The organism is Mesorhizobium sp. M0938, from assembly GCF_040319125.1.
Lineage (GTDB): Bacteria > Pseudomonadota > Alphaproteobacteria > Rhizobiales > Rhizobiaceae > Mesorhizobium > Mesorhizobium robiniae.
The window spans coordinates 56,284-112,516 of record NZ_JAMYNS010000012.1 but is presented as its reverse complement, the minus strand read 5'-3'; the positions used below and the strand labels follow the sequence as shown (position 1 = coordinate 112,516).

53 protein-coding genes and 1 pseudogene (2 of these 54 running past the window's edge) are annotated in these 56,233 nt (G+C 63.2%); 25 read left to right on the top strand and 29 right to left on the bottom strand.

The window, feature by feature from the left end; all coding sequences use genetic code 11:
- The 13 genes from NKH73_RS21575 to NKH73_RS21515 all read right to left on the bottom strand — a co-directional run.
- A protein-coding gene (locus NKH73_RS21575) for a pseudouridine-5'-phosphate glycosidase (RefSeq protein WP_352936162.1) crosses the window boundary here: on the bottom strand, positions 1-626 show its 5' portion. It extends 301 nt beyond the left edge of the window; the window shows 626 of its 927 coding nt (coding positions 1-626); it begins with the start codon at positions 624-626; the stop codon falls past the left edge of the window.
- A gap of 30 nt (positions 627-656) precedes the next feature.
- Positions 657-1,766, bottom strand: a complete 1,110-nt coding sequence (locus NKH73_RS21570) for a carbohydrate kinase (RefSeq protein ID WP_352936028.1) — start codon at positions 1,764-1,766, stop codon at positions 657-659.
- Positions 1,767-1,891: 125 nt separating this feature from the next.
- Entirely contained in the window at positions 1,892-3,436 is a 1,545-nt protein-coding gene (locus tag NKH73_RS21565) for an SRPBCC family protein (protein WP_352936026.1), read from the bottom strand.
- A gap of 10 nt (positions 3,437-3,446) precedes the next feature.
- Positions 3,447-3,884, bottom strand: a complete 438-nt coding sequence (locus NKH73_RS21560) for an SRPBCC family protein (protein ID WP_352936024.1) — start codon at positions 3,882-3,884, stop codon at positions 3,447-3,449.
- 78 nt (positions 3,885-3,962) lie between these two features.
- Positions 3,963-6,149: a flotillin domain-containing protein gene (locus tag NKH73_RS21555; RefSeq protein WP_352936022.1), complete on the bottom strand. Its 2,187-nt coding sequence runs from the start codon at positions 6,147-6,149 to the stop codon at positions 3,963-3,965.
- 79 nt (positions 6,150-6,228) lie between these two features.
- A complete protein-coding gene (locus NKH73_RS21550; protein WP_352936019.1) occupies positions 6,229-8,475 on the bottom strand; it encodes an ABC transporter permease in 2,247 nt (748 codons plus the stop codon).
- Positions 8,468-9,238: an ABC transporter ATP-binding protein gene (locus NKH73_RS21545; protein WP_352936160.1), complete on the bottom strand. Its 771-nt coding sequence runs from the start codon at positions 9,236-9,238 to the stop codon at positions 8,468-8,470. Before NKH73_RS21545 ends, NKH73_RS21550 begins: the two co-directional genes overlap by 8 nt.
- A gap of 42 nt (positions 9,239-9,280) precedes the next feature.
- Positions 9,281-10,528, bottom strand: coding sequence for an ABC transporter substrate-binding protein (locus NKH73_RS21540; RefSeq protein WP_352936016.1), 1,248 nt, complete (start codon positions 10,526-10,528; stop codon positions 9,281-9,283).
- A gap of 52 nt (positions 10,529-10,580) precedes the next feature.
- Complete coding sequence (locus tag NKH73_RS21535) at positions 10,581-11,609, bottom strand: branched-chain amino acid ABC transporter permease (RefSeq protein WP_352936013.1); 1,029 nt, start codon at positions 11,607-11,609, stop codon at positions 10,581-10,583.
- On the bottom strand, positions 11,606-12,622 hold the full coding sequence (locus NKH73_RS21530; RefSeq protein WP_352936158.1) for a branched-chain amino acid ABC transporter permease: 1,017 nt from the start codon (positions 12,620-12,622) through the stop codon (positions 11,606-11,608). The genes NKH73_RS21535 and NKH73_RS21530 overlap by 4 nt, the downstream gene beginning before the upstream one ends.
- Before the next feature lie 47 nt (positions 12,623-12,669).
- A complete protein-coding gene (locus NKH73_RS21525) occupies positions 12,670-14,010 on the bottom strand; it encodes a metal-dependent hydrolase family protein (protein WP_352936009.1) in 1,341 nt (446 codons plus the stop codon).
- Positions 14,011-14,063: 53 nt separating this feature from the next.
- A complete protein-coding gene (locus NKH73_RS21520; RefSeq protein ID WP_352936006.1) occupies positions 14,064-14,843 on the bottom strand; it encodes an alpha/beta fold hydrolase in 780 nt (259 codons plus the stop codon).
- Positions 14,840-15,718 (bottom strand): fumarylacetoacetate hydrolase family protein, encoded by an 879-nt coding sequence (locus tag NKH73_RS21515; protein WP_352936003.1) that lies wholly within the window; start codon positions 15,716-15,718, stop codon positions 14,840-14,842. Before NKH73_RS21515 ends, NKH73_RS21520 begins: the two co-directional genes overlap by 4 nt.
- Positions 15,719-15,924: 206 nt before the next feature.
- Between NKH73_RS21515 and NKH73_RS21510 the strand changes: the two genes are divergently transcribed.
- From NKH73_RS21510 to NKH73_RS21495, 4 genes and pseudogenes are all read left to right on the top strand, one after another.
- Positions 15,925-16,596 carry a FadR/GntR family transcriptional regulator gene (locus NKH73_RS21510; protein ID WP_352936000.1) on the top strand — a complete coding sequence of 224 codons (672 nt, stop codon included), beginning with the start codon at positions 15,925-15,927 and terminating at the stop codon, positions 16,594-16,596.
- Between the two features lie 199 nt (positions 16,597-16,795).
- Positions 16,796-17,719, top strand: a complete 924-nt coding sequence (murQ, locus tag NKH73_RS21505) for an N-acetylmuramic acid 6-phosphate etherase (RefSeq protein ID WP_352936156.1) — start codon at positions 16,796-16,798, stop codon at positions 17,717-17,719.
- A 12-nt stretch (positions 17,720-17,731) separates the two neighbouring features.
- Positions 17,732-17,864: pseudogene (locus NKH73_RS21500) on the top strand (esterase); the annotation flags it as partial.
- 6 nt (positions 17,865-17,870) lie between these two features.
- Positions 17,871-19,001, top strand: coding sequence for an anhydro-N-acetylmuramic acid kinase (locus NKH73_RS21495; RefSeq protein WP_352935997.1), 1,131 nt, complete (start codon positions 17,871-17,873; stop codon positions 18,999-19,001).
- Here NKH73_RS21495 and NKH73_RS21490 read toward each other — a convergent pair.
- Both NKH73_RS21490 and NKH73_RS21485 read right to left on the bottom strand, forming a co-directional pair.
- Positions 18,998-19,441 (bottom strand): GNAT family N-acetyltransferase, encoded by a 444-nt coding sequence (locus NKH73_RS21490; protein WP_352935994.1) that lies wholly within the window; start codon positions 19,439-19,441, stop codon positions 18,998-19,000. The two genes, NKH73_RS21495 and NKH73_RS21490, sit on opposite strands and share 4 nt — an antisense overlap.
- A 149-nt stretch (positions 19,442-19,590) precedes the next feature.
- Positions 19,591-20,763, bottom strand: coding sequence for an MFS transporter (locus tag NKH73_RS21485; RefSeq protein ID WP_352935991.1), 1,173 nt, complete (start codon positions 20,761-20,763; stop codon positions 19,591-19,593).
- A 48-nt stretch (positions 20,764-20,811) separates the two neighbouring features.
- Between NKH73_RS21485 and NKH73_RS21480 the strand changes: the two genes are divergently transcribed.
- The 3 genes from NKH73_RS21480 (at position 20,812) to NKH73_RS21470 (ending at position 22,970) form a co-directional block, all read left to right on the top strand.
- Entirely contained in the window at positions 20,812-21,351 is a 540-nt protein-coding gene (locus tag NKH73_RS21480; protein ID WP_352935988.1) for an Lrp/AsnC family transcriptional regulator, read from the top strand.
- Between the two features lie 139 nt (positions 21,352-21,490).
- The gene (locus NKH73_RS21475; protein ID WP_352935985.1) at positions 21,491-22,030 is read left to right on the top strand and encodes a dihydrofolate reductase family protein; all 540 of its coding nucleotides are present in this window, start codon (positions 21,491-21,493) and stop codon (positions 22,028-22,030) included.
- Between the two features lie 22 nt (positions 22,031-22,052).
- Positions 22,053-22,970 carry a sigma-70 family RNA polymerase sigma factor gene (locus tag NKH73_RS21470; protein ID WP_352935981.1) on the top strand — a complete coding sequence of 306 codons (918 nt, stop codon included), beginning with the start codon at positions 22,053-22,055 and terminating at the stop codon, positions 22,968-22,970.
- 84 nt (positions 22,971-23,054) lie between these two features.
- Here the strand turns inward: NKH73_RS21470 and NKH73_RS21465 are convergent, their stop codons facing one another.
- From NKH73_RS21465 to NKH73_RS21440, 6 genes are read right to left on the bottom strand one after another with little or no spacing between them, the layout of a single operon-like run.
- Positions 23,055-24,314, bottom strand: a complete 1,260-nt coding sequence (locus NKH73_RS21465) for an ABC transporter substrate-binding protein (RefSeq protein WP_352590317.1) — start codon at positions 24,312-24,314, stop codon at positions 23,055-23,057.
- Between the two features lie 47 nt (positions 24,315-24,361).
- Positions 24,362-24,790, bottom strand: coding sequence for a DUF4440 domain-containing protein (locus NKH73_RS21460; protein ID WP_352935978.1), 429 nt, complete (start codon positions 24,788-24,790; stop codon positions 24,362-24,364).
- An 8-nt stretch (positions 24,791-24,798) separates the two neighbouring features.
- Positions 24,799-25,854, bottom strand: coding sequence for an aldo/keto reductase (locus NKH73_RS21455; RefSeq protein WP_352935975.1), 1,056 nt, complete (start codon positions 25,852-25,854; stop codon positions 24,799-24,801).
- The gene (locus tag NKH73_RS21450; protein WP_352935972.1) at positions 25,851-26,210 is read right to left on the bottom strand and encodes a TIGR04076 family protein; all 360 of its coding nucleotides are present in this window, start codon (positions 26,208-26,210) and stop codon (positions 25,851-25,853) included. The genes NKH73_RS21455 and NKH73_RS21450 overlap by 4 nt, the downstream gene beginning before the upstream one ends.
- Entirely contained in the window at positions 26,211-26,699 is a 489-nt protein-coding gene (locus NKH73_RS21445) for a DUF3830 family protein (RefSeq protein WP_352935969.1), read from the bottom strand.
- Positions 26,696-27,424 (bottom strand): GntR family transcriptional regulator, encoded by a 729-nt coding sequence (locus tag NKH73_RS21440; protein ID WP_352935966.1) that lies wholly within the window; start codon positions 27,422-27,424, stop codon positions 26,696-26,698. The genes NKH73_RS21445 and NKH73_RS21440 overlap by 4 nt, the downstream gene beginning before the upstream one ends.
- A 135-nt stretch (positions 27,425-27,559) precedes the next feature.
- Here NKH73_RS21440 and NKH73_RS21435 point away from each other — a divergent pair, with 135 nt between their 5' ends.
- Genes NKH73_RS21435 through NKH73_RS21415 form a run of 5 tightly spaced genes read left to right on the top strand, consistent with a single transcriptional unit; the run spans position 27,560 to position 32,301 of the window.
- Complete coding sequence (locus tag NKH73_RS21435) at positions 27,560-28,357, top strand: ABC transporter ATP-binding protein (RefSeq protein ID WP_352935963.1); 798 nt, start codon at positions 27,560-27,562, stop codon at positions 28,355-28,357.
- Entirely contained in the window at positions 28,354-29,121 is a 768-nt protein-coding gene (locus NKH73_RS21430; RefSeq protein ID WP_352935960.1) for an ABC transporter ATP-binding protein, read from the top strand. Before NKH73_RS21435 ends, NKH73_RS21430 begins: the two co-directional genes overlap by 4 nt.
- Complete coding sequence (locus tag NKH73_RS21425; protein ID WP_352935957.1) at positions 29,118-30,026, top strand: branched-chain amino acid ABC transporter permease; 909 nt, start codon at positions 29,118-29,120, stop codon at positions 30,024-30,026. The genes NKH73_RS21430 and NKH73_RS21425 overlap by 4 nt, the downstream gene beginning before the upstream one ends.
- Positions 30,023-31,006 carry a branched-chain amino acid ABC transporter permease gene (locus NKH73_RS21420; protein ID WP_352936154.1) on the top strand — a complete coding sequence of 328 codons (984 nt, stop codon included), beginning with the start codon at positions 30,023-30,025 and terminating at the stop codon, positions 31,004-31,006. Before NKH73_RS21425 ends, NKH73_RS21420 begins: the two co-directional genes overlap by 4 nt.
- Complete coding sequence (locus tag NKH73_RS21415; protein WP_352935954.1) at positions 31,003-32,301, top strand: NAD(P)/FAD-dependent oxidoreductase; 1,299 nt, start codon at positions 31,003-31,005, stop codon at positions 32,299-32,301. The genes NKH73_RS21420 and NKH73_RS21415 overlap by 4 nt, the downstream gene beginning before the upstream one ends.
- Before the next feature lie 10 nt (positions 32,302-32,311).
- Here NKH73_RS21415 and NKH73_RS21410 read toward each other — a convergent pair whose 3' ends face one another.
- Entirely contained in the window at positions 32,312-33,148 is an 837-nt protein-coding gene (locus NKH73_RS21410; protein ID WP_352935952.1) for a GNAT family N-acetyltransferase, read from the bottom strand.
- 311 nt (positions 33,149-33,459) lie between these two features.
- On the opposite strand from NKH73_RS21410, the gene NKH73_RS21405 reads away from it, so the two are divergent.
- Both NKH73_RS21405 and NKH73_RS21400 read left to right on the top strand, forming a co-directional pair.
- Positions 33,460-35,715 (top strand): phosphoadenylyl-sulfate reductase, encoded by a 2,256-nt coding sequence (locus NKH73_RS21405; RefSeq protein ID WP_352935949.1) that lies wholly within the window; start codon positions 33,460-33,462, stop codon positions 35,713-35,715.
- Positions 35,716-36,171: 456 nt separating this feature from the next.
- The gene (locus NKH73_RS21400; protein WP_352935946.1) at positions 36,172-39,420 is read left to right on the top strand and encodes an AfsR/SARP family transcriptional regulator; all 3,249 of its coding nucleotides are present in this window, start codon (positions 36,172-36,174) and stop codon (positions 39,418-39,420) included.
- A 58-nt stretch (positions 39,421-39,478) separates the two neighbouring features.
- On the opposite strand, the gene NKH73_RS21395 is transcribed toward NKH73_RS21400, so the two are convergent.
- The 5 genes from NKH73_RS21395 to NKH73_RS21375 form a co-directional block, all read right to left on the bottom strand.
- Entirely contained in the window at positions 39,479-40,114 is a 636-nt protein-coding gene (locus tag NKH73_RS21395) for a LysE/ArgO family amino acid transporter (protein WP_352935943.1), read from the bottom strand.
- 354 nt (positions 40,115-40,468) lie between these two features.
- Complete coding sequence (locus NKH73_RS21390; protein WP_352935941.1) at positions 40,469-41,488, bottom strand: isopenicillin N synthase family dioxygenase; 1,020 nt, start codon at positions 41,486-41,488, stop codon at positions 40,469-40,471.
- Positions 41,489-41,657: 169 nt separating this feature from the next.
- Positions 41,658-42,041, bottom strand: coding sequence for a GFA family protein (locus NKH73_RS21385; RefSeq protein WP_352935939.1), 384 nt, complete (start codon positions 42,039-42,041; stop codon positions 41,658-41,660).
- 111 nt (positions 42,042-42,152) lie between these two features.
- Positions 42,153-42,959, bottom strand: coding sequence for an SDR family NAD(P)-dependent oxidoreductase (locus tag NKH73_RS21380; protein ID WP_352935936.1), 807 nt, complete (start codon positions 42,957-42,959; stop codon positions 42,153-42,155).
- Positions 42,956-43,810, bottom strand: coding sequence for an NAD-dependent epimerase/dehydratase family protein (locus tag NKH73_RS21375; RefSeq protein WP_352935933.1), 855 nt, complete (start codon positions 43,808-43,810; stop codon positions 42,956-42,958). The genes NKH73_RS21380 and NKH73_RS21375 overlap by 4 nt, the downstream gene beginning before the upstream one ends.
- Positions 43,811-44,043: 233 nt before the next feature.
- Here NKH73_RS21375 and NKH73_RS21370 point away from each other — a divergent pair, with 233 nt between their 5' ends.
- The 3 genes from NKH73_RS21370 to NKH73_RS21360 are packed head-to-tail and all read left to right on the top strand — an operon-like array spanning position 44,044 to position 46,521.
- Positions 44,044-44,688, top strand: a complete 645-nt coding sequence (locus NKH73_RS21370) for a cysteine hydrolase family protein (protein ID WP_352935930.1) — start codon at positions 44,044-44,046, stop codon at positions 44,686-44,688.
- A 49-nt stretch (positions 44,689-44,737) separates the two neighbouring features.
- Positions 44,738-45,289 (top strand): MarR family winged helix-turn-helix transcriptional regulator, encoded by a 552-nt coding sequence (locus NKH73_RS21365; protein WP_352935927.1) that lies wholly within the window; start codon positions 44,738-44,740, stop codon positions 45,287-45,289.
- Positions 45,290-45,333: 44 nt separating this feature from the next.
- Positions 45,334-46,521 (top strand): amidohydrolase family protein, encoded by a 1,188-nt coding sequence (locus NKH73_RS21360; RefSeq protein ID WP_352935923.1) that lies wholly within the window; start codon positions 45,334-45,336, stop codon positions 46,519-46,521.
- 6 nt (positions 46,522-46,527) lie between these two features.
- Here NKH73_RS21360 and NKH73_RS21355 read toward each other — a convergent pair whose 3' ends face one another.
- Both NKH73_RS21355 and NKH73_RS21350 read right to left on the bottom strand, forming a co-directional pair.
- Complete coding sequence (locus tag NKH73_RS21355) at positions 46,528-47,112, bottom strand: amino acid synthesis family protein (protein WP_352935921.1); 585 nt, start codon at positions 47,110-47,112, stop codon at positions 46,528-46,530.
- Positions 47,109-47,693, bottom strand: coding sequence for an amino acid synthesis family protein (locus NKH73_RS21350; protein WP_352935919.1), 585 nt, complete (start codon positions 47,691-47,693; stop codon positions 47,109-47,111). Before NKH73_RS21350 ends, NKH73_RS21355 begins: the two co-directional genes overlap by 4 nt.
- Before the next feature lie 250 nt (positions 47,694-47,943).
- Between NKH73_RS21350 and NKH73_RS21345 the strand changes: the two genes are divergently transcribed.
- The 8 genes from NKH73_RS21345 to NKH73_RS21310 form a co-directional block, all read left to right on the top strand.
- Positions 47,944-48,948 carry a BMP family lipoprotein gene (locus NKH73_RS21345; protein WP_352935916.1) on the top strand — a complete coding sequence of 335 codons (1,005 nt, stop codon included), beginning with the start codon at positions 47,944-47,946 and terminating at the stop codon, positions 48,946-48,948.
- A 188-nt stretch (positions 48,949-49,136) separates the two neighbouring features.
- Positions 49,137-50,663, top strand: coding sequence for an ABC transporter ATP-binding protein (locus NKH73_RS21340; RefSeq protein WP_352936152.1), 1,527 nt, complete (start codon positions 49,137-49,139; stop codon positions 50,661-50,663).
- Positions 50,664-50,676: 13 nt separating this feature from the next.
- Complete coding sequence (locus NKH73_RS21335; RefSeq protein ID WP_352935912.1) at positions 50,677-51,720, top strand: ABC transporter permease; 1,044 nt, start codon at positions 50,677-50,679, stop codon at positions 51,718-51,720.
- The gene (locus NKH73_RS21330; RefSeq protein WP_352935909.1) at positions 51,708-52,694 is read left to right on the top strand and encodes an ABC transporter permease; all 987 of its coding nucleotides are present in this window, start codon (positions 51,708-51,710) and stop codon (positions 52,692-52,694) included. The genes NKH73_RS21335 and NKH73_RS21330 overlap by 13 nt, the downstream gene beginning before the upstream one ends.
- A gap of 11 nt (positions 52,695-52,705) precedes the next feature.
- Positions 52,706-53,719 carry a nucleoside hydrolase gene (locus NKH73_RS21325; protein WP_352935906.1) on the top strand — a complete coding sequence of 338 codons (1,014 nt, stop codon included), beginning with the start codon at positions 52,706-52,708 and terminating at the stop codon, positions 53,717-53,719.
- An 11-nt stretch (positions 53,720-53,730) separates the two neighbouring features.
- Complete coding sequence (locus tag NKH73_RS21320) at positions 53,731-54,663, top strand: nucleoside hydrolase (RefSeq protein ID WP_352935904.1); 933 nt, start codon at positions 53,731-53,733, stop codon at positions 54,661-54,663.
- Positions 54,664-54,835: 172 nt separating this feature from the next.
- Positions 54,836-55,426 carry a helix-turn-helix domain-containing protein gene (locus NKH73_RS21315; RefSeq protein ID WP_352935902.1) on the top strand — a complete coding sequence of 197 codons (591 nt, stop codon included), beginning with the start codon at positions 54,836-54,838 and terminating at the stop codon, positions 55,424-55,426.
- On the top strand, positions 55,356-56,233 hold the 5' portion of the coding sequence (locus NKH73_RS21310; protein WP_352935899.1) for an SRPBCC family protein. Its footprint extends 13 nt past the window's final position; the window shows 878 of its 891 coding nt (coding positions 1-878); it begins with the start codon at positions 55,356-55,358; its stop codon lies beyond the right edge, outside the window. Before NKH73_RS21315 ends, NKH73_RS21310 begins: the two co-directional genes overlap by 71 nt.

Sequence of the window (56,233 nt, the reverse complement as noted above, 5' to 3'; positions counted from 1 at the left end):
ATGTCCTCCGGCGTGTCGAGGCGGTGATCGGCTTTCAGTCCGCTGGAGCGCGTATAGAAGGCAGGAAAATCGTCGCTCTGATAGGCAATCACCGGCACGCGCTGGGTCTCCAGATATTCCAGCGTCTTTGCAATATCGAGGATCGATTTCACGCCGGCGCAGACGACGGTCGTGCCGGTCTGGCCGAGTTCGGTAAGGTCGGCCGAGATATCGAAGGTGGCCTCGGCGCCACGATGCACGCCGCCGACGCCGCCGGTTGCGAAAATGCCGATGCCGGCGAGCGCAGCAATCCGCATCGTCGCCGAGACGGTGGTTCCGGCCGAGCCGCCGCGCACCATGATGGCGGCGAGGTCGCGCCCTGACGCCTTGACCACGTCCTTAGCCGCGGCAAGCCGTTCCAGCTCACGGTCATCAAGCCCGACTTTGATCTTGCCGGCGACCACCGCGATCGTGGCGGGCACGGCGCCGTTCTCGCGCACCACGGTTTCGACGCCGCGCGCGGTCTCCAGATTGGCAGGATAGGGCATGCCATGGGTGATGATCGTCGATTCCAGCGCCACCATCGCGCGGCCGTCTCGAAGCGCTGCCGCGACTTCGTCGTTCAGGTGGAGGAGGGAAGATTTCATCATCGTGTCACTTTCAGGGTCGTCCCACTTTCAAGCGGGAATGCGGTACATGCCGGCGGTGAGGAAGCGCGGCGACAGATCGGGATGGACGCTGGATTCGCTCTCGGTGGTCAGCGTGGCGAGCAGCGCCCCGGCGCGCGCTGCGTCGAGCACGGGATCTCCCGAAAGCACCTTGTACATGGTGCCGGCAATCATCGCGTCGCCGGCGCCGGTGATGTCGACCGCGCGGGCCGGGACGGAACGCATCGTCGCCAAGCCGCTTTCGGTCGCCACCGCAAATCCATGCGCGCCCATGGTCACGATGACCTCGGCAGCACCTGCCGCGCGCAGCGCCGCCGCGGCTTCCTTCGGCTTCAGCCGCTTGTCGGCGTCGGCGATGCCAAGCATCGCGTTGGCCTCGTCGTGGTTGGTGAACAACAGGTCGATGCCGGTCAGGTCCTTCGGCAAGCGTGCGGATTTCGGCGACGAGACCGTGTCGACGGCGAGCTTGAAGCGCGCGCCCTGTTTGCGTGACATCAGCGCTTCGATCGTCGCGGCCGGCAGGTTGCAGTCGATGAACACCCAGGTCGCCGAAGCGAGATGCGGCCAGAAGCGGTCGAGATAGGATGGCGAAAACAGATCGAAGATCTCCATGTCGGCAATGCCGAGCACGAGATCGTTGTTGGGATCGAGGATGGCCGCATATTCGGCCGTCGGTCGTTCCGTGGTGGTGATGACCTGGCTGACGTCGGCGCCGAGGTCGCGCAAATGCCGCACCAGCGAGCGGCCGGTTTCATCGTCACCGACAATCGAGACGAAGCTGACGTCGACGCCGAGGCGGACAAGGTTCTCGGCGACGTTGCGGGCGACACCGCCGAAGCTGCGATAGCCGTCGACCGGGTTCGACGTCTCGAAGATCAGATCCTTCTTGGCGTGGTATTTGCGGTCCAGAACCGCGCCGCCGATGCAGATCATACGCTTGGAGGCCGGCAACACATAGCCACGGCCGAGAATGTAACCCTTGTTGACGAGCTGCATGATGTGGGCCGCGACGGTCGAGCGGGCGATGCCTAGCGCGGTTGCTATGTCCTGCTGGCCGGCGAACGGGTTCGCCGCGATGAGATCCAGAACCGCTTGTTCCTGTGCTCCAAGGTCGTCCATCACTTCACCGGCCTGTTCGACTGAAGGCCTTCTGATATGAAGGACAACAGATGACTTTGTCAACATTTGTTTGCGCGGGAGGCACAGTGATGCCGGTCTAGCGGGTGTACTGAGCAGAGCGGTGGCTACGGCACCAGCATCAATGCGCCCGTGGTCTGCCTGGATTCGAGGTCGCGGTGGGCCTCGCCGGCATTGGTCAGGCTGTAGCGTCTGGGGGGCTCGATCCTGACGACGCCTTGCCGTAGCGCTGCGAAGAAACGATCGACGTGCGGCGAAAGCTTTGCCGGAGTGTCGGTATAATGGGCGTAATTGGGACGCGATATGGTGATCGACTTCGATGCAAATCGGCCGATATCCCAGTTGCCGACCGGTCCGGAGGTTTGCCCGAAACTGACGAGATGGCCGCGAATGCCGAGTGCCGCTAGTGAACCGCCGAACGTGTCGTTGCCGACCGCGTCATAGGCGACATCGGCACCAGCGCCGCCGGTCAGGCGCATAACGGCTTCAGCGAAATTATCGCGCGAATAAACGATGACGTGATGCGCGCGAAGACGTTCGACGATCCGCGCCTTGTCGTCGCTCGATACCGTGGCAATGACCGTTGCCCCTAAATGGCGGGCCCACTGCACCAGAAGCTGGCCGATACCGCCGGCGGCGGCGTGAATGAGAACGACGGAGCCTGGCTGCACGGCATGGACGTCGTGCAGCAGGAAACTCGCGCTGACGCCTTTGAGCAGGCTCGCGGCCGCGGTCTCGTCGGAAACGTCGTCCGAGAGCCGGACCAGCAGATCGGGCGCCATGTTGCGCCGCTCGGCATAGGCGCCGACCGGCGGGCAGGCATAGGCGACGCGGTCGCCGGCTGAAAAGCCCAAAACCTCCGAACCAAGCGCTTCAATGACGCCTGCAGCCTCCATGCCGGGCACATCAGGCGGCTGCAGGAGGTCGAAATAGCCGGTGCGGCAATAGACGTCGATGAAATTGACGCCGATCGCCGTATGACGAATTTGCACCTCGTTCGGCGCGGGCGGCGGCAATGCGATGTCTTTCAGCTGCAGCACCTCCGGCCCGCCATATTTTTCGACGAGGATCGCCCTGGTTCTCTCGATCTGGCCCGAAGTCGTGGCTCCGGAAGATGTGGGCCCGGAAGATATTGCAGGCGCGGTCCGCGGCAGGGCTGCCGATGGTGTCGGAGCGACCACCGGCGCTCTCGCATGGAAAGGTGCGGTTTTCGGCTTTCGACGCAAAAGGCTGCGAATAGCCTCAAAACCGGCTTGGTAGATGCCCTCGGTGACGAGCTTGACCAGCTCGTCGCGACGATGCGCGGGTGGATGGAACTCGGACCGCCACTCCCAGAAAGTGGCGTTGCCGTCGGTCACCGGCTTCAGCCGGATCGATGCGACATAGCCCATCAGCGGCAGCGGTGCTTCGAGCAGGCAATAGCTCAGCCGAAAGTCCTTATCGGACAGCGCCAGAAGCTGCTCGCGCAATTCGCCGCCGTCGGCCAGCCGGAAATGACGCACCGACCCCACCGCATCGACCGGCTCGCCGCCATCGATCTCGCTGAACGCGATGGCCGGATGCCAGCGCTCATGACCGTTGAAGTCGCGCAGGATCGACCAGACGTCCTCGATCGGCGCATTGATGATTGTGCTCTGGCGGACTTGAACCATAGCGCAGGCGTCAGCGCCCGAAGCGCTGCTTCAGTGCGCTGAGCGCAGCCTGGAATACGCCGGTGCCGATCTGGTGCGTCAGCGTTGCCTCGCGTTCGGGGGCGCAGTCGAACTCAGCCTGCCACTCGGCCAAGGTCAAATTGCCATCGGTGATCGGCGTCAGCGACAGCGTTGAGATGTAATTTTCCACCGCCATCGGGCTTTCCAGGATCGCGTAGCTGCAGGACAGGTCATAGTCGGACAGCGCCAGCAATCTTTCGCGAATCCGCCCGCCATCCCTGAGCACGAAATTTCTGATACAACCGATCTGGTCGGGATGCGCATTTTGCTCGATGCGGCTTTCGGTGACGAACGGCGCCCAGCTTGGCAGCGCGTTGAAATCGCGAACGACCTTCCAGACCTCCGCCGCCGGCGCAGGAATGACCGAGGAAACATAGACCTTGGTCATGCCAGGCAGCCGCCAGCGTGACACAAGCGGCCGAGACATTCCGATTCGATTGCGCACCGCATGGACTGCACGATCAAGTCAGCGGTCGCGATCGTCATCGTCGTCCTTGCTGATCTTGCCCTTGCCTTTCTTGTCGCGGGTCAGGCTCGAAATGTCCTTGGCGTCACGCAGCACATCGGTCATCCGCCCGAGCGAACCGCCCTCGATGCCTATCTCCTTCATGAGATTGTCGATCATCGGCGCCTGTACCCGATAGCGCAGCGCCGAATCGATCACTTCGTCGGTGACGTTGCGGTTGCCTCCGGGCCCGCCATTGATGCCATCGACATGCAAGATCTTGATGCCGTCGATCTTCTCCATCGGCTTGACGCTTTCGCGGATGATGCCTTCCATATGGTCGAGCAATTTGCCGCGCAGACGGCCGGCGCGAGCCTCATCGGAGAGCAGGTTTTCGGCCTCGTTGAGCTGGCGGTGACCGGCGGCGTCGACCTCGTAGCGCTGGGCCGCGGCAAGGGCGTGAATCTTTTCGGATTCGGCCGAGGCGACGGCGGCGATCTTCTGCGCTTCGGCGAGGCTTTTGGCAGCCTTCATCTCGGCATCGGCCGCCGCGGTTATGCGCAGGGCCTCGCGCTCTGCCTCACGGGCGGCGCCGATCAGGTCGGTCAATTTGCGGCGTTCGGCGATCTCGCGTTCGCGGGCAGTGAAGGCCTGCTCCTCGGCTTGGATGGCCTTGGCGCGGACCGCTTCCGAAGCAGCGATTGCCGAAGACCGCTCCTGCGTCTTCTTGGCGATGTCGATGGCCTTCTGGATCTCGGCGATCTCGATCTTCTGGTCGCGGTCGACACCAAGCTGGCGCAGGTCGCGGTCCTTGATCAGCCGGGCTTCCTCGATGCCGCGCTCGGTGGTGATGCGGGCGCGCTCGACTTCTTCGCTGGCCGATATCTCGGCCTCTTCGAAAGCCTGGCGCTTGGCGATCTGCAGCGCTTCGAGGTGACGTTCCCGCGCAATCCTCACTTCATCGATGGCGCGCTCCTGATCGATACGGGCCGTTTCGGTCGTCTGGTTCTCGACAATTTCGGCGCGTCGCTTTTCCGCTTCGGCCCTGGTGACCTCGAGCGCTTTTTCCGCCAAGGCGATCTGACGTTCGAGCTCGGCGATTTCGAGCGCCTTCTTGCGCTCGATCTCCAGTTGGCTCTGCGTGCCTTCACGCTCGATGCGCGCCTTCTCCAGCGCAAGCTCGAGCGCTATCTGCTCGCGCTCGGTCAGTTCGCGCATTTTCATTTCCGTCTCGTCGAGCGCACGGCGTCGGGCAATCTCGCGGCGCTGGGTGTCTTCTTCGTTCTTGATGCGCTCCTCGGTGATGTTGCGCTCCTGGTTGAGGCGCGATTTCTCGACCGCTTCGCGCGAAGAAAGCTGCGCCTGCTCCGACTCCTGGTCACGCAGTGCGCGCTCGATGGCGAGTTCGGAACGCTGCGAGGCGCGGCGTATCTCGACTTCGCGCTCCTGTTCGAGGCGGGCATATTCGGTGTCGCGGTCGATCTCCAGCACCTTGCGCTGGGTATCGAGGTTCTGGTTGCGGATATCGACCAGCGTGCGCTGCTCGATCTCGTTGCGCATCCTGCGCCGCGTCTCGATCGATTCGGTGAGCTGGGTCAGGCCTTCGGCGTCGAAGGCGTTGGAGGGATCGAAATATTCGAGGCTGGTCTGGTCGAGGTCGACGATGGCGACGCTCTCCAGTTCGAGCCCGTTGGCGGCGAGCGATTCCGAGGCGAGTTGGCGGACCTTGGCGGCGTAGTCGCCGCGCAACTCGTGCATCTCCTCGAGCGTCATCTGGGCCGCGACCGTGCGCATGGCGCCCGCAAACTTGCCTTCAAGCAGTTCGCGCAGACTGTCGGGCTGCAGCGTACGGCGGCCGAGCGTCTGAGCGGCTGCGGCAACCAGCTCGCGGCTCGCCCCGACACGGACAAAGAACTCGGCGACCAGATCGACGCGCATCCGGTTTTTGGTGATCAGCGCAAAACCATCTTCGCGGCGCACCTCGATGCGCGAGACATTCATGTTGACCGGCGTGATTTCGTGCAGCACCGGAATGACGAAGGCGCCGCCATTGACCACCACCTTCTCGCCCATGAAGCCGGTGCGCACGAATGCCGTCTCCTTGGTCGAGCGGCGATAAAGCCATCTGAGAACATAGACGGCGATCACCACGACGATCGCGGCAATGATCAGCCACAAAAGGAAAGCGCCAAAGGTCTGCGCGGCCATTCTTTCTACCCTCCCAAACAGGATGCGGTCAGCCACCGGCGACCGGCATCAATTCCATAATCCGCCAACGCGAAAACCATCACGCCCGCCTCTGCAATTTCGGCGTGATCGCCTGGAACGCGTTGATGGCTGCGTCGACGAAAGACGGTTCGTTGATGTTCGACCGGACGCGCTCGACATGGCGCAGCGGCGTCTGGCGGACGGTCTTCTCGATCGCCTCGAACAGCGCATTGTCGGCCTCCGGATCGTGAAACGGCTGGCCTGGGGCGTCGAGCATCGACACGCCGCCCTCCGGCAGCAGGAACCGCACCGGGCCATTCATCGCGTTGAGGCGGGCGCCGATCCATTCGCCGAAGGCGCGGTTCTCGTCGCGCGTGGTCCGCATCAGCGTGACGTTCGGATTGTGGATGACGAAGTTACGGCTTCTGAATTTCTCCGGCACCGTGTCGCGCGGGCCGAAATTGACCATGTCCAGCGCCCCGGTCGAGCCGACATAGGGCAAGCCGGTACGGATCGCCGCGCCAAAGCGGTCGTCGGTCGCCGGGAACACGCCGCCGACAATCATGTCGGCGACTTCGGTCGTGGTCAGGTCGAGGAAGGCTGAGAGATGCCGGGAGTCACCGAGATTTTCCATGGCGCGCCCACCAATTCCGGTGGCATGGAAGACAAGACAGTCATAGTCCGCTTCAAGACGCTTGGTCGCCGCCTGCACTGCCGGCGTGGTGACGCCGAACATGGTGATGCCGACGGCCGGACGCGCCAGCTTGCGTTTGGCCTCCCACGCCTCGGCATTGGGAAGCTGCGCGACCATACCCGCCATCGCATGCGCGGCGTTGGAAAGCACCTGTTCGGTGATCGAGTTCAACCCCTGAACGTCTGCCACCGAATGGAACATCATGATGTCGGCGCCGCCGACATATTTGGCGACGTCGCCGGCGGCGACAGTCGAGACCATCAGCTTAGGTATACCGACGGGCAGCCTGCGCATGCCAGCCGTGGCCAGCGTGGTGCCGCCGGAACCGCCCGCCGAAATAACCCCGCCGATGCGCGGCTCGCGCTCGATCCAGCGCGCAAAGGCTTCGGCCATGGCGCTTACCGAACCGCCGCGATCATTGATGAAAACGGCCGAAGACCCCAGCGCATGCATGCCGGCGACCTGCATGGCGGGAACATCGGCGCTCGACGGCTTTCCCGACGTCGACAGGTCGACGGTGCGCACCGGTACACCTAGCGATTTCAGGCGGTCGGCGACGAAGCGCAATTCCTTGGCCTTGGTGTCGAAAGTGCCGGCGACCAGAACGGTCCTGCCGATACGTTCGGCGAAGGGAATGGCGAAGACCTTTTTCAGCTCGTCCTGCGGCGCTGCCTTCTCGACCGCCGCTTGCCGCATCGCCGTCACCGGCACATTCCAGCGGTTCGGCAGTTCGGTCACCGGGCGGTAGATGCCGTCTCGCGGAGCAGCGTCCTGCGAAGCACCTCGATCGATGCGATAGACTTCGGCCAGCTGTTGTTGCGCCTGTGCCGCCGCCGCTGGCGTCATAGCGGACTCGTCTGAATGGCGGCCGACACCGAGCAGTCGCTGCTGCAGTTCACGGTCGGCGGCAAGTGCTGCGGCATCCATGACCCGGTTGATGCGCCCGTTGACCATAATGGCGACGCGATCGGACACAGCGGTGGCGACGCCGATATTCTGTTCGATGACGAGGATTGCCATCTCGCCTTCCTCGGCCAGCGTCACCAGCATACGCTCGACTTGCCCGACGATGACAGGTGCGAGCCCCTCGGTCGGCTCGTCCATGACCAGCAGCTTCGGATCGCTCAACAGCGCGCGCGAGATCGCCAGCATCTGCTGTTCGCCGCCGGAGAGCTGCGATCCGCCATTGGTCCGGCGTTCGGCGAGGCGCGGAAAAATCTGATAGACGCGCTCGACCGTCCAATTCGCATCACGCCGGTTGCCGGCCGCGAGGCGCAGATGCTCGTCGACCGTCAGGCTTGGCCAGACGCGCCGGCCCTGCGGCACATAGCCGACGCCGAACCGGTGAATCTCATGCGGTTCGAGTGAGGAAATCTCGCGGCCGTTGACCCGGATCGACCCGGAGCGCGCGCGCTTCAGCCCCGTGATGGTGTTGCAGAGCGTCGTCTTGCCCATACCGTTGCGGCCGACGACCGACAGTACGCCGCTGTCCAACGTCAGTGACACGCCCTGCAGCGCATGGCTCTCGCCGTAATAGACTTGCAAATCCTCTATTCTGAGGACCGCCTTCCCGGACGGAGGCGTTGGGCCGAACGGAGATATGGGGCCGGCAGGAACGCGGCGTTCAGCCATGCTTGCCTCCGAGATAGATTTCCTGGACCTCCGGATCAGCTTCGATCTCTTGCGGCGTGCCCTCCTTGAACAAGCGGCCATTGTGCATCATCGAAACATACTCCGAGACACGCAGCGCAACGTCGAGATCGTGTTCGATGATAACATAGCCGATATGCTTCGGCAGCCCATTGAGGATCGCCACCAGATCGCGGCGCTCGGTCGGCGACAGCCCTGCCGCCGGTTCGTCGAAGAGGATGAAACGCGGCGCACCAGCCAGCGCCAATGCGATCTCCAACTGCCGTTGCTGGCCATGGCTGAGCGTCGCCACCAGCGCGTCGCGCCAGGCTTCCAGATGCACAGCGTGCAGGATCGATTCCGCCTGCACCCTGTTGACGTCGGTGGCCTTGGGTCGAAGCAACGAGAACCGCCGGCGCGACACGCCCCGGCATGCCAAGAAAATGGAATCGAGGACCGACAGGCCCTTGAACAGTTGCGAAATCTGATAGGTGCGCCTCAGGCCACGCCGGATGCGTTCATGCGGCGGCAGGTCGGTGATATCCTCGCCGAAAAAACGGATGCGGCCGGCGGTCGGCAGAAAGTCGCCGGTCACGGCATTGAACAGTGTGGTCTTGCCGGCGCCGTTGGAGCCGAGAACCGCGCGCCGTTCGCCGGCCGCGATCCTCATATTGATGCCCGAGAGCGCCACCAGAGCACCGAAATGACGCGCAACGCCGTCCAGTTCCAGTGCATAGGCACCGGTTCCCTGCAGACGGGCTGCCATGTCGTTTTCGGCCACTGGCGATCGCTCCTGCGTTACGGCCGGTTACGGGCAGCTCGGATTATCGCGACTGACGGCGCCTAGCGCGCTGAAATCCGCCTCCGGTATTCCGAGGGTCTGGTTGACCTGCGGAACAACCTTGATCAGCTTGTTCATGAGATTGCCATCCGAACCTTCGGTGACCTCGGTCAGGTAGATATCGGCGATCGCGTTACGGTTCTTGTCGAGCGAAACCTTGCCGGTCGGCGTCTCGAACGAAAGCGTCGAAAGCGCATCTCGCAGCTTTGCACCGCCATCGGACACGTCGCCCCCAACCTTGTCGAGGCCAAGCAGCGCGGCTTTCATGTTGATGTAATAGGCATGAGCAAAGAGCGAGGGCGACGGGAAGGCGCCGGGCTGTTTCTTGTACTGCTCGACGAATTTCGTCCACGACGGGGAGTCGTTGGTATCGGCAGTCGGGCCGGCGGCCGGCGTGCCGATCAGGACGTCGCGCAACTTGCCCTTCGAGGTCAGCACGGTCTGGTCGACGGTAATGGAGCCACCGATCAAGGGTGCCGAGCCGCCGGACTGCTGGTATTGCGTCAGGAAATTGACGGCATCGGCGCCGCCGAGTGCGACATAGATGGCGTCGACATCGTCGGGAATGGCGGCGATGACGGAGGAGTAGTCTTTGTTGCCGATCGGCACCCAGGACTTGGACGGCACCTGGCCGCCGGCCTTGCAGAACTCGGCCATGAAGCCGAAGACCTGCGTGTACGGGAAGGAATAATCCTCGGCGACGGTGGCGACCCGCTTGTAACCCTTGTCGGTGAAGGCATAGGTGCCTAGGCCCGCCATCCACTGGGCGCCGTCCGTTCCGAAGCGGAAGAAGTTGTCCGCCGGATTGCGGAATGTCGTGTCCTGGGCTGCCGAGGCGCCATTGAGGAATGTCACGGTCGGCTGGGTCTTGGCATAGTCCTTGACGGCCAGACCCTCATCGCCCGAAAGCGGACCGACCAGCACCTTGACGCCGTCCTGCTCGACCAGCTTGCGCGCTGCGCGCACGGCGCTGTCCGGAGAGGCGTCGGACGATCCTTTGACGATCTCGACCTTTTTGCCGGCGACCATGCCGTTGACCTCGTCGAGCGCCGTCTTCGCGCCACGCTCTCCATCTTCGCCGAGTACCGTGAATGGGCCCTCGAAGGTGGCGAGCAGGCCGATCTTGATCGTGTCGTCGGCAGCAAGCGAAAGCGACGGAGCGACCAGCCCAGTCGCCAGCGCCAGCGCAAGCAGTGTGCGTCGATGTATCCTCATGTTTTCCTCCCTTTGATTGACGTTTTCGCAGTGGTTCATTCCATCCCGGCGACTAGGGGCCGGGACGCAAGGACTCCTGGGCAAGATGCGGTTTGATCCTCCCCCACAACCCAAGAATTCCGTCTGGCGAGACGAAGACGATCACCAGGAAGACAAGGCCGATCAGCGTGTTGAAACGCTCGGCTCCGACGATGTCGATGGCGAAGGTCTGCATCAGGACTACGACGAGCGCGCCGAAGAAAGGGCCGATCGGATGCCGCAAACCGCCGATGACGGCGATGATCAGCACATCGAGCGCTGCGTCCACGCCGATGGTGCCGGGCGAAACGCGGCCGTTGAACCAGACCAGGAGCACACCGGCCAGACCGGCAATGATGCCAGCGAGGAACCAGGCGAAGACTTTGTGCGCGGTGACGTCATAGCCTAGCGCGCGCATCCGCCGCGGGTTGTCGCGGATCGCCTGCAAGGTCAAGCCGAAGGTGGAGCGGGAGCCGTAGAATATGGCCGCATAGGACAGGACCGCAAAACCGAGACAGAGGTAATAGAAGGCTTTCGGATCGCGCCAGTTGACGCCCCAGAACGAGGGAGCGTGGATGCCGGCGTATCCGGAATGGCCATTGAAGATCGCGTAGTTCTGCTGGGCGAAATAGTAGGTGGCGGTGGCGATCGCCAGCGTGATCATGATGGTGTAGATGCCTTCGGTGCGCACCGAGATCCAGCCGATCAGCGCCGATGCCACCGCGGCCGCCATTACAGCGAAAGGCGCCGCCAGCCACCACGGCCAGCCGAAGCCGAGCACGTTCGAATTGTTGTTGCCGAGGATGGCGATGGCATAAGCGGCGATGCCGGCGACGGTGATCTGCGCCAAGCTGACCATGCCGCCATAACCCGCCAGCATCATCAGCGACAAAGCAAGCATGCCGAAGATAAGCGAATAGCCGCCGATCTGCGTCAGGAAGAAATCCGATGCCACCAGCGGATAGAGGACTAGGGCGACGGCCAGGATAATGTGGCCCGGGCCGAGCTTTTCCAGCCATGTCTGTTGGGGCGCTCTGGCATCCGCGGCAAGGGTCAGGCTCATCGCGCTTTCCCCATGATGCCTTGCGGCCGGACCGCCAGCGCCACCACCATGATGACGAAGGTGAGCACGATGCCGTAGGTCGGGAAATAGACGAGGCCGATCTGCTCGGCGAGGCCGATCAGCAGTGCGCCAATGGCGGCGCCTGATATCGAGCCCATGCCGCCGACGATGACGACGACAAGCGAGGCAAGCAAATAGCGGACATCTTCGCCCGGCGCGACCGAGAGCGCCGAACCGCCGACGACGCCGGCAAAGCCGGCAAGTCCAGCGCCGACAGCAAAGACGATGGCAAATACTGCATGCACGTTGACGCCGGAGGCCGACAGCATGGCGCGATCATCGACGCCGGCGCGGATCATCATGCCGACGCGCGTCTTGTTCAGCATCAGCCAGAGACCGACGCCGATGACGATCGCCGCCGCCAGCACGACAAGGCGGTAGAGCGGATAGGTGAGAAAAACCGATGCGCCGTTCGATCGCACCGCGGTGATCACCGGGAGCGTCAGTGCACCGTCGAGCCATTCCGGCACCGCGATCTGATAGGTGCCGCCGGCCCAGACGGCCAGCATCAGGTCGGCGGCGACGATCGAGATGCCGATGCTGACCAGCGTTTGGCGCAGGTCGTCGCCTTCCAGGCGACGGAAGACGAAAATCTGCATGACGACGCCGACCGCCGCCAGAACGATGAAGCCGGCGGCGACACCCAGCAACCAATAGCCGGTGCGGTTCGCCACTTCGTAGCCGATATAGGCGCCGAGCAGATAGAGCGAGCCATGCGCAAGATTGACATTGCGCATCAGCCCGAAGATCAGCGTAAAGCCGCTGGCAACCAGGAAATAGAGGCCGGCCAGTGTGACCCCGTTGAGGATCGCGCTGACGAAAGCCTTCTTCGAGATCAGGATGGCGTTCAACCAAGCCGGCCAGACGGCGAAGACCAGCCATGCGACGAGCGCGGCGGCAAGCAGCCAGAAAAGGCCCCATGCCTGCCGGCGCGTCATGCCGCCACCCGCCATCGACGAGGAGGATAGCTGGGACGACGACGATGGCTGGTCGAGGATGCTCATGCCGTCAGCCGGCGGCGCTGCTCGTTCAAGCGCGGTGCCTTGTGGAACTTGCCGTCCTTCATGATGGCGAGGATGCGGTTCTTGTCCTGCAGGATGCGCACATCCGAAATCGGGTCGCCGTCGATCAGCAGGAGGTCTGCGAGATAGCCTTCCTTGATCATGCCGAGTTCATCACCCATGCCCATGATCTGCCCGCCGTATTTGGTCCCGGCCTGGATCGCTTCCATCGGCGAGAAGCCGAGCATCTCGACGAAGGTCTGAATGTCCTTGGCGTTGGTGCCTTGCGGCGTCCAGGCAAAACCATAGTCGCCGCCAATGCACACGCGGATGCCGCGCCGGTGCATCTTCTTCATCGTGTCGACGCACATTTCGAGCTCGCGCTCATATTCGAGCGACAGCGGCGATCCGGGCTTGATGCCCCACTGCTCGGCATGGCGCGCGGTGTTGATCAGCCAGGCGATGCCGGGTGCGACGAAATGCTTGTCCTTCGCCGCCTCGAGCATGTCGAGCGATTCTTCGTCGGCAAACGAGGCGTGGTAGATGTTCTGGATGCCGTGGCGGATGCATTGTTTGACCGAGCCGGACGAACGCGCATGGGCCGACAGCACCTTGTTGCGGCAGCGTGCCTCGGAGGCGGCCATGGCAACCTCTTCCTCCGACATCGGCGTCTCTTCGGCGCCCATGCCGGTGATGCTCTCGCCGGACAGATTGAGCTTGATCGAATCGACGCCGTATTTGATCAGCTGGCGCACTGTGCGGCGGATCTCTTCGGGGCCCGAGACGACGATGCCTAGATTGAGGCCTTCATGCGGGATGTGCGAAGGCGCGGAATCGCCGAGGCCGCCGACGGTGGTGATTTCCGGCCCCGCCGCGAGGTAACGCGGGCCCGGGAAGCGACCCTGGTTGATGAACTTCTTGGCAACGACGTCGAGGCGGGGCTTGGCGGCTGCCGCCCCCCTGCCCGCCGTGAAGCCGGCATCGAGCACCAGCTTGGCCATCTCCATGGTGACCAGCATGTGCTCTTCGACCTCCATCATCTGGATCGGGTCGATGCCGGGTGCGTTGTTCCAGGACAAATGCAGATGCGCGTCGATCATGCCGGGCATCAGCGTCGCGCCCATGCCGTCGATCGTCGTGACACCTGCGGGCGCGCCAGCATAGGACGATGATGCAGAGGAGGAGCCAAAGCGCGACGAGCCCTTGGTGATCTGCTTGATGCGGTTGCCCTGGACCAGCACTTCGCCGGTGTATGGATACTCCCCGGTCGCATCGAGCACACGCACATTGGTAAAGAGCGTGTTGCCCGAACCGTTGCCGTTCCAGCCGTCGTCTGCCATCAGAAAACCTCCCAAACTGTCGAGCGCACTTTTTTACGCCCGAATTCCGATCCTCACCTATCAACGCGTCTCAAAAAATCGGCGAGCTTCTGGCTGCTTTCGCGGGGGCACTCCACCGTCGCCCAATGTCCGCACCGATCGAGAGACGAGAATATGGCCCCCTTGATCCTGTCGGCAAGCGCCTGGCCGACGCTCATCGGGTTGACCGTGTCGGCATCGCCGGTGACCAGCAAGGTCGGCGCCGAAATCCGCCTGACATCGACGGCCGTCGCCTTAGCCAGGGCTTCGCAGGTGCGGGCGTAGGATTCCGGATCCTGCCTGGTGATGGATTCGCGCACGAAGGCGACGGCTGCGGGCGACGTTTCCCTGGTATGCGCCGACAGCGCATTGGCGACGATCTGGTCGGCAATGTCGGCCATACCGCCCGAACGTGCCAGCCGTGCCCGGTTGCCAAGGCCTTGCCGCGTCGCCTCGACCGGCTCGGCCAGTGCACCGAACAGCGCCAGCGAACTCACCAGCGACGGCTGCGTTGCCGCAATCTGCTGACACACGATCGTGCCCATGGAATGGCCGACGAAATGGGCTCGCGTCACGCCCATGCCAGCCATGGCGCGAATGACGGCTTCGCTCATGATCTCGATCGTCAGCGGCTCGAGCGGCCTTGCCGAGCGCCCGGAACCCGGCAGATCGAGCCGGATGACACGGTAGGCCGAGAGCGTCTCCATCTGCGGCTGGAACATGTTCGATGTCCCGCCGAGGCCGTGGATCATGACGACCGGGTGACCCTCGCCGTTGACTTCAGCAACAATCTGGCCGACGGTGACAGTCGTCATTGGACCCGCTCCACGATCCGGTTCTCCAGCGTGCCGATGCCGTCGATCTCGACCCGGACAAGATCGCCGGCCTTGAGATATTTCGGCGGATCGAAGCCGATGCCGACGCCAACCGGCGTGCCGGTGGCGATGATGTCGCCCGGCTTCAGGGTGATGCCTTGCGACAGTGTCGAGATGATCGTCGGAATATCGAAGATGAGCAGCGATATTTTGGAGTTCTGGCGAAGATCATCGTTGACGAAACAGCGCACCGAAGCGTTTTCCAGATCGAACTCGTCCTTGGTGATCGCCCACGGCCCCATCGGGCAAAAAGTATCCTGCGACTTGCCGATCAGCCACTGGCTGTATTTGCCTTGCAGATCGCGCGCGGTGACGTCATTGACGATCGTGTAGCCCCAGACGTGATCGTAAGCGTCCGCCTTCGAAATGCCGCGCCCGCCTTTGCCGATGATGACGGCCAGTTCCGCCTCATAATCGATCGCCGTCGACACGGAAGGGTCGATCAGCACGCTCGAATGCGTTGCCACGACCGATTCCGGGACTTTCGAGAAAATGATCGGGTGCTGTGGAATGGCGCCTGAACCGGCGCTCGAATCGAAGCCGCTACGCGCAAATTCGTGCGCATGTTCGTAATAGTTCTTGCCGACGCAGAAAATATTGCGGGCAGGCAGCGGGATTGGCGCCTCGAGTTCGACCTGCGCGAGCGGCAGCGGCGAAAGCGTCCGCGGCATCCCGGCCCCGTTCCGCCGCAATAGCGCCAGCACTCCCAATTGTGCCTGCTCGACGGGGATATCAAAAGGAGCAACCGACTGACTGTCGAGGTCGACAATTCCGACGCGACGTTCACCTGCGATCGAAAATGTCGCGACCCTCATCCCGTCTCTCCTTGAACCTTTTATGAGCCAATGTCCGCTCTTTCACTACACGCTACCGCCGATTGGTTTAGGTCGCAAGAGGAGTTTCGGGGAGAATCCGATAAAATCCGCCAAAATAGGCGCCTGGATTCGCCCAGGCGCTAGACCAACGGTGCAGACGCTGATATTATTGGCTCAATATTGGATCAGATAAGAGCATTTGCCGGATGCCCAAGCTCGTCGCCAACGACATCGCCACAATGCTCAAGAAGCGGATTTCATCCGGGGAATGGCTTGAAGACGGCAGGATGCCACCCGAGCGCGATTTGGCGGTCGAGTTCGGCGTCGCGCGCAATACGGTGCGGCGCGCCGTCGGTTTCCTGGAGGACGACGGAACGGTTGTCCGGCATGTGGGAAGAGGCACCTTCCTGACCGCAACCAATCCGGGCTCCATCGCAGCGACAGTCGCGCGGATGGAGGGCACCAGCCCTGCCGACATGATGGAGATCAGGCAGTTGCTGGAACCGGCCGCGGCGGCCTTCGCCGCGACCAACGCCAGCATGGCGGAGCTGAATGCGGTTCGTGAAGCACACCAGACCGCATGCGAGGCCGAGGACATGCCGAACTTCGAGCATTGGGACGCCGAATTCCATCACCGCGTTTTTGCATGCTGCCGCAATGATTTCCTGAAAGAGATCCATAATCTCATGCGCACGATCCGCAACCAGTCGCCCTGGTTCGAAATGAAGAAACGTTCGTTTTCGGAAGAGCGGCGGCAAACCTATTGCAACGAGCATCAGAGCATATTGGACGCATTGCTGCATCGTGATCCGGAAGGCGCCAACCAAGCGATGCTCGCCCATCTCAAGACAGTCGAACGCAACCTTCTGGGCCGGTAGTTCCGAAAGCCGCACTCCTCGGCGCGAGTCCAGCTTCTTGAAGCGCGGCCGAGGTCGACCGGCTGAGATAATGCAACGGCGCGGTCCGCCATTTGAAACCGGAATGGCCGACACGAAACCGAGCCGGCTGGTACTGGTTGGCACTCGGCGTGGCATCACATTACTTAGGGCCGACGGCAAGAACTTTGAAAGCAGGCGGATGGGCCAACAAGAATTGATGTCGAAGCTGGGGCGGTTGGTTTCCGAGGAGCGGAACCCAAAGACGATGGATATCGACCTATTGCCGACCATCGAGGTCCTGCACAGGATCAATGACGAGGACAGCGGCGTTCCGGCCGCCGTCGAGAAGGTCATCCCGGAAATTGCGGCGGCGGTAGACCGGATCGTTACTGCGTTTCAAAAAGGTGCGCGGCTTGTCTACATGGGCGCCGGCACGAGCGGCCGACTGGGGCTCCTCGACGCCTCGGAGTGTCCGCCGACATTTGGCGTGCACGAGGACATGGTGCTCGGCCTGATCGCTGGCGGCTCCAAGGCGCTGGCGCGGGCTGCGGAAGGCGCCGAGGATGATCCGAAACAAGGCATGAGAGCATTGCAGGAGATCAAGCTGACCGCCGACGATGTCGTGGTCGGTATCGCCGCCAGCGGGCGCACACCTTATGTGATCGGCGGCTTGACCTATGCAAGGCAGGTGGGGGCGACAACCGTGGCGCTCTCCTGCAATCCCGGGTCGACCATCGCGGGCATTGCCGACATCGCCATCTCTCCGCTTGTCGGCCCCGAGGTTCTCGCCGGCTCGACCCGGTTGAAGTCCGGGACGGCGCAAAAACTGGTTCTCAACATGCTGACGACCGCTAGCATGATCCGCATTGGCAAGAGCTACCAAAACCTGATGGTGGATCTCAATCCCAGCAACAAAAAGCTCCTCGCCAGAGCGGCCCGGATCGTGATGCAGACGACCGGTTGCGGCGCACGCCAAGCACGACAGGCGCTCGACCAGACCGGCAATGACGTGAAGCTGGCGATACTGGTGACGATGACCAGCATGAGCGTCGAAGAAGCGCGCAAGGCGCTTGGCAATGCCGGAGGTTTCCTGCGAAAGGCAGTAGGCGAAAAGGCGTTGTGAAGCCGTGCCGATACCGGGCTGTGGATCGACTTCGACAAGGCAGGCATGGACCTTGCCCACCAGCCGGATCCATCCGACACATCATTTCAACAACGGAATCGCAGCTCTTCGCCAATCGGTCGGCGACCTCGTCAACGGAGCCTAACAAATCATGATTGCGAAAACTGGGGAACCAATCTGGGCCGTCGGCCTGATGACCGGCACCGTGCTGGACGGTAATATCGATGTTGCGCTGATCAAGACCGACGGCGAACGGATCGAGGATTTCGGCACCTACACGCTCGCACCCTACCCCAGATCGATCCGGACCCTGCTGGAGGAGACGCTGGATCAAGCCAGGGCATGGAATTTCACCGGACCGGAGCCGGCGATCTTTCGCGAAGCCGAAGAAGCCCTGACGCGCGCCCAGTCCGCAGCGGTCAAGAACCTGGTCGAAAGCTACGGGCTGACGATGACCGATATCGGGGTCGTCGGCTTCCATGGCCAGACCGTGCTGCATCGCGCCCCGCAAGTCGGCCGGCTCGGCCAGACCCGCCAGCTTGGCGATGGCGAGTTGATGCATGCCATTCTGGGTACCAAAGTGGCCTATGATTTCCGCTCGGCCGACATGCGCGCCGGTGGGCAAGGCGCGCCGCTGTCCGCCGCCTATCACGCCGCGCTGCTACGCGATGCCGACGCCAGCGGCGACACGGCCGTGCTCAACCTCGGCGGCGTTGCCAACATCACCTGGTGGGACGGCAAGGACAATGTCGTCGCCTTCGACACCGGGCCGGCCAACGCGCCGCTGAACGATTTCATCAAGGCGAAGAGGCTTGGCGAGATGGACCGCGACGGTGCGCTCGCGCGGACCGGCACAGTGGACGAAGCCCGGCTGGCCAAACTGTTGCAGCATCCCTATCTGGCCAAGCCCTATCCAAAGTCGCTGGACCGGTTCGATTTCGGCGCGGCCATGGCGGATGGGATGAATGCTGAGAATGGCGCAGCGCTGCTGACGGCATTCACCACTGCTGCCGTCGGCAAGGCGCTCGACCTCCTTCCGCACCGGCCGAAGCGGCTGGTGGTCAGCGGCGGCGGCCGCCACAACCCGACGATCATGGCCATGCTTGCCAGCCGCGCCGGCGTCGAAGCCGTGCCGGCTGAGGCGTTCGGCTGGAAAGGCGATGCGGTGGAGGCGGAGTGCTTTGCCTTCCTTGCGGTTCGCGTGCTCAGGGGCCTGCCGATCAGCTTCCCGACCACCACCGGTGTGCCACAGCCGATGCGCGGCGGACGCCTCGCCGGCTAACTAGAGCAGATGCTCTGAGCCAACAATTTCTTCTGCAGGAAGACGCGGCTGCGGCCAACGGGGAAATCGGGAAGCACGCCGAAAGGCCGATAACCCTGACGCTCATAGGCCTTGGCCGCTTTTGGATTGAACGTGTCGATCAAGGCGCCGTGACAGCCACGTGCGACGGCTTCCTGTTCGGCTGCGTCCAGCATCCTGCCGGCCATGCGCTGGCCGCGCAATCGCTCATCGACCCACAGCCATTGCACATAAAGCCAGCCCCAGGCGGTGTATCCCGAGATGCCGGCTACAACCGCACCGTGCTCGTCGCGCACGAACACGGCGAGCGCCTCTCTGTTGGCCGCGCCGATATCGCTGTCGTTGAACGCGCTGAGCCGCTCGCCGAGAAAAGCGAGCTCTTTCGGCGAAGGGTCGGCGGTGATTTCAAGCGTCGTGTTCATCGCATGTCCAGACGGGTTCACAGCCGGATATCGGTATACAGCGCCGTCCGGGCGCTGTGGCACCTTCATTTGCATTTATCGAAGGGCGGGAGCGGCGCGCAAGTTTTGCCGCCGCGTGGCGCAAACCGGCGACTTGCGATAGTCCGCGACTACCGCGGCGAACGCCACGCCGCCGCCGAAGCGGCAACCAGCATGAGCAACGCTGCGACCACGGCCGATGCCGCAAAACCAAAGCTGGAATAGAGCGGTCCGAAGGCCGTGGTGCCGACAAACACCGCGAGATAGGTTACCGCGCTGTTCAAACCCATGATCGTGCCGCGCCGCGCCGGATCGAGCGCCGAGAGGCGCATCACCAGGACGTTCAACCCGAAGTGATTGGCGAGGCCCCAGCCCGCGACCATCGCGATGGTCAAGCCGAAACTGCCGCTCGATGCGGCAAGCGCGACATAGACGATTGCGACCAGCAGATAGGCGAACGGCATGACGCGTCGCGCACCCAGGCGATCGATGACGCCGTCAAGAAGTGCCGCCATGCCGAAGCCGGCGCCATAGGCGAGCGCGGCCAACCCGTTGGCACTGACCGGCCGTCCCAATCCATTGTGGAGATGATCGCCGAGATAGCCATAGACACCGTAGAAGGCGGTCATGAAGGCACCGCAGGCGACCAGAAGCGGCACTATACCGGGAACGGCCAAGGCGCCGAGCGGCGTCGGCGCCGGACCGCTTTTCCTGACATCGCTCAGCGACGTCAGGGTAAGACCGGTCAACGCGAGCGCCGCAAGCACAGCGACAGCCGCAAAAACGGCGCGCCAATGCAACAGGTCGGCAAGCACCGCCGACAATGACACGCCGGCCACCATGCTGAGCGTCCAGCCGGTCAGCACGACGCCGATCGTTCCGCTTTCGCGGCCAGGCGGCGCGATCGCCGCGGCGCTGGCGTAGATTGCCGGCATGGCGACGCCGGCGGCGATACCGGCAAGAAGCTGGGCCGCAACAAGCGCCGTTACCGTCGGCGCGGCGGCGCTGGCGAGGAGCGCTATCGCCAGCAGCAGTAAGGCCCCTTGCAGCATGCGGCGAGCGCCCAGCCGGTCGATATAGCGTGCCAGGAACAAGGCGCTTGCCGATGTTCCGAGGCCGAACGCAGCGGACGCGATCATCACGGCCGGCACGCTCGTCGCAAATGACGCAGCCACCGCCGGTGCTATCGGACCGAGAACCAGCGAGTTGGAGCCGATCACGGCGATGCATCCGGTGAGCAGGTAAGCAAACGCCGGGATAGGAGGCCTTGCCGTCAATGTTGCGACTTGATCACTGTTCGTCATACGGCGATAATGGCCGTATTAAATTCTGTATCAATAAGGAATTTCATTATGGACGGAGAAACAGATGGCATTCCGCAGAACAGGCCTGCCGCCCGGGACATCGACGCCACCGACCGAAAAATATTAGGCGTTCTGGTCGACGACGCCACGATCAGCTATGCCGAGCTCGGCGAACGTATTGGCCTGTCACCGCCGGCAGCCCATGAACGGGTGAAGCGGCTTCGGCGCAGCGGCGCCATTCGCAACACCGCGGCGATCATCGATCCCAAGGCGGTGCGCAAGCCGCTGCTCGCTTTTGTGCACATCGACACCAAGGGCTGGGGAAAGACCCCCGAGCTGATGGCGATTTCCGAGCACCCCGAAGTCGAGGAAATACATTCGGTGGCCGGCGACACATGCATGCTGATCAAGGTTCGCACCGAGGACACGCGGGCGCTCGAAGGCCTGCTGTCGCGTCTCTACGAAACGCCCGGCGTCACCTCGACGCGAAGTTACGTGGTGCTGTCGACCTATCTGGAGCGGCCGGTGCAGCCGGGGATCACGACCGAATGGCCGACGCCCCGGCACATGGCCAAGCCGCTGTATTAGCTCAAACGATCTTCACGCGCGTATCCAAAATCGTACCGGGAACGTCTTAGCTATCGGGCCTTGCGACGATCGAGGGACCGGTTCGTTCGCCGGTTCTCGATCATGACGGGAAGGCCTGCTGCGCAACCGGAGACGTGCAATGAGAAAACTGATCGTGGGCAGCTTCGTTTCGCTGGACGGCGTCATCGAAGCACCAATGGACTGGGCTTCGCCTTTCTTCGACGAAGAAGGCAGGGAGCATTCTTATCAAAAGGCTGGCGAGGCGGATTTTTTCCTGCTCGGTCGCGTGACCTATGAAATGTTTTCGGCGCGCTGGCCGCAGGTCAAGGGCAGCAAGTATATGGATCGCATGAACGGGCTGAAGAAGCTTGTCGCATCGCGCAGCCTCAAAGACGTGAGCTGGAACGCGTCGCTGATCGAGGGTGATGTCGCCGCCGAAATCGCTCGGATCAAGCAGCAGGCCGGCGGGGACATATTGAAATATGGGGTGAGCAATCTCGACCAGACGCTGCTCGCCAATAAGCTTGTCGATGAGTATCAGCTCTCCATCGTGCCCACCTGTGTGGGTCATGGCAAACGCGCATTCCAGGATGTCGACCCGTCCCTGGTCAAGCTGGAGCTTGTGAATACGCATCGGTTCGAGAACGGCGTTATCACGCTGACCTATATCCCACGGTGATCCGTCACTGGATATTGATGCGATGAAGATGCAGCCAAGAAACGACCCAACCGGGCTTTTTGACGTCCGCTACGCCGCCTTCCTGGAGACGGTCGCGCATTTGCGTGGACGATTGCATCGCTACTGCGCACGCATGACAGGTTCGACGCTTGATGCCGAAGACGTCATGCAGGAAGCGCTATTCGAAGCCTATCGGAAGATCGAGAAACTTGACGATCCGAGCGCCCTTCGCCCTTGGCTGTTTCGCATTGCGCATAATCGCTGCATCGATTTCCTGCGAAGCAGACAGGCGCGCGAGCGTGCGGAGGCCAGCTTCGTCGAAGACGAGATCATCCTGCCGGTCGAGCCGGCGGGCCAGGGCGCCGATCGCGCGATCGAACGGCTGGTGATCCACCTGCCGCCCAAGGAACGCGCCTGCGTCCTGCTCAAGGATGTGTTCGACTATTCGCTGGAAGAGATTGCGGGCCTCGTCGACTCGACCGTGGGTGGCGTCAAGGCGGCATTGAGCCGTGGCCGCTCCAAGCTGGCCATGCTGCCAAACGAACCAATCGTCCGTTCGGAGTCCCAGCGCGATCCCGAGCTTTCAAAATTGCTCAACCGCTATGTCGAACTCTTCAACCGCCGTGACTGGGACGGCGTGCGGGAGTTGACCAGCGCCGATGCCCAATTGCGGGTCGCGGATTGCTTCAACGGCCGGCTGTCGGAATCGCCCTATTTTGTCGAATACGAAAATGCCCAAATGACCTGGAAGATTGTGACTGGCGAGATCGATGGCGAAGCGGTGCTGCTCGTGCTCCATCGCGGCGCAGACGGTTGGAAACCAGCCCATCCGGTTCGGATCGAGGCGGTCGACGGAGCCATAAACCGCATTGCCGATTATTACGCCTGTCCCTGGATGATGCCGGCGGCCAGCGCGGTGGTCATTTCCATCCCGGACTAACCGGCGAACGCCCGGGTACAAACAGGACGATGCAAGTGTCCGGCATCAACCTCAATGAAATGATGCCGGACAGATATAGGCGCCTTACTGAAGCTTCGCCTGCAGGGCGTTGACGTCATCCGTCGTCATTTCGCCGTCGGTCGTCACCTTGCCGTCGACGATCTTCCAGAGGCGGAACGGGCCGGTGATGTCGCCGTATTTGTCGAAGGCGACCGGGCCGATGACGCCTTCGTAGCGGATCGGCTTGCCATCCTTGATCAGGCCGAGCGCCTTGGCGAACTCGTCCTTGCCGGCGTAGATCGGCGTGCCGGCCGGGTCGACCGCCTTGTACATCGCATCCTTGATCTTGGCCGGATCCTCGGAGCCGGCAATGGCGATTGCCAAGCCGACGATGGCGCCGGCATCATAGGACCGGTCGGCGGCCGGGTTCGACGGTTCGATGCCCGAAAATTCCTTGTAGTTCTTGGTAAAATATTCGGTCGATGCGGTCGGACTGGTGCCCGAGGAAGTGCCATAAGCGTCCTTCAGGTAATCGGCGCCGACGGATTCGATGAAGTCCGGGCTGTTCATGCCATCATTGAGCAGGAATTTCTGGACACCGCCCTGCGAGATCCAGGTACGGGCGATGGTCGCGCCGTCGACGGGCGTGCTGACGAGATAAAGCCCGTCGGGCTCGCCGGCCATTGCCGCCGTGACTTCGGACGCATAGCTCGACTGCTTTTCATTGTAGGGCGTGTCGGAGACGATGGTGCCGCCGAGCGCCTTATAGGCGCGCGAGAATTCCGCCACCATGTTGACGCCGAAGTCGTTGTTGACGTGGATAACCGACAGCTTCTTGAAGCCCTTGTCGATGGCGTATTTGGCTGCGGCGACGCCCTGCAGCGCATCCGAGGTGATGGTGCGGAAGAAGATGCCGTTGGTCTTGCCGTCGCGCCCGAGCGCCGTCAGCGTCGGTGACGAGGAAGCGGGCGACACCTGGACGATCTTGGCCGGAGCGGTGACCGATGTCAGGATCGGAATCGACACCGAGGAGATGATGCCGCCGATGATCACCGGCACCTTCTTGACCTGCACAAGCTGGGTTGCGGCGTCGACTGCAATGTTGCCCTGACTCTGGCTGTCACGCGTGTCGGTCGCCAGATCGCAACCGCGCACGCCGCCGGCGTCATTGATATCGCGGAAGGCCATTTCGACCGACTTGGCGCCGGCCTGGCCGTATTCGCCGGCCGGGCCGGTCAGCTCCATGACGAGGCCGACCGTGATCTTGCAATCGGCGGCTTGCGCTGCACCGGCCGCTGTCAGCAGAGCCAGCGCGGTGGTGATCTGAAGTATCGTCTTTTTCATTGTTGTTCCCCTTTCGTTACACGACTCTCATTGATGTCTTGAGCCTGTTAGCCTTCCGGCACCTGCAGCCAGGTTTCATGCAGATGTCGCCATTCAACGCCATTGGGCGCCGATGAACTGGTGGTGAAAACGGCACTCGAGCGACGGCGGCTGTGCTTGCCGGCGCGCTGCTGTGTTTCAACGTAGCAGAGGACTATCGCGTCGTCGGCCTGCCAGCCGGCCTGGATATCCTCGATCGAAATGGTGAAGTCGTCATCACAGGTAGCGCGGCTTACCCTGACGTGGTCGAGCACTGCGTCGCGATCGAGGATCTGGCCGTCCGGCGCAACCATCTGGAAGCCTTCGGCCATGACGCGTTCGAAGCGGCTGAAATCCGCCCTGTCCGCGCTCCCTGCAACGAACCAGTCGACGAAGAAGCGGTGAAGATCGACGACCTCGGCGCTCGCGCGGGAAAGCAGAGAGGGTTTTTCGTCCATGGCGGCGCTCACATCCGGCCTGCGTTCAGATTGTAGTGCATGATCGAGCCATGGCGGCCGTGGCGGTCGCGCTCCAGCGTGTAGACGTCACCCAATGGCCCGCGGCTTTGCTCGATCACGGCGGCGATCCGCGCCCGGTCCTCGGCATCGAGCGCGACGTCCATGATCCCGGCATTGGCAAGGGCGTGCGCCTGGTTGCGGGCGCCGACGATGACGGCCGCGACTTGCGGCTGCTCCAACACCCAGGCGCTGGCGACGGTGGCTATGTCGACGCCGTGGCGGTCGGCGACGGTCTTCAGTGTGCGAAGCAGCTCCTGGAAAAGCTCCCAGCCGCCGAAATCGTCGATGATCAGCTTGTATTTGACCAGCGACCGGTTTTCGAGCGGCGTCTGCGGCTCGGCGACATCAAGCCATCTGTCGCTGAGGAAGCCGCCCGCCACCGAACCATAGCAGAGGAAACTGACGCCGTTTTGCTTGGCGAGTGCCGCAAGGCTGTTGGCCGGCCGCTGATCGAGTACGGAATATTGCAGCTGCTGGCTGACCAGCGGCACGCCGGCGGTCAGGATCTCGGCCAAATGCGGCGTGTCGAAATTGGTGGTGCCGACATTGCGCACCTTGCCTTCGAGGCGGAGGTCGTTGAGCCAGCCCATCGCGTCGATATAGCCGGGCAGCGCATAATCCCACCAGTGGAACTGCACGAGATCGAGCCGCTCCGTCTTCAATCGCCGCAGCGACTGGTCGACGATGCCTCTGATGTAGTCGCGGCTGATATTGGAAAGCCTTTCCAGGTCAGGCACCAGCTTGGTGTGAACCTTCATTTTGACGGCGGCATCGAGACCGCGCTCATTGGCAAGCCGCAGCCGCGCCGCGCCGATCAGTTCCTCGACGCCGGTATAGATATCGGCGCAATCATAGGTTCTGATGCCGGCATCGAAAGTGGCGATCAGGTCGGTCACCGCCTGTTGGCGGTCGATCGCGCCATGCCCGCCGGCCAGCTGCCAGCCGCCGCGAATAACGCGCGAGATCGTATAGCCGGGGCTGAGCTCGAAAGCCTTGGCGGTCATTTCTGGTCATTCTCCTTCGGCAGCGGCACCGCCGTGGTTTCGGCATGGCTGAACCGCCGCTTGCCGGTCCTGACGATCCTAAGTCGGCTGGCGCAATTGGGATCGGGACAGGCGATCTCGGCGTCTGACGTCATCCAGTCGTTCTTGTGAGTGGGGCGCTGTTTGGCCGCGAGCAGCGGCAGCACGGCTGATATCGAATAGATCGAAAAACCCTGCCCTGCCGGCATCGACAGCATCTCGCCCTTGAGTTCGAAATAGTCACCCGCCTTGGCGCCGCAATAGATCGGCTTGCCCTCGGGGATAACCGCCTCGACACGAAGATCGAAGAGTTCGAAACTGTCGTCTGGTCCGGCCATTCAGATCTCCACCCGGGTAAAGGTGATATCGCAAGCGCCATTGCGGCGGATCACACCGCAGGCGGCGGCGAAGCGGTCGCGCTCCTCGGGACGCACCTGCGCGACCACGCTGCCGGCAAGCCAGCCGATCGGGAACAGCAGGCGCGCGCCCTGGCCATAAAACAAGCCGATGTCGAAAATCGCATTCGGATTGCCGCCCCACATGCGGGGCGGCACGTAGGATAGCACGATGTCGCCCGGCTGCGGCGTCAGCGTTGCATTCTCCGCCGGCAGGGGCCTGGCATAGGTTTGGCCCTCAAGATCCGCTGATGGAACCGGGCAGGAGATTTCCGGCCCCGTCCACATCGCATGGATGCCGGCAACGACGCGCGGCTGCTCGAGATAGGCCAGCAGAAAGGCAGCGTTGTCGGGCGCCTTTTCAGGCAACAGCAGCGCCGTCACGGAAAGGTTCGAGCGTGGCTCGGTGATCCCGATAGCGGGCATGGTCATGTCTGGCCTTTCGCCGATTGCAGCTTGTCGCGCAGGAAGGCGAAGGGCCGGCTGATGTCGGCCACCAGCGCCTCGCGCGCCGCTTGCGCATCCTGCCTCGCAAGCGCTGCGACGATGCTACGGTGATAGTGGGCGGTATCGACCTCGCCGGCGTCGGAAAAGGCGTAGATGGCGACGCGGATGCATGGCCCGGATTGCAGCCAGAGACTCTCGATCATCGGGATCAGCACGGCGGAGCCGCAGCAGCGGTAGATCTCGAAGTGAAAGCTCTGATTGAGCGTCGCTTCGCGGTCGATATCCTTCTTGTGCTTCAGCGCCCGCATCTCGTCCCACTCGCCGAGCATGGCCTCGACCGAAGCAATCTGGCGCGGGTTCATGCGCGTGGCGGCCAGCGCGATGGCTTCGCCCTCGATCAGGGAGCGGGCGCGCAAGAGATCGTCGATACGCTCCAGCGTGATCGGCGGCACGCGCACGGAGCGATTGGGAAGCGCCTCCAGCGCCTTCTCCGTGATCAGTCGCCCAAGCGCCTCGCGCACCGGCATGGTGCTGGTGACCAGCGCGTCGGCAAGGCCGCGGATGGTGAGAACCTGGCTTGGCTCGAAAAGGCCGCCGATCAAGGCCCGGCGCAGCTCCGAATAGACGCGATCCTGCACGGTCTCGCGGCCGACCGGCGTAAGCTGGGCTGCGATCGTTTCGTTGTTCCGTTCGATGGCGGCCTTCTGCATGGCATCCCGGTTTTTGGCCGTTTCCAATCCGTTTTCGGCTTGCGGAAGAAATTAAAGCCGAATAGCGTGATCAAAGCAAGTGTGATCACAAATCAAATTATAGGCGGCGAAGATCGCTTTCGGCCAGAGGGATTGATGAGCGACGCGACAGAACGGCAGGAGGAAATCCGCACGCCGGTTCTGACGGCCAGGAACGTCGTCAGGCGCTTCGGCGGCCTCGTTGCGGTCAACAATGTCTCGTTCGAGGTTCGGCCGAGTGAAATACTCGGCCTTATCGGCCCGAACGGCGCCGGCAAGACGACGATGTTCGACCTGCTGGCCGGCAGCATCCTGCCGACCAGCGGCGAAATTCTCCTCAACGGCGTACTCGTATCGGGGGAAGCTGCCCATCGCCGCATCGGCCGCGGCCTTGGCCGCACCTTCCAGATCCCCCGGCCGCTGCCCAATCTGACGCTGATCGAAAACGTCATGCTGGCCGCGCAGGGACAGGCCGGGGAGCGGCTGCTCGCCAATTTCCTGACGCCACGGCGGGTCGCCGCCGAAGAGCGGACGGCCGAGACGAGGGCCATCGAATTGCTTGAGCTCGTCACGCTTGCCCGCCTGGCGCACGAACCCGCGCGCGTGCTTTCCGGTGGCCAGCGTAAGCTGCTCGAACTCGCCCGCGTCATGATGGCCAACCCGGCGATCATCCTGCTCGACGAACCGGCGGCCGGCGTCAACGCGACGCTGCTCGAAGTCATCATCGACCGCATCCGCGACATCAACAGGAGCGGCATCACCTTCCTGCTGATCGAGCACAATATCGACATGGTGACGCGGCTTTGCCATCGCGTGCTGGTCATGGCGAGCGGCCAGCTTCTGTGCGAAGGCAGCCCGGACGAGGTGGCACGCGACCCGCGTGTCATCGAGGCCTATCTCGGGGGCGCGGCATGAGCCAAACGGTTCTCGATGTCCGCGATCTCGAAGCCGGCTACGAGCCCGGCGTGCCGATCGTGCGCGGCGCCTCGATCACCGTGGACAAGGGCGAGATCGTCGTCGTTCTAGGCCCTAACGGCGCCGGCAAGTCGACCCTGATCAAGGCGATCGCCGGCCTTGTCCCGGTCACCGGCGGCACGGTCCTGCTGGACGGCAGGGACATTACCGCGGCGCCCGCCCACACCATGGTCCGCCTCGGCCTGGCATTCGTGCCGCAGACCGAAAACATTTTCCCGCTGATGTCCGTCGAGGACAATCTGAAGGTCGCCTGCGGCATCCTGAAGCCGCGCGAGACCCCTGCCCGCGTCGAGGAAATGTATGCGGCCTTCCCCGATCTCGCCCGTCAGCGCAGGACCGTCGCCGGCAACCTTTCGGGCGGACAGCGGCAGATGCTGGCTGTCGCCCGGGCATTGATCGTCCATCCCAAGGTGCTGGTGCTCGACGAGCCGTCGGCCGGCCTGTCGCCGAAATTCGTGGCGATGGTGTTTGAGATGCTGGCCGGTATACGCATATCCGGCGTCACTATTCTCCTGGTCGAACAGAACGCCAAGGCAGCGCTTGCCATCGGCGATCGCGCCTATGTGCTGGTCGAAGGCAAGGACCGGCACGAGGGTGTCGCCTCCGAGCTCTGGAACGATCCGGTCGTCGCCGAGCTCTACCTTGGCCAGCGCCGCCTCGATCCTGAAAGAGACCGGCCCTCCGGCAAAGGAAGTGCGGCATGAACCTGCAATTTGTCGTCGACGGAATGCTGGCAGGTTCGATGATCGGCCTCGGCGCCATCGGCGTGACGCTCACCTATTCGATCCTGCGCTTCTCGAACTTCGCGCATGGCGACTTCATGGCCTGGGGCGCCTATGCGACGCTCGCCGTCGTCAGTGCCATCGGCGCGATGTTCGGCAAGATCGCGCCGATCGCTCCCCTCTCCTTCGGCTGGCCGCTGATCGCCGCGGTGGTGCTCGGCATGGCGATCACCGGCCTGCTGGCGCTGCTGCTCGACTTGGTGCTTTTCGCGCGGCTGCGCGCCAAGGGCCAGGCGATCATCGTGGTGATGGCGAGCTTCGGCGCCTCGATGGCGCTGAGAAGCCTGCTCGAATTCATCTTCACCTCGCGACCGACCTATTTCAGCCGGGCGATCCAGATCGCCATGCCGGTCGGCTTCGGCATTCGCATCACCCCCGACCAGATCGCGCTACTGCTGCTGACCGCCGTTCTGGTGCTCGGCGTGCATCTGTTGATGACCCGCACCCAGACCGGCCGTTCCATGCAGGCATTGAGCCAGAATGCGGCATTGGCCCGCATTGTCGGCATCGACGTCGCCAGGGTCGTGCGCGTCACCTGGATCGTCGGCGGGGCGCTGGCCTGTGTCGCCGGCGTCATGATCGGCATTCTCATCCAGATCCGCCCATTCATGGGCTTCGACATGCTGCTGCCGATGTTCGCGGCCGCCATCCTCGGCGGCATCGGCAGCGTGCCTGGCGCCGTTCTCGGCGGCTTGATCATCGGCCTCGCGGAAGCGGGCGCGGTGCAGTTGATCGGCGCCGAATGGCGGGCGGCCGTCTCCTTCATCATCCTGATGACCGTGCTGTTCGTGCGGCCCATCGGCCTTTTCGGAGTGAGAGAACGCTGATGGATTTGCTCGGCTATGGCGCTTTCTTCCTGACCACCGCGCTGATCTTCTCGCTCGTCACGCTCGGGCTCAACCTGCAATGGGGGCTGACCGGGCTTTTCAATGTCGGCCTCGCCGGTTTCGTCGCCATCGGCGCCTACACCTCGGCACTGTTGACCACGCCCGATGATGCCGCGCGCCTGGGCGGCTTCGGCCTGCCGATCCTTGTCGGCTGGCTCGGCGCCATGCTGGTAGGCGGCATCGCCGCCGCGATCACTGGCATCGCCACGCTGCGCCTGAGATCCGACTATCTGGCAATCACCACCTTCGGCGTCGCCGTCGTCGTGCAGCTGGTGGCGCTCAACGCCCAAAAACTGACCGGCGGCCCGTTCGGCATCGGCTTCATTCCGCGTCCCTTCGGCGGCCTCGCCGAAACGCCGTTGCTGTTCAACCTGTCGAACCTTGCCGCCGTCTCGGTGGTGACACTGATCGTCTATCTCGCGCTGGAGCGTCTGTCGCGCAGCCCGTGGGGGCGCGTATTGAAGGCGCTCCGCGAGGATGAGCAGGCCGCGATATCCCTGGGTAAAAGCGCGCGGTTCTATCGTGTCCAGGCCTTTGCCGTCGGCGGGGCCATCATGGCACTGGCCGGCGCGTTGCAGGCGCATTTCACAGGGTTCATCGCGCCGGACAATTATTTGCCGGCACTGACTTTCCAGGTCTGGGTGATGCTGATCGTCGGCGGCTCGGGCAGCAATATCGGCGCCGTCACCGGCAGCATCCTGGTCTGGGCGATATGGGCCGGATCGGGAGCCTTGACCAGCGTCTTGTTCTCGCCGGAACAGCAGGCACGCGCCGCCTCGCTGCAGATCGTCGCGATCGGCGTGATGCTGTGCGTCATCCTTCTGGTCAGGCCGAACGGCCTGTTTGGCGACAGGCCGCGGCGTGCAAGGTTCGGCAAACGTGCGAAAGAGGCTCCGGACGAGAGCATTGCCAAGTCATGATCGACGTTGCCGCGTCACCCGGCGTTTCCCTTTGGCATGCCGTCAGCCGCTGTCGCCGGGACCGGCCCGCGCTCGAAGGCGCACTCGATGTCGAACTGGCAATCGTCGGCGGCGGTTTCTCAGGTCTTTCCACCGCGCTGCACAGCGCCGAGAAAGGCATCTCGGTCGCCGTCCTCGAAGTGGAAATCATCGCCTGGGGAGCAACCGGCAGGAATGCCGGCTTCGTGGTGCCGAATTTCGCGAAAAGGGATTCAGACGATATCATTGCCAAGCTCGGCCCCGAACGCGGCGAACGCCTCATCGATTTCGCGGCCGACAGCGCCGACCTGGTCTTCGACCTGATCAGGCGGCACGGCATCGAGTGCGATGCAGTCCAGAGCGGATGGATACAACCGGCCCATTCGCAGGCCGCTCTCGAAAAAACCAGATCGCGCGCCGAACAATGGGCGAGGCGCGGAAGACCGGCTATTACGCTGGACAGGCGGGCGGTCGAAGAGCTGACCGGCGTTCGCGGTTATGTCGGCGGCTGGATGGACCGTTCGGGCGGCGTCCTCAATCCGGTCGAATATGCGCGCGGGCTCGCTGATGCGGCGGAAAAAGCCGGCGCGCGCCTCTTCGAGCATACGCGTGTGATATCGATCGATCGCGCAGGGGATGGCTGGGTCTTGAAGACGGCGTCGGGCTCGGTACGCGCCGGAAAGGTGCTCATTGCCACCAACGCCTATGGCGGGCCGCTAAACCGCACGCTTGAGCGAACCTATTTCCCGCTGAAAATCTTCCAGATCGCGACAGCGCCGCTGCCGCGCGAATATCGCACTCGCCTGCTTCCCGGCGGGCAAGGCGTCGGCGACACCAGGCGCAATCTTTTCACCTTCCGCTTCGATGGCGAAAACAGGCTGATAACCGGCGGCATGCATATTCTTGGTCCCGGTGCCGACGCGCGGGTGCCGCATGCGATCTGGCGCCGGCTTGCAAAACACCTCGATCTCCCGGAAATCCCGCCGCTCGCCTACAGCTGGTCGGGGATGGCCGCCGTCGAGCCCGACTTCCTGCCGCGCCTCGTCGATCTCGGGCCCGGACTGATCGCGGGCTTTGCCTGCAACGGGCGCGGCATCGCCATGACGACAAGCATGGGCAAGGTGCTTGCGGATTGGGCTGATGGCGCGAAACCGCAGGACTTGCCGCTGCCGTTTGCGCCGCCATCGCCGATCCCGCTCCACGGCCTGATGCGGCATGCACCAAACATGCTGCTTCCCCTAAGCATGCTGCGCGATCGGCTGGATGAGGGGCGCTAGTCGACCTCTCTCAACCAAGCTCCAAGGTCGTTATCGCAAAGACCCCTGCCTGCATGAGCTGCGGCGCTTTTCCCTTGTACATTCGAGCCGTTTCGAAGCCCGGCTGGAAACCCGCCGACGTCAGCCAGGCTGCAAAGTCCCCACTGGTTTCGGGAACGTCGAGATGGATATTTCCGGGTCCGGAGACACCGGCGAGCGCGGCGAAGAGACGGCTTGCCGCATCCAGGCTGTCGGCAAAGAGCGGGCCGATCTTGCAGCCGTCCCGGCATCGGCGCGCGACGCCGTATCCCTCGATCGCGCCGTCCCTGACGATCGCAAGCGCCATGTGCGGCGGGCGCAGCCATTGTTCGAGGAAGGATCGCCTCGGAGCGGGAAAGAACCGGCTATCGTAATCCAGGACGTCGGGCACGAGTTCCGGGCCTATGGCACGGATGTTGCTGTCGGCGGCTGCCGGAACATCTGGCGATCCGACGAATCGGATCGTCCGGTAGACCGGCGCAAAGCCCATGCTGCGGTAGTTGGCCTGCTGTTCGACGACACCATCGAGACCGATTGTGCGGTTGCCAAGCCGCGCCATGCCGGCATCCCAGACCGCTTTGCCGTGACCCTCGCCGCGCCTGTCAGGCCGACAGATGTAGAGGCCGATGAAGCCAAAATCGTCGCCATAGGCGACGGCCGAAATACCGGCCACCATCTCGCCATCGACGAAGGCGCCAATGAAGCCTTCTGGATCCGCCGCGTGGAACGCTGCGGCATCGCCGAGGCCGGGATTCCAGCCCTCCGCTGCCGCCCAGTCCACAAGCGTTTCCACTTCCTCGAGTGCGAGCGTTCTGATGGTTCGGGACATTGCGATCACTCGGCGGCAACTTCAATGCGCCACGATACGGCTTTGCCAATGGGTTTGCATAGGCGCCACGCTTGGCCATGCCGGCGAAGTGCTGTGAACCACGACGGAATCCGTAAGTCATCCGTATGCGCGGGCGTGTCAAAATCTCGGCCGATAAGCACCATCATGCGTGCAGAACTGCCGATGCAGGAAACGTCGCGATGCGAAAGGGCCGTACAGTACCCCGAGCTGACTTTGCCGGAATCCGTCAGCCCCGGCGATGGTTCGCGCTGTCTGGGTTTTCTTCTCTCTGGAACATGGCGACGGCGGCGATGCTTTTCGGCCTGCTGCCGACTCCGGCACTTGCTGAAGACCAGATCCCCAATTGGCGGCTGAGTGCTCGTGTCGTCGCGGTCGGGCTGCCTGAGGTGGCCGGCGTGCGCGAGGTGGGGCGCTTTCATATCGGCGGGCCGATACCGGGAAATCCGGAATTCCTGATGGCAACGCACGAAGGGCGGGTGCTCGATCCGCTCAGGGTTCTCGTTGCCGTGGGCAGCAACTTCGGCGCCCCGCCGGGCGATCCGGCACTTGAGGCCGGAGCGATCCTGTCCATCGACCCGCGCGCGGGCAAGTCTGCTGGCACTATCATCGTTCCGCAAGACCTCGCCAGCAACGATGGAGATGCTAGGGTTCAGCTCTACACGACGCAGAGCGAACGGTTTCTCAACCGGCGCTACAATGCCAAGGCGCGAACCGCGCGCTTCGCCGCTGCGTCCGGACCGCGATATATTTCGATCAACAACGCGTTCGGAAGGCCCTGGGTCGCGAATGCGCCGACCGGGGTGGCTGGTGAGGGCAGCGTCACGGTCGTCGATCCCGACGGTGCGCCACTCGCCAACGCGCCAAGCCGCGAGGCCGGCGGCGTGTTCGCCGGCCGGCAAACCGATCGCGAGCAGAGGCCGAAAGCACAGCCCAGCGGCTGGCTTGGCAAGCTGCTGAACTATCAGGCAAGCGGCCAGCTGACATCAGGCGGAATGCAGACGGGCGCGCTCGGAACAGCGTTTCTCGGTCCGTCGCCGGACGGCAGCGGCTTTGCCGTGTTCGCCGCCGTCACCGCGGATGGGAGCGTGGTTCAGATCCATGTCCAGAATGGCGTCGACGGCTTGGCCGGCCCGGGCGCGGTGAGCGCCGGCCTGGGCACGGTGAGCGTCGGCCACGGCATCGGCGACGATCCCGGCGTCATCGGCGTTGCCTTCAAATGGAACCCGGACCGCGTTCTCTACGTAGCCGATCCCGGCCGTGACCGGCTGGTGCTGCTTGAACTGGAGGACGACCGGCGGCATTTCACGGTCGCCAGGACCCGCACGATCCCACTGCCGGAATTCGACCGCCCGGTCGACGTCGCCGCTGCCATTCCCGAAATTGCCAATCCGCGATTTTCGAGCCACACGACGCTCGCCGGCGGTTCCGATCTGTTCGTCGCCAATCGCGGCGATGGCACGTTGCTGCGTCTGAGCCAGGACGGCCGGCCCCTCGCCCGGGCGACAATCGAGATTCCCGGTCTTGGGTCGCTCGGACCCGACCGCCTACGCGCGATCGCGACGTCGGCGGACGCACAGCATATCTGGATAACGATTGGCGGCGAGGTTCCGGGATTTCCGGGCCTCGAAGGGGCGCTCGTCGAGGTTGGGGCCTTCGACGAGCACGGCGCGGCGGCAGCGACGCAGGGGACACAGAGCGCTGCCGCCGACGCCAATCTTGCGGCGCGCGGAAAGCAGGTGTTTCAGACCGACTTCACGCCGCAAATGGGCCTCGGTCCATTGTTCAATGCAACGTCCTGCGTAGCCTGCCATCCCGGCCCTGGCGGTGCTAGCATCGATGAAAGCCACTTTGCGCGCAGGATAGCCCATATGGATCCGGGCTCTGGGCGCACGGTTCCGATCGATCATCCCAACAGTCCGGTCGCCAGACGCCATGCGTTGCGCGATGGCATGAGGACCGTGTCGGCGGCAATACCAAGCCAGGCCAATGTGATTTCGCTGCGCATGCCGCCCACTCTCTACGGCATCGCTGGAATCGACGAGATACCCGACAGCGTCATCGAAGCGCAGGCGGTCAGCAAGGGCGTCGTCAGGCCTCAGGCGGATGCCTTGCGGGTGTTCGACGGCGCTGGAGCGCTGCACCGCCGCGATCCGGACCGATGCTGCCACATCCGCAAGGTTCTGCCGCTCGAAAATAGCCTGACTGGTTTCAAGGCCTGGATTTCCGGTCGCAAGCGATATCATGGCGGGCTTCGCGCGGATGTTCCGACACTCGAGCAGACTGACGGACGCCTGAAGATCGATCCGCTTGCCTGCTTCACCCGCCAGCAGATCGAGGCCTATCTCGACCGTTATCATCTCCCCCGACATCCGCTCCTCGAAAAAGGCTATCTCTCGATCGGCTGCGCGCCCTGCACGGTCGCGTGCGGCGGCGCGGACGATCCGCGCGCGGGCCGCTGGAGCGGACTGTCGAAGATGGAGTGCGGGATTCACCGGTCGCCTGCTCCCCCTTGCAATTCGGCCCGGCCCGCTTCCGATTCCCGGTAGGTCCACAGCCCAAAGTCGGCCATTGCCGCTTCATCTGCGAAGCCACTGGGCATGATTAAAAACTAGGCAAATCCGCGAAAACTAGGAGATCAGCTGTCTGGAAACTAGGTGACCGTACCGATGTGCGCCGATGCTGCCGCGCGCAGGATGAGCTTGTGAATTTCGAAGGGACTGCCAGGCAGCCCATGAGCTCGCCAATCGGAGAAGATAGCAATGATCCGATATTCTACCCCATTTGGTCGAAGGTGGGTTGGGGGATCCACCGCCCGCGCATTCCCTCTCGCAATTCGGCCCGGTCTGCTGCCTGGTCCGCACCCCCAGAATCGGCCATTGCCGCTTCATCCGCGAAGTCACTACGAATTGTCGCGTGATTACGCTACCCTAAGGTCAATCTGGGCGGCGGGACGGTCATGGCGGCACGACCGACGCTCTATGATTGGTCGAGCGGGAGCCCCCATGACCCCCCTAGACACCGTTGAAGCCGATGCGAGACGTCCGCTCTCGGACACAGGCCGGATCGCCAAGCTGGCGGCGCCACGCAGCGCCAGGATATTGAGGCGGAACCGCGTTCTCGAAGCGATCGATCTGAAGTCACGATCGAGCGTATGCTGGGTGGCCGCGCCGGCCGGCTACGGCAAGACGACGGCGGTCATCGACTACCTCGAAAGCGTCGAGGCACCGCATGTGTGGTTCCGCATCGACGAGGGCGACCAGGATATTGCGCGCTTTTTTCAGTATCTGGGGCAGTCGATCGCCTCGCCTGCGGTCGGAAGCATGCCGGTCTTTGGCGTCGAATATGCCGAGCAGCCGAAGGAGTTCGCCAGGCGGTTCTTCAGAGCCTATTTCACGCGGCTAAGGCCCGGCACCATCCTGGTCCTCGACGACTTGCATGACGCCGACACGCCCGAATTCCGGGCGGTGCTTTCCGTGATGTTCCGTGAACTTCCCGAGACGGTCCGCTGCATCTGCGTCTCGCGCACGCTGCCCCAGGAGGAGCTGGGTGACCTGGTTCTCAAGGGCCAAATGGCCATTGTCGATCGACGAGCGCTCGAATTCTCGACATCGGAAGCGCGCGACTTCATCAAGCTGCGTTCCAAGAACGGCGCCGTTTCAGTGGACGTCGAAGCGGCACGCGGCTGGGCGATCGGGCTGGCTCTCCTCGCCGATCACGGCTCGGCAGTCGGACCCGACGACACGAACGGGGCAGCACCCGGCGGGCAGAATGCGCTGTCGGACGCCCTCGGCCGACATTTCTTTCTTTCCCTCCCAGCCGCCGATCAGGACATGCTGCTGAAACTCAATCTCCTGCCCGAAATCAGCGCCGAACTGGCAGACGTGATGATCGGGTCGGGCGAAGCGGGAAAGCTGCTAGACAGGCTCTACAAGCGGCAACTAATGGTCACCCGAACGGAAAACAGCCGCGACGTCTTCCACCTGCACGACCTGTTGCGAGACTTCCTCGACCGACGCTTCGCACAGCGTATCTCGGCGGAAGAACAAAAATCGCTCAAACAAAGGGCGGCAAAGGTCCTCGCGGACGCCGATCGTTATGACGAAGCCATACACCTGGCCTTGCAGGCAGAGGACTGGGAGCGGGCGAGCGAGCTCATGCTAAGCCGGGCGGAAGCCGTGCTGACGCAGGGACATCGGACAACCTTCATCGAATGGGTCGGCCGGTTGCCGGAAGCTTTCCTGAACGGCTGGCATTTCTATTGGCTCGGCGTGGCCCACATGCCGGACGACGCCGCGGCAGAGCACTGGCTGTCGAAGGCATGGCAGGCCTTTGGCGAGGCCGACGATCAGCGCGGGCTTTGCCTTACGGTGTCGCGCGCGGTGCTGGTCAAGTCCGACAGCTGGCGAACCTATGAGGGTCTTTCGGCCTGGACCCGCCGGGCGTTCGAAATCATCGAGCGCGGCCTGCCGGAACTGCCCTCAAAGGAAGCTATGCTGGTGCGCATCGGCATGGTGCGGGCGCTGAATTTCGGCGACGACTACTATGGCAACGGCCCGGCCGGACAAGCGCTGGAAACCGAACTTCTGGAGCGGTTGACCCGGAATCCCGAGCACGATCCAAGCAGCTTGCGGCTGCTTGCCAGCGAATCCCTGATCGAGCATTCGGTATCGACCATGCGGGCCGATCTGTTCACGAAGGCCGTCGACAGCGTTGTCGAGGATTTGAGCGACAAGGAGGTGCTGCCTTGGGTCCTCGGCATGTGGCTGGTCGAGTTTGGCGCCAAAAGCGGCCGGTATTTCCCCTACAAGAGGCGAGGTTTTCCCTATCCTTCGGCCGAAGCGGCGTTGCGGGAGGCAATCGCCATCGGTGAGCGCGAGTCGCTCAAGGGCGTGGAGTTTGGTGGCCTCTATCATCTTCAGATGCAGATGAAGTTCCGCAACGACTTTGCCGAGTTCCACCAAGTGGTCGAGCGTCTGGCAGAGACGGCCGACAGCCGTTTCAGCACGCAGGTCGCCGTCGTCGCCAATTGCTACGCTACGCTTCATGCCAGGCAAGGCGATTTCGCGGCCGCCTATCAGGATTGCGAGCGCTTCATGGCGGCGAGCGAGGCCGCCAACGAGCCGATGGTCGAGCGCTGGGCGCACTATATCACAAAGTTCCAAGTGTTGCTGGCCGACCGGAAGCCGCGCGAAGCCGCCACTTTTCTCGGCGATCTGCTGCCGCGGCTGGACGGCGGCGCCCGCAAACGGACCGAGATATGCATTCTGGCAGCAGTCGCGCTGGAGAACCTGTGGGACCAGAATCCGCACTATGGCGACCGGCTGAAGGCCTTTATCGAAGCGATCCGTGACGTCAGCTGGCCAATGGTGCTCCTCAACGTTCCTGACTTGCTCGCCGAACTGCTTGGCGACGCGCTGGACCGCGGCATCGAACCCAAACTTTGCCGGTCGCTGATTCAGGAACGCCGGCTGGACGCGCCGCAGCGGCGGCCTACGGCCTGGCCATGGCCGCTCAAGGTCCACGTTCTCGGAGGCTTTCGGCTCGAACTCGATGGAAAGCCTCTCCATCTCGGTGCCAAGCCACCGACAAAGGCCCTCGACATCCTGCGAGTGCTGGCGATCTCGAAAGACAACACCTGCTCGCTGGAGACGCTTCAGGACTGGCTGTGGCCCGACCTCGACGGCGATCAGGCGCGGGCGGCCTGCGAGCAGGCGCTGCATCGGCTGCGTAAGCTGCTGGGGCGGACCGATCTCATCGCGCAGCGCGAAGGCAAGCTTCGCCTGGCGTCGGACAAGGTCTGGGTCGACCTCGCCGACTGGGATGCCCGGCTGAAGGCCGTCACGACCGCCAATGGCGACGCGGCCGGACTGCGCGCGGACGCCGAGGCGCTCTTCCGCGCATTTCCCGGCCCGCTGTTTCTGCACGAGCGAGCCAGTTTCTGGTCGTTCGCTGCCGCCGAAAAAGTCCGTCGCGATCTGATCGATTTCGGATTGCGGTTCGGCCAGCGGCTCGAGGCGGCCGGCAACGCCCATGAAGCGCGCTCGATCTATCTGGGGACGTTGGATCTTTATCCGGATGCCGGACCCATCTGCAAGGCGCTGATCAAGGAGCGGCTGGCACGCCGTGATTTCGAAGCCGCGGTCGACGACTATGCACGTTACGAACGAGCGCTGGATGCTGCCGGCGAAGCGGCGCCCACCGCGGAAATACGTGCCTTGGTCGAACCCTATCTCGTGCGGCACACGCGCTGAAGGCGATGTACGGCGCTGTCTCGCAAAACAGCGGACTATCGTTGGTCTGGCGGTCAGCTCAAGCCCCGTTCAGGATGTTTGCAGCCAGGAGAAGGGCTGCCAGGATAAGAACGAGACCTGCGACCGCATCCATCCGCTTGCGGTAGATCGGCCGGTCGAAACGGCGGGACAGGCTCACCCCGGCCAGGCTCCAGCCATAGAACTTGATCGCGGAAGCCGTGAGGAATCCGGCTGCGAACCCTGCCTGTTCCCCGCTGCCGTAGCTGAACGAGAGAACGCCGACGAGAAACATCGCCTCGAACCAGGCCAGTGGATTGAGCCAGGTGACGGCAAGCATCGAACCTATCGCACGCAATCGGGATTTGCGGCCTGACGCAACAGTCTCCATGCTGGATGTCCCGTTGACCGCGAGCAAGGTGCGCGCGCCCCACCAGGCGAGAAATCCGGCGCATGCGGCCTGCAGCATGCCGGAGACCGCGGGATTGCCGGTCAGCAGCGTTCCAAATCCGCCGATTCCCATGGTCACCAGGGCGATCTCCGAGACGTAGCCCGTGGAAGCGACCGCGAAAGGATGACTGCGCGTCAATCCTGCCTGGATAAGCATTAGGTTCTGGGGCCCGAGGGAAAAGATCAGCCCCAGGCCGAACACGAAGCCGGATAGCGTTGCCGGCGACAACAGGGCGTCGGCCGTCATGCGACGTCACCCGGTTTTTTCGATCGCGCGTTTTTGTGCATCTGCGGCCTCCTACGCGACGCAGTGTGGAAGGCAGGCGCATATGGATCGCTTACGGCAAAGCCGGCAGTCCCGTTCCAAGTTCACGATTCGAGAACCGACAGCTGATATGCCGAAACCGCACGAAAAAAGGCCGGGCTCGAATGCGGCCCGGCCAAAAGAAGGTTACAACCTTCAGAGGGGAACACCGTTCAGGGGAATGGGAGGAAACCGCCGAACGGTTTTACTTTTTGAACTTTTTTGGGAGCGCTGGCGACGAATAAAATTCCAAAGCAGCCGGAATGACGAAAACTTCTGTTCTATTGCTCCGACGCTTCAGACCGGTAACGTCCTCGTCTCGAGGAGATCTGCATAGTGCCGGCGCGCCACGTCAGGATGCGAGCGCAGGCGGCTTTTCAGCACATTGGTCCCGACATCGCGAAACAGCGGATTGTCCGGGTCGCTCGCCGGTCCGCGTGCTTCGGCAGCCAGTTCTTCAGGCAGAGTGAGCAACGGGATCGTCGCATCGAGCCGGGCGCTGAAGAAGAACGGAACTGAGATCCGCTCGACGCCGGCCGGCGGCGTGACGACACGGTGCACCGTCGCCCTGAGATAACCGTTCGACGCCAGTTCGAGGAGCTCGCCGATGTTGACCACCAGCGTTCCGGCGATCGGATCCACATTCACCCAGCTTCCGTCATATTCGACCTGCAGCCCCTTGTTCTCGCCCTGAAGCAGAAGCGTCAGGAACCCGCCGTCCTTGTGCGCGCCGACGCCTTGGTCGTCGCCGGTTGCGTCGCGTCCGGGATAGCGCACGATCTTCATGCGATGGTTGGGCTCACCGCTATAGATCGGATCGAAAGCGTCCTCGGCCTGGTCGAGCGACGACGCGAATGCCTTCAGCAGGCGGATCGCCACCGCCGTCGCCCTGGTCTGCCATGCCAGCAGCGCCGGCTCGAGTTCCGGCAGGGCCGAAGGCCATTGGTTCGGCCCTTGCAGCCGCGTCCAGGCAGGAATGCCCCGCCCCTGTGGAATGGGTCGACGCTCGACGCCGATGTCGAGCTGTTCGCGCCAGTCGGCCTTTCCCCTGGTCAGTTCGCCACCGGTGCGCGTGTAGCCGCGGAATTGCGGGGACTTGACCATTTCGATGGCCAGCTTGTCGGCTTCAGGCAAGGCAAAGAACCGACGCGAGGCATCGAGCACCTCATCGGTCTCCACGGCTGAAATTCCGTGGCCGCTGAGATAAAAGAAGCCGACATCGCGGGCCGCCGTCCGCAGGTCGAACAGAAAGGTCCGGCGCTCCGACGCGCCCTGCTCAAGACGGCTGAGATCGAGCACGGGTACAATCCTGGCCATGGTCAACCTCCTTCTGCCTCAGGCTTGGATCAGGCCCCTACGGTGACACGCAGGTCGTCGCGATCAAAGCAACGCTCGACCCAATCTCGATGCGAATGGAAGAAAGTCAGCGCTGCGTTTGATGACCGGCAGGCAAATAACGTTCGAACGGACGTTGCGAAACCGCTTCCTACCACTCGTGTTTCTGAGGCAGACCGTCGGTCAGATCGTAAAAGTCGGATTTCGAGCCGACATAGATGTGTTCGCCGAGACGAAGGCCGGTCGGCCGATCGAGGGTCCCGACCGTGATATATGTTTCCACGCCCGGCGCGGCCTTCCAGAACAAATTGCCGCCGCAACGTGAGCAGAAACCGCGTTGGACATTTTCCGATGACTGGTACCAACTCAGGGTCTCGGAGGCCGAAAGCCTGAGGTCCACCGACTTACAAGCTGCCATGGCGGCAAAGTTGCCGCTGGTGCGCGAACATTGTGAGCAGTGACAGGCGATCGGCTGAACAAGCTCGCCTGCGATCTCGTAGTGCACGCCGCCGCAGAGACAACGTCCCGTCGCCATCCGGTTCTCCGTGATCCACCCCATCGAGTGGCGCAGTTGGATTGTATGGCATTGATCGTCTCGGCGCCAGCACGGCCGCTGTTGTGCCAGATGGCGCCTTGTGACGACGACCTACCTGAACTTCGGAAACGCGCCGCCAGCCGGCGCATTGGCCCAACTCTGCAAGGTCTGGCCGCCATCGATCAGCCAATCCGCGCCGGTGACGTGTCTGGCCTCGTCGGAAGCCAGGAAGGCCACGGCGGCCGCGACGTCGTCCGGCTGGCCTATACGGCGCAGCGGAATCCGGTCGGCGAAATGCTGGACGCTGCTGTCGAAGTCACTGCCGCCGGCTGCGGGCACGCCGAGCGTCGTTTCGATAACGCCGGGGCAGATGGCGTTGACGCGTATGCCGTAGGGCGCGGCATCGATGGCTGCGACCCGCATCAACCCGACCACGCCATGCTTCGAGGCGACGTAGCCGGCGCCGCCGGAGAGCACATCCCAACCGGCCATGGACGAGCCCATATTGACGATCGAGCCGCCATTGCCGGCCGCGATCATCGCCCGAAGCGAAGCCTGCAGGACGAGGAACATGCCACGCAGGTTGATGCGGATGATGGTGTCCCAGTCCTCGACAGGCAGCTCGTGAACCGGCGCGACGACGCCGGAAATGCCGGCATTGTTGAACACGGTATCGAGCCTGCCGAACGTCTCGACCGTGGTTGCAACGGCGCGCCGCACATCTGCCTCGTCGGCGACGTCGGCTTCGACCGCGATCGCATGCTCGCCGAGGGACCGAGCCAGTGCCTGTGCCGCAGCGCCGTTGCGGTCGACAATGGCGACGCGCGCGCCTTCGTCGAGGAAACGCCGCACAGCCGCGCTGCCGATTGCGCCGGCGCCACCGGTGACGAGCACGCTTTTTTCGTCGAATCGCTTCATTTGCCAGACTCCGGCTTTGGGTACGAGCGCCACGAATGGCTTGGCTCGAAGCCGATCGTTTCGCGCGCATGGCTCGTATCGAGCACGGCGCCGTAGCCGGCGACCGGCCGCGACAATACGGCATCCGGGTAGACGCGGCGCACGAGCGGCTCGGTTTCCTCTTCCATGAAGGTGTCGGCTGCGCTCAGCAGGACGCGAAGATGACCGTCGCCTTGCCATTCAAGGGCCTGCAGGAAGCCCTGCCCCGCGTCACGCGCGTCGAGATAGCTCCACAGGTCGCGGGCGCTGTCGGCGGTGGCGCGGCGCGGGCCGACGCCCGCGAAAAAGCTGGCCGGGGTCTGGATCCATGGCATACGAATGCTGACAGCCGAGAACGCGCCGCGGCGCACCGCAGCGTCGACGATCTCCTCGCCGAGCCATTTCGACAGGCCGTATGGATCCTGCGCACCGACCGGATGGTCCATATCGACCGGCAGGTAGGATGGGCGCACCGGCTTCTCGAAGAAAGGATAGCCAAAAACGCTGAAGGAAGAGGCATAGACGAAGCGCGTGGCGCCAGCCATGACAGTCGCCTCGACGACATTGTAGGCGGTCGCGATATTGGTCTTGAACACCTCGCTGCCGGCTCGTCCGGTCGGGCGCGGGATGGCCGCGACATGCACCACCGCGTCGCAATCGCGCACCAGCTGCAGCGCCGATCCCAGGTCCATCAGGTCGGCGGTCGCATGCCGCCATGCCACGTCACCCGGCGCTACGGCATCAATGCCCAGCACATCATGGCCGGCAGCGACGAGCGCCGCAGCCACATGACGGCCAAGCAGACCGCTGGATCCGGTGACGATCGTCTTCATGTCTCAGCCCTCGCGCAGCAGATTCAGCGAATTGAATATCGTTGATGGTCATACAAATCGAACACCCGATTGCGGAACCTTGTCAATGGTCATTTCGCATCGGAAAACGGCGCAGACCTTTGTCGGTGGGGCCTACGCACTCTCGGCGACCAGCCTTTGTCCCTATCGGGATTGACTTCGCATCTGCGACGGTTTTTTGTATGAGTATCAACGATCGACCAAAGGAGCTCGCCATGCCCGTGGACAGTTTTTCCTCACATCGGCACGATGACGCGATACGCCTCGATCGGCAACGCGCAGCAATTATCGTCATCGACATGGTCAATGAATTTTGCAAACCCGGCGGGGCCATGGTGCTGCCGGGCTACGAGACGCTGGTTGCGCCGCAATTGGCGATCATCGAGGCCGCGCGCGCCGGGGGCGTACCGGTGATCTGGGTTCACGACGCCCACCGGGCCGGCATGCGCCGCGAGCGCGAATGGCTGAAGCGAACGCCGCATTGCGTCGAGGGCAGCTGGGGGCCGGAGATCATCGAGGATCTCGGTGCCCGCGACGATGAAATCCACGTGATCAAGCGGCGTTATTCGGCATTTTTTCAAACCGATCTCGACCTGACGCTTAAGGATATGCAGGTCGAGCAATTGGTCATCTTCGGCGTGGTCACCAACATCTGCGTGCGCTCGACCGTCCATGATGCCTTTTTCCAGGGTTATGAAGTGGTGGTGCCAAGCGATTGCTGTGCGGCGACGGGACCGCGCGAGCAGGAGAGTTCGCTCTACGACATAGCGACGCATTTCGGCGTGGTCAGCGATTCGGCAAGCGTCGTCGCAGCCCTTCGCGACGGGACGTCGCTTCAACCGGCGAGTGTTGCGGCTTGAGCTTTTTCGAGCCTGCGGCATCCGAGATAGCGACCAGAGGAGTCCCGGCGTGACGACTGACATCGAATCGCAACCCGAAAGTGCGGCACCCAAAGGGCCGGGCGACAGTTCCAAGCCGCTGAGCCGCGAACAAGTGCTGCAGCGATATGCCAAGACCGGCTACGAGTTGGACCGTCATCCGGCGCACGTGATCCGCCGGGCCCACCAGCGCGCGACGCTGCGCTTCCAGCAAGTCATGGCCGGCGAGGATCTTTCACCGACGCAATTCGCCGCCCTCGCTACCGTACTCAAGCATGGCGAGGTCTCGCAAAACCATTTGGGACGGCTGACCGCGATGGACCCCTCGACCATCAGCATCGTCGTTCGCAAGCTTCTCAAGAACGGACTGATTACCCGCAGCGCTTCCGATACCGACCAGCGCCTGTCGATGATCGCGCTGACCGACAAGGGCACCAGATACACACTCGACCGGCTCGAGCGCAGCGTCGAAGTCGGCCGGCGTTTTCTGTCGCCGCTTTCGCCCGCCGAACAGGCGACGCTGCTTCGCCTGCTCAACCGAATCAATGACGACGATCCATCGAATGGCGACGGCGGAAAATAGCGCGCGTCCCAAAACATTCCCCTGAGATAACAGACGAGGTGCCGATGTCGCTCGACCCGAAATCCAACACGCTTGTCGTGCGCAACATCGGTCTTGTCCTCTCAGGCGATCTCGGCCGCCCGATCCTCGACGCCGACACGATCGTCGCGGTCGATGGCAAGATCACCGCGATCGGCAAAGCCGGCGCGCTTGACGTCGGTGCAGCCGACACCGTGATCGATGCAGGCGGCTCGGCGGTCGCGCCCGGGCTTATCGACAATCACGTCCATCCGGTGGCCGGCGACTGGACGCCGCGGCAGAACCAGATCGGCTGGATGGATTCGACCGTGCATGGCGGGGTCACCACCATGATCTCGGCGGGAGAGGTCCACACGCCGGGCCGTCCGCGCGATCTGGTCGGTTTGAAGGCGCTGGCCATCGCGGCGCAGAGAACCTTTTCCAATTTTCGCCCGAGCGGCATGAAGATACTGGCCGGTGCGCCGATTCTGGAGCCCGGCCTGGTCGAGGAGGACTTCCGCTACCTCGCCGAAGCCGGCGTGACGCTTGTCGGCGAGGTCGGCCTCGGCGGCGTCAAGGACGGGCCGACCGGACGGCAGATGGTCGCGTGGGCGCGCGAATACGGCATGACCTCGATGACCCACACCGGTGGCCCGTCCCTGCCCGGCTCCGGCCGCATCGGCGCGGACGTCGTGCTGGAGGTCGATGCCGACATTGTCGCGCACATCAATGGTGGCCCGACGGCACTGCCCGAAGCGGAAATCCGGCAGATCTGCGAGAATGGCTCGCGAGCGCTGGAAATCGTCCACAACGGCAATCTACGGACCGGACTGTTCGTGCTCGACCTCGCCAGGCAGCGCGGCGAACTTTCGCGCATCATCGTCGGCACCGACAGCCCGGCCGGGTCCGGCGTGCAGCCGCTCGGTATCCTGCGGATCCTCACCATGCTGGCTTCGCTGGGTGGCGTCGCGCCGGAAGTGGCGTTCTGCTTCGGCAGCGGCAACACGGCGCGCGTACGCGGATTGCATGATCGCGGCATGATCGAAGTCGGCCGCGCCGCCGACCTGATCTTCATCGACCAGGCGATCGGCGGCGCCGGAGACGGGATGCTCGACAGCGTGGCGCAGGGCAACCTTCCGGGAATCGGAATGGTCGTGATCGACGGCGTGGTACAGACCCGTCGAAGCCGCAACACGCCACCGGCAATAAGGGTTCCTGAAGTTATTCAGGGATAGCGACGTTTAGCTGACGCCATCCTTGCCAATGATCTTGTCCTTGGTCAGCCCGCCGACGCGCGGATGGGGCCTGCCGGAATCGGTCACCGCTATGGCGACGACGATCTCGTCAGCACGTGGCGCATCGGGAATGCGAACCTCCATGCCGTCAAAATGGCTGCGCACCCGCGCCGCATCCTTGTGGCCGAGCGGAATGTCGAGCGGCACGCCGAGACCGCCACGTTTCTTCGACGAGGGAATGAGCGCGGCACCCTTGCCGAGCACATCGCGAAACGGGGCGCCGAGCCTGGGGTGAAGGATGGCGGCGGCATGCTCGAGTTCGCCGTCGGCTCCGACGGCGGCTGCCTTGCCGAAGCTTTCGATCCGGTCGCCGGGAATGCCGAGAGCGGCGACCGCGCGCTTCGGCAAGACGTCGCCCAGCGCTTCGCCGATGTCGCTCAGCATCGACAGATCTTCGACGTAGGTGCCGGCATAGGGATTGCGGATTACGGCTACGGCCGCCGCTCGGCGGGTCGGCGGATCGACGGGCCGCCCGCCCTCGATCAGGGTTTCCTCGACGATGGTGATGATCCGGCGGATTTCTGCGCTCATCTCAATCCGTCCTCACCCTTGATGTCAGCGGCTGCAAGGCCGCCGACCCGCGCATGAACGCGCGCGCCTGTCGTCATCGCCAGGATGACCGCCATCTCGTCTGCGCGGGGCGCATCGGTGATACCGACCTCGATCGCGTCGAAATGGCTGCGCACGTAAGAGGCATTGATGTGCGTGATCGGAATGTCGATCCGGGTTCCGGGGCCGCCGACCTTCTTGGTCGAAGGCACGATTGCCCTCGCGTTTCCGAGCAACTCTCGCATCGCGTAGCCCCCGGGGTTATGCCAGAGCGCGCCGTGTTCAAGCTCACCGGCAGCACCGACGATGGCGCCCTTGCCATAGCCCTCGATTGCCAAGGCGCCGTCGCCGATGGCATCGATCAGACGTCGCGCCATATCGAGACCGAGCGGCTTCAGATCGTCCATGAAGCCGGTGATTTCCTCGACATACCGCCCGGCAAAAGGATTGGCGATAATAGCGACGATCGCACCGCGCTTGAGCGGGCGTGCCGCAGGTGGCCCGCCCTCATGGAAGATCTCCTCGACCTGAACCAGAAATTTCCTGACTACCACAGCCGGCATTGTCCGCTCCTTATCTCGTCGTTCACGCAAACTCGTTAGAGTACCAACAATTATCCCTGGCCGGGATTTGTCAAGCTTCGACATGGAGGGAACGAGAAAAGGCGCGACGAAACTGCACCGGATGACGATTGACAGCCTGCGGGGCCCCTCATAAACTCATATGACCATCAACGAAATAGCCGTTGTCTCGGCATACAAGCGGGTGGTCAAGGCATGGCTTCAAAAGCTGAAAAAGCTAAAGGGGAATGACATGAAAAGGGCGCTCAAAAGTTTGTTCATGGCCGGCACGATGCTTGCCATGTCGTTCGGATCCGCCGCGGCGCAGGACAAGGTGTCCGTGGCCGCCATCTCGGGATATTTTGCACAGGGCTTCGGTGTTTCCATCGTCAACGGCCTCAACAAGGCCAAGGACGAATTCGGCATAGACCTCAAGCTGGTCGACACCGGCAATCGCGCGCTCGACTATGAGGAGCAGTTCGAGAACCTGGCCAAGGCCAAGCAATACGACCTCATCTTCGTGATGGGCTGGGAACTGGTGGACTCGTTGCAGAAGGTCAGCAAAGCCTATCCCGACCAGCGCTTCGTGTTCATCGACGGTGTGCTCGACGATCCCAACATGATCTATGCCAATTTCGCGGAGGAGCAGGGATCCTTCGTCGCCGGCGCACTCGCCGGCATGATCGAGGGCAAGGGCAGCGAATTCCCCAAGATCGGCGACGGCATGGCGATCGGCTTCGTCGGCGGCCGTGATATCCCCGTGATCCGCAACTTCCTCGGCGGCTACGAGCAAGGCGCGAAATATGCCGCGCCCGACGTCAAGGTGAACTCCGTCTTCGCCGGGACGTTCGACGATCCGGCCAAGGGCAGCGAGCTTGCCCAGGCGCTTTATGGCCAGGGCGCCGACATCGTCTACAACGTCGCCGGCCCGACAGGCGAAGGCGTGATGCAGGCAAGCGCTGCGGTCGACAAATACTCGATCGGCGTTGACATCGACATGTGCGGCACGGCCCCCGGGAACGTACTTGCAAGCATGCTGAAGCGCGGCGACATAGCCGTCTACACGCTGATCAAGGACGAAGTCGAGGGCCGCAAGGTGACCGCCGGCACCCGCACCTTCGACCTCGCTTCGGGCGGCGTCGAGGTCAAGATCTGCGACGATATCGCCCCGACGATCCCGGCGGACGTGACGACGAAGCTGGACGAGATCAAGAAAGCCATTCTCGACGGCAAGATCGAGATTGCCAAGGCGAAGTAGGACAACAACAGCGCATCCTCCCAAGAAAGCGCTTGACTGATCCGCTGCGATTTGCGGCGGATCAGCCTCAATCTGCGAGAGCCATGGTGTCGAACGCATCGGGGTCTTCGAACCCCCACAACACCGGCAACAATGCGGCTGGCCCCGATGTCGCTGGCCCCGATGTCGCTGGCCCCGATGTCGCTGGGATGGCCGTCGCGCTGACGGGCATCACCAAGCGTTTCGGCGCATTCATCGCCAATGACGGCATCGACCTTGCCGTGCGCCGGGGTGAAATTCACGCCATCATCGGCGAGAACGGCGCCGGCAAGACGACACTGATGAACATCCTGTTCGGTCTCCTGCAGCCCGACGAGGGCTCGATCCGGCTGAACGACGAGGAGATCGTGGTCGCCGACCCCGCCGTCGCCATCAAAGCCGGTCTCGGCATGGTCCATCAGCATTTCAAGCTGGTTCCCTCGCTCTCGGTCGCCGACAATGTTTTCCTCGGCATGGAGATTCGCCGCCATGGGCTGATCGATCACGCCGCGCAGATTGCGCGCACGCGCGAACTGTCGGAGCGTTTCGGGCTGCGGGTCGATCCGACGGAGCGCGTCGGACTGCTCTCGGTCGGCATAGAGCAACGCATCGAGATCCTGAAGGTGCTGGTACGTGGCGCGCGCACGATTATCCTCGACGAGCCGACTGCGGTGCTGACGCCGCAGGAAAGCCGCGAGCTCTTCCAGACGCTGCGCAGCTTCGTGGCGGAGGGCATGACGGTAATCTTCATCTCGCACCACTTGGAAGAGGTGATGGAGGTCTCGGACACCGTAACGGTGCTGCGCAACGGCCGGAGGGTGGCGACGCGCCCAACCGTCGAGCTCAGCAAGGACGAACTGGTGCGCATGATGGTCGGCCGCGAGGTCAGCTTCGATCGCCGTCCGCGCGAACCGCAGCACGGCGAAGTGGTCCTCGAGGTGAAAGAACTGTGGGCGCGCGACGACCGCCGCCTGCCGGCAGTGCGCAACGTCAGCTTCAAGGTCCGTTCCGGCGAGGTGGTGGGGATCGCGGGCGTCGCGGGCAATGGCCAGACGGAACTGGCGGAGGTGCTTTCGGGCCTGCGACCGGCGAGCCATGGCGTAGCCCGGCTTAAGGGCCGGAACCTCGCCTCCCTCTCCCCGGCCGAAATCCGCCAGGCTGGCCTTGCGCATGTGCCAGGCGACCGGATGGTCCGCGGGGTCGACCGCAATGCGTCGATTGCGGCAAACATGCTGATGGGCCGCCAGCACCGTGCGCCATGGAGCCGCGGCGGCGTGCTCAACTGGAACGCCATCGGCCAAAACGCCTCCAAGCTGATCAAGGATTTCGATATTCGCGCGCAAGGATCAGGCGATGCCGTCAAGCGGCTTTCGGGCGGCAATATCCAGAAGGTCGTGCTGGCGCGCGAGTTCACCAACGGCGCCGACTTCCTGCTGATCGATCAGCCGACGCGCGGCGTCGACATCGGCGCGCAGGAAGCCATTCATGACGAGATCATGCGCCAGCGCGCAGCCGGCCGCGCCATCCTGCTGATATCCGTGCAGCTCGACGAACTTGCCGCCCTTGCCGATCGCATCCTGGTGATGTTCAACGGACGGATCATGGGCGAGGTCGTCGGAGACGATGCCGACGAGGATCGCATCGGCATGATGATGGCAGGCGTGGCCGTGCCGGAATTCGCCACGGAATCTGCATGATGCCGGAGTCTCCATGATGAACGACAGCTTGCGTGCCGTTTCCGGCCAGATCATCGCCGTCGTCGTAGCGCTGCTCATGGGCGCGATCATCATCCTCATGGTCGGTGAAAGCCCTGTCCGTGTCTTCATGACGCTGTTGCGTGGTGCCTTTGGCGACCAGGCAAAGATTGCCGGGACGTTGCTGCAGACGACGCCGATCCTGATCTGCGGCATCGCTGCCTGCGTCGGCCTGCGGGGCGGCATGTTCAATGTCGGCATCGAGGGCCAGCTTTTCCTCGGCGGCTTTGCTGCCGCATGGGTCGGCTTCGCTTTTCCGCTGCCCGCGGGCATTCACATGCTGGCAGCGCTGGCGCTCGCGGTCGTGGCGGGTGCTGCCTGGGTCGCCATCCCGGCCTATTTCCGCGCCCGCTACAACACCAACGAAGTCGTCTCGACGATCCTGTCGAATTACGTCGCGGTGCTCCTGACCTCCTATTTTACCATCTTCCTGTTCAAGCGGCCGGGTGGCTGGTCGGAGACGCCGCCGATCCTGCCGACAGCCTATTTGCCCGGGATCTTTGACTTCTCGCGGCTGAACTGGGGACTGGTCATCGGCCTGGTGCTGGCGATCGGCGCGGCACTTGTCTTCCGCTATACCAGTTGGGGCTACGGCGTGACCATGGTCGGCTCGGCGCCGAAATTCGCGGAATATGGCGGCATCAACGTGAAGCGACAGGGCTTTGTCGTCCTGCTGCTTTCGGGCGCCATTGGTGGACTGGCCGGTGGCGTCGAGACGCTCGGCGTCCATCACCGCTTCATGGAGGGGTTTGCTCCCGGTTTCGGTTTCGACGGGCTGATTGCTGCTCTACTCGCCAATGGCTCGCCGGTCGCCACCATCTTCACCGCGTTGTTCTTCGGCGCCCTGCGCAACGGGTCGCTGCTGCTCGAGGTCGATACCGGCGCGTCGCGCGAGATCATCACTGTGATCCAGGCGCTGATCATCCTCAGCGTCTCGGCGCAGGTTCTGGTCAGGCGCCGCGGCGACAGCCAGGCTGGGGAGCGGCGATGGAAATTCTAGACAAGCTCGTCAACGTCGCACTGATCGCCGCGACGCTTCGCACCACCGCGCCCATTCTCCTGGTCGCGCTCGGCGGCTCGTTCACCACCAAGGCCGGTATCTTCAACATCGGCCTCGAAGGGCAGATGCTGGCAGGCGCCTTCTTCGCCGTCCTCGGCTCGATCTGGACGGGTTCCGCGCTGCTGGGGGTCGCTTGCGGCGTAGTGGCAGCGCTCGCCTTTGCCTTGGTTTTTGCGGTTCTGGTGGTGAGTTTCCGCGCCAATGAAGTGGTCGTCGGGCTGGCGCTCAACATCCTGGCCGGCGGCATGACGATCTCGCTGATGAAGGCGATCTTCGGCACGCGAGGCTCCATCGTCGGTCAAGGTATCGTCGGCCTGCCGAAAATCCAGATACCCGGCGCCCGCGACCTTCTCGGCTCATGGGCTTCGCTGATCTCCGGCTTCACGCCGATCGTCTATGTCGCCTTCATCGCGGTGCCGCTGCTGGTGCTGTTCTACAACCGCACCCGCCTCGGGCTTTACATCCGCGTCGTCGGCGAGAAACCCGAGGCCGCCGAGGCGCTCGGCATTTCGATCACGCGCGTCCGCTACATCGCGTCGCTGCTGTGCGGATTGCTGGCGGGGCTGGCCGGCGCGCATCTGTCGCTCGGCTACATCACCATGTTTACCGAGAATATGTCGTCGGGCCGCGGCTTCATGGCGGTCGCAATCCTGATCTTCTCCAACGGCGATCCGCTCAAGGTGCTGGCCGGCTGCCTGCTGTTCGGCTTTGCCGATGCCTTTTCGCTGCGCCTGCAGACGTTCGGCTTTCCGTCCTACCTGGTTCTGACAGTTCCTTATGTCGTCGCACTCACGGCGCTGTTCGCCCTCTCCTACCGGGCGCGGCCAAGGATCATCATGGAGACGCTGGCCTCGATGCAAAGGCTGCTGTCGGTGGACAAGAATCCCGGGCCTGACGGCAAACATCCCTTATGAAGGAACCATCCATGGAACGCATAATCCTCGACGTGGATTCTGCAGGCGACGACATTCTCGCCGTGCTGTTTGCCGCGGCCAATCCAAATCTTCGGCTCGAAGGGGTGACCACCGTGACCGGTGCTGCCGGGCCGATCGAACAAGTCACCAATGTCGTCCTCAACACGCTGGCGCTTGCCGGACGCGACGACATCCCGGTTCACGCCGGGGCATGGCGGCCGATCGTCGGCAACGCCAAGGCCGACATGGAAGCGCCGGTCCATTTCGAAAAGCGGCTCGTCGCCCGCTTCGGCGACCGCCTGAAGAAATTCAACCCGCCGGCGTCAACCCCGTCGCGCCAGGCAACGCCTGGGCACGCGGTCGACTTCATCATCGAAACGGTGATGGCCAATCCCGGCGAGATCACGCTGGTGACGACAGGTCCGCTGACCAATGCAGCGATGGTGTTGCTGCAGGAGCCCCGCCTGACGGAGGCGCTCAAGCGCCTGCTGGTGCTCGGCGGCAATTTTCAAACGCCCGGCAACATCACGCCGCTATCGGAATACAACATCTGGGCTGACCCGGAGGCCTCGCGCATCGTGCTGAACGCCGATGTCGAGAAGATCCTCGTGCCGCTCGACATCTGCGAGGACAACCGCGTCGCCGCCTCGATGCTGACGCGCGACGACCTTGCTGACATGCAGGCTGGCGCCAAGGACAATCCCGTTCTCGAAATGATCGCCGACAGCTTTCCGATCTACATCGACATCTGGCGCGAATTCTTCGACCTTGTCGGGTTCCCGATGGACGACGTGATCACCGTGGCGCTGGCTTTCGATCCAGGCCTTGCCACGACGACCGAGCCGCTTTTCGTCGACGTCGTGCTGGACGGGCGTATAGCGCGCGGACAGACCGTTGCCTATCGCGGCCGGCAATTGCTGCCCGGCGGCGGACCGAAGACCACCCGCATCTGTACTGACCTCGACGGGCGACGCTTCCTCGACATGTTCAAACAGACTGTCGCGCAGTACGAGCGGGCGGCGTGAGGGACGATACGATGACCACTGCAACTCCCATCCTGTTCGATTGCGACCCGGGTCACGATGACGCCATCGCGCTGGTCATGGCGCATCGCTCACCGGCTATCAAACTGCTTGGCGTCACCACGACCTGCGGCAATGCCGAGGTCGAAAAGACAACCGCCAACGCGCTGCGGATACTCGAATTCATCGGCGCCGGCGACGTGCCGGTGGCGCAGGGCTGCCATCGTCCATTGGCGCGGCCCTTGGTTCTTGGCACCGCCGACGGGCCAAGCGGTCTGGAAGGCTCGCCCTATCTGCCGCAGGCGACGATCAAACCGGTCAAGCAGCATGCGGTCGATTTCCTCGCCGACACATTGCGCGCCTCGCCCGAGCCGATCCTGCTCGTCGCCACTGGACCGCTGACCAATATCGGCCTTCTGATCCTCAAGCATCGCGACGTGCTGCCCAAGATCAAGGAACTGATCTGGATGGGCGGCGTGTTCTACCGCAAGAGCGAGATCATCACGCCGACCGAGTTCAATGCCTTCTGCGATCCGGAGGCGCTGAAGATCGTCCTGGACAGTAGTGTGCCGATCCTGATGGTCGGCCTCGATGTCACCATGCAGGTGCTGATCGAGGCGCCGCAATATGCCGAGCTCGCGACGATCGACACGCCGCTCGGCCGGCTCGTCAACGACTGGCTGCTGTTCTACGAGAAGCTGCACCGCAATTCGATGGGCGTCGGTGGGGCGATGCACGATCCTCTGGTGCTGGCGCTGGCTATCGACCCGACGCTGGTGCGCACGCGCCCCGCTCACATCGGCGTCAATCTGTCGGGCACCTACGCATTCGGCGCGACCGTTGCCGATTTTTGGGGCGAGCGTGGCGAAAAGGACAATGCGCGCATTGCGCACGAAGTCGATGCGGACCGCTTCTTCAAACTGATGTTCGATCTGCTGCGGGATTAGGCTGGGCGGTGCCAAGGCGCTAAGCCCGACTCGGTGTCTCAGGTCGCTCTGTCCGCCTTCATCCTTCATGGATCGAGCGCGCTGCTGACAAGGCAATACGCGCCATAGCTGCCTCTTGACCGTTCGTCGCCACGGCATTGACAAAATATTTTGTCAATGCAAAAAAAAGAGAATGCTTGAGCTCGACGTCATTGAGCTGCCGGCAGCGGCGGCGCTGGCCCTGGATCCGATGAAAACCCTCCTACTCCAGGAGCTTGCGGCACCTGCGTCGGCCGCCTCGCTTGCTGGGCGGCTCGGCCTCACGCGGCAGAGAGTGAACTATCATTTGCGGGCGCTGGAAGACTGCAAGCTGGTCGAGCCGGCTGAGGAACGCCAATGGGGCGGCCTGACCGAACGCCTGATGGTCGCAACCGCAGCGTCGTATGTCGTCTCACCGGCGGCGTTGGGCCCAATTGCAGTCGATCCGGAACGCACCAACGATCGTCTGTCGGCCAGTTATCTCATCGCCTTGGCGGCTCGTATCGTTCGCGAAGTCGGTGGCTTGTGGCGGACCGCCCGTCAAAGCGACAAGCGTCTTGCGACGCTTTCGATCGACACGGTGATCCGGTTCAGATCGCCCGCCGATCGCGCGGCTTTCACCGCCGATCTCACGAGGGCCGTAGCGGCGCTCGCGGCTCGTTATCACGACGAGAATGCGCTCGGCGGACGGCCCCATCGGCTCGTGGTGGCGTCGTATCCCGCCCCTGGCGACGCCAAACCCTGAAAAGGAGTGTCCCATGCCAATCAAGAAAGACGAAACCGGCAAACGCTGGGTCGAGATGGAGTTCATTGCTCCCGGGACACCCGAGCAGGTGTGGCGGGCAATGGCGACAGGTCCCGGTAACACTGCCTGGTTCACAAAAACCAGCATCGAAGAACATGTCGGCGGCAAGCTTCATTTCGACTTCGGTCCCAACGGCGCCTCCACCGGCGAAGTGACGATCTGGGAGCCGCCGTTCCGTTTCGGCTATGTCGAACGCGACTGGAGCGAAGGGGCGCCGCCCGTCGCAACGGAGATCACCGTAACCAGCCGGTCGGGTGATCGCTGCGTTGTTCGCATGGTCCATTCGCTGTTTGCCTCAACCGACGATTGGGATGATCAGCTAGAAGGATTCGAGGGCGGCTGGCCCAGCTTTTTCGAGGTGCTGCGCGTTCACCTCTCGCACTTCGCCGGCGAAAAAGCCGCCAGCTTCATCGTCATGACCAGCACGGAGGCCGACCAGCTCTCGATTTGGAGGCGGCTCACCGAGACGCTCGGTCTCGCCGGCGCGAATGTCGGCGAGGAGCGGAAGGGCCCGCAACAGCCGGAGAAATTGTCCGGCATAGTCGAATGCGTGCGGCAGGACGACAAGCAGCGCTTCATCATGCTGCGCCTGAATACGCCTGCTCCCGGCATCGCCCTGATCGGAACCCACGGCTCCAACGGCGGCGCAAATGCCAGCATGGCCCTGTATCTTTATGGCGATGACGCGAAGCAGCGCGCCGCGCAGAGCGAGCCTAAATGGCGGAACTGGTTTGGCGAAACGTTCAA

What these genes read in the sequence shown, in the direction of transcription:
- NKH73_RS21570 (WP_352936028.1), bottom strand. Translation starts at nt 1,766, where the DNA reads ATGGACGACCTTGGAGCACAGGAACAAGCGGTTCTGGATCTCATCGCG.
- NKH73_RS21565 (WP_352936026.1), bottom strand. Translation starts at nt 3,436, where the DNA reads ATGGTTCAAGTCCGCCAGAGCACAATCATCAATGCGCCGATCGAGGAC.
- NKH73_RS21560 (WP_352936024.1), bottom strand. Translation starts at nt 3,884, where the DNA reads ATGACCAAGGTCTATGTTTCCTCGGTCATTCCTGCGCCGGCGGCGGAG.
- NKH73_RS21555 (WP_352936022.1), bottom strand. Translation starts at nt 6,149, where the DNA reads ATGGCCGCGCAGACCTTTGGCGCTTTCCTTTTGTGGCTGATCATTGCC.
- NKH73_RS21550 (WP_352936019.1), bottom strand. Translation starts at nt 8,475, where the DNA reads ATGGCTGAACGCCGCGTTCCTGCCGGCCCCATATCTCCGTTCGGCCCA.
- NKH73_RS21545 (WP_352936160.1), bottom strand. Translation starts at nt 9,238, where the DNA reads ATGGCAGCCCGTCTGCAGGGAACCGGTGCCTATGCACTGGAACTGGAC.
- NKH73_RS21540 (WP_352936016.1), bottom strand. Translation starts at nt 10,528, where the DNA reads ATGAGGATACATCGACGCACACTGCTTGCGCTGGCGCTGGCGACTGGG.
- NKH73_RS21535 (WP_352936013.1), bottom strand. Translation starts at nt 11,609, where the DNA reads ATGAGCCTGACCCTTGCCGCGGATGCCAGAGCGCCCCAACAGACATGG.
- NKH73_RS21530 (WP_352936158.1), bottom strand. Translation starts at nt 12,622, where the DNA reads ATGGCGGGTGGCGGCATGACGCGCCGGCAGGCATGGGGCCTTTTCTGG.
- NKH73_RS21525 (WP_352936009.1), bottom strand. Translation starts at nt 14,010, where the DNA reads ATGGCAGACGACGGCTGGAACGGCAACGGTTCGGGCAACACGCTCTTT.
- NKH73_RS21520 (WP_352936006.1), bottom strand. Translation starts at nt 14,843, where the DNA reads ATGACGACTGTCACCGTCGGCCAGATTGTTGCTGAAGTCAACGGCGAG.
- NKH73_RS21515 (WP_352936003.1), bottom strand. Translation starts at nt 15,718, where the DNA reads ATGAGGGTCGCGACATTTTCGATCGCAGGTGAACGTCGCGTCGGAATT.
- NKH73_RS21510 (WP_352936000.1), top strand. Translation starts at nt 15,925, where the DNA reads ATGCCCAAGCTCGTCGCCAACGACATCGCCACAATGCTCAAGAAGCGG.
- murQ (WP_352936156.1), top strand. Translation starts at nt 16,796, where the DNA reads ATGGGCCAACAAGAATTGATGTCGAAGCTGGGGCGGTTGGTTTCCGAG.
- NKH73_RS21495 (WP_352935997.1), top strand. Translation starts at nt 17,871, where the DNA reads ATGATTGCGAAAACTGGGGAACCAATCTGGGCCGTCGGCCTGATGACC.
- NKH73_RS21490 (WP_352935994.1), bottom strand. Translation starts at nt 19,441, where the DNA reads ATGAACACGACGCTTGAAATCACCGCCGACCCTTCGCCGAAAGAGCTC.
- NKH73_RS21485 (WP_352935991.1), bottom strand. Translation starts at nt 20,763, where the DNA reads ATGACGAACAGTGATCAAGTCGCAACATTGACGGCAAGGCCTCCTATC.
- NKH73_RS21480 (WP_352935988.1), top strand. Translation starts at nt 20,812, where the DNA reads ATGGACGGAGAAACAGATGGCATTCCGCAGAACAGGCCTGCCGCCCGG.
- NKH73_RS21475 (WP_352935985.1), top strand. Translation starts at nt 21,491, where the DNA reads ATGAGAAAACTGATCGTGGGCAGCTTCGTTTCGCTGGACGGCGTCATC.
- NKH73_RS21470 (WP_352935981.1), top strand. Translation starts at nt 22,053, where the DNA reads ATGAAGATGCAGCCAAGAAACGACCCAACCGGGCTTTTTGACGTCCGC.
- NKH73_RS21465 (WP_352590317.1), bottom strand. Translation starts at nt 24,314, where the DNA reads ATGAAAAAGACGATACTTCAGATCACCACCGCGCTGGCTCTGCTGACA.
- NKH73_RS21460 (WP_352935978.1), bottom strand. Translation starts at nt 24,790, where the DNA reads ATGGACGAAAAACCCTCTCTGCTTTCCCGCGCGAGCGCCGAGGTCGTC.
- NKH73_RS21455 (WP_352935975.1), bottom strand. Translation starts at nt 25,854, where the DNA reads ATGACCGCCAAGGCTTTCGAGCTCAGCCCCGGCTATACGATCTCGCGC.
- NKH73_RS21450 (WP_352935972.1), bottom strand. Translation starts at nt 26,210, where the DNA reads ATGGCCGGACCAGACGACAGTTTCGAACTCTTCGATCTTCGTGTCGAG.
- NKH73_RS21445 (WP_352935969.1), bottom strand. Translation starts at nt 26,699, where the DNA reads ATGACCATGCCCGCTATCGGGATCACCGAGCCACGCTCGAACCTTTCC.
- NKH73_RS21440 (WP_352935966.1), bottom strand. Translation starts at nt 27,424, where the DNA reads ATGCAGAAGGCCGCCATCGAACGGAACAACGAAACGATCGCAGCCCAG.
- NKH73_RS21435 (WP_352935963.1), top strand. Translation starts at nt 27,560, where the DNA reads ATGAGCGACGCGACAGAACGGCAGGAGGAAATCCGCACGCCGGTTCTG.
- NKH73_RS21430 (WP_352935960.1), top strand. Translation starts at nt 28,354, where the DNA reads ATGAGCCAAACGGTTCTCGATGTCCGCGATCTCGAAGCCGGCTACGAG.
- NKH73_RS21425 (WP_352935957.1), top strand. Translation starts at nt 29,118, where the DNA reads ATGAACCTGCAATTTGTCGTCGACGGAATGCTGGCAGGTTCGATGATC.
- NKH73_RS21415 (WP_352935954.1), top strand. Translation starts at nt 31,003, where the DNA reads ATGATCGACGTTGCCGCGTCACCCGGCGTTTCCCTTTGGCATGCCGTC.
- NKH73_RS21410 (WP_352935952.1), bottom strand. Translation starts at nt 33,148, where the DNA reads ATGTCCCGAACCATCAGAACGCTCGCACTCGAGGAAGTGGAAACGCTT.
- NKH73_RS21405 (WP_352935949.1), top strand. Translation starts at nt 33,460, where the DNA reads ATGCTTTTCGGCCTGCTGCCGACTCCGGCACTTGCTGAAGACCAGATC.
- NKH73_RS21400 (WP_352935946.1), top strand. Translation starts at nt 36,172, where the DNA reads ATGACCCCCCTAGACACCGTTGAAGCCGATGCGAGACGTCCGCTCTCG.
- NKH73_RS21395 (WP_352935943.1), bottom strand. Translation starts at nt 40,114, where the DNA reads ATGACGGCCGACGCCCTGTTGTCGCCGGCAACGCTATCCGGCTTCGTG.
- NKH73_RS21390 (WP_352935941.1), bottom strand. Translation starts at nt 41,488, where the DNA reads ATGGCCAGGATTGTACCCGTGCTCGATCTCAGCCGTCTTGAGCAGGGC.
- NKH73_RS21385 (WP_352935939.1), bottom strand. Translation starts at nt 42,041, where the DNA reads ATGGCGACGGGACGTTGTCTCTGCGGCGGCGTGCACTACGAGATCGCA.
- NKH73_RS21380 (WP_352935936.1), bottom strand. Translation starts at nt 42,959, where the DNA reads ATGAAGCGATTCGACGAAAAAAGCGTGCTCGTCACCGGTGGCGCCGGC.
- NKH73_RS21375 (WP_352935933.1), bottom strand. Translation starts at nt 43,810, where the DNA reads ATGAAGACGATCGTCACCGGATCCAGCGGTCTGCTTGGCCGTCATGTG.
- NKH73_RS21370 (WP_352935930.1), top strand. Translation starts at nt 44,044, where the DNA reads ATGCCCGTGGACAGTTTTTCCTCACATCGGCACGATGACGCGATACGC.
- NKH73_RS21360 (WP_352935923.1), top strand. Translation starts at nt 45,334, where the DNA reads ATGTCGCTCGACCCGAAATCCAACACGCTTGTCGTGCGCAACATCGGT.
- NKH73_RS21355 (WP_352935921.1), bottom strand. Translation starts at nt 47,112, where the DNA reads ATGAGCGCAGAAATCCGCCGGATCATCACCATCGTCGAGGAAACCCTG.
- NKH73_RS21350 (WP_352935919.1), bottom strand. Translation starts at nt 47,693, where the DNA reads ATGCCGGCTGTGGTAGTCAGGAAATTTCTGGTTCAGGTCGAGGAGATC.
- NKH73_RS21345 (WP_352935916.1), top strand. Translation starts at nt 47,944, where the DNA reads ATGAAAAGGGCGCTCAAAAGTTTGTTCATGGCCGGCACGATGCTTGCC.
- NKH73_RS21340 (WP_352936152.1), top strand. Translation starts at nt 49,137, where the DNA reads ATGGCCGTCGCGCTGACGGGCATCACCAAGCGTTTCGGCGCATTCATC.
- NKH73_RS21335 (WP_352935912.1), top strand. Translation starts at nt 50,677, where the DNA reads ATGATGAACGACAGCTTGCGTGCCGTTTCCGGCCAGATCATCGCCGTC.
- NKH73_RS21330 (WP_352935909.1), top strand. Translation starts at nt 51,708, where the DNA reads ATGGAAATTCTAGACAAGCTCGTCAACGTCGCACTGATCGCCGCGACG.
- NKH73_RS21325 (WP_352935906.1), top strand. Translation starts at nt 52,706, where the DNA reads ATGGAACGCATAATCCTCGACGTGGATTCTGCAGGCGACGACATTCTC.
- NKH73_RS21320 (WP_352935904.1), top strand. Translation starts at nt 53,731, where the DNA reads ATGACCACTGCAACTCCCATCCTGTTCGATTGCGACCCGGGTCACGAT.
- NKH73_RS21315 (WP_352935902.1), top strand. Translation starts at nt 54,836, where the DNA reads ATGCTTGAGCTCGACGTCATTGAGCTGCCGGCAGCGGCGGCGCTGGCC.